Below are 57671 nucleotides of genomic sequence, written 5' to 3'. Positions count from 1 at the left end.
CGGAATCCTGCTTTCATTCCGTAGAAGTACGCGGTCATAAAGGTAATCAACGGTAAAACCAGCAGCATGAAAAAGACTGCAGATCCTGTGTCCCGTATTAACAGCGGAACCAAATAGAATACACCTGCCTGTACGGCAAGATAACCTATCATTGAATTTCTCTTCAACCCCTTCTCTCCCTTCATCCCTGTCCCTACATCTGCTTTTTCACAATCCGGTATTCGTCATTATACTGGAAATAGACACATTGATCGCAGTTACCGGTGATAAATCCGGCCATCTCATCCTCGTCCAGATCAACCTCGCACACAAAACACCCATATTCCTCGTCATAACTGTAATTGATACAGCAGTCACATTTTGATGTCGCCACGCATCAGCACCTCCCGGTACAATCTGTTTTTATCAATATCTAAGAAGCAATTCCCGGTAAAATTTTACGCCGCTTTCAAGGGCGTCACAGGGAACCTTCTCATTCACCTGGTGCGCCCGCCCCCAGCGTTCATCCCTGAAGTAGCCGCTGTGCCGGAACACATTATCGCAGACAGCCCCATAAAATCTGGAATCCGTCCCCCCTGCCAGCAAGCCGGGAACCATCAGCAGATTATCTCCATACGTATCCTTCGCAATCTCCTCAATCAGACGGTACGGCCGTCCTTCTACAGAGGATGCCGGCGCCGGATCTTCGCCAAACACCAGGCGAATCTGAACGTCCTCCGGAATAAGCGCACGGAAATGTGCCAGCAGCGATTCCGCCGTATCTCCTTCCAGCACCCGGCAGTTCATTATGGCACTAGCCCGTTCCGGCAGAATGTTGGACTGTGCGCTGCCGGAAGCCATCGTTACCGCACAGGTTGTGTGCAGCAGAGAATCCAGCTTCTTGTCTTCCTTGGCAAGCTCCGTCAGTTCTTCCCAGTGGTTCCTCGGATCTCCGTAAATCTCCGCCATCCGGCCTGTCATACATTTGCCCAGCGCCTTCAGCTGGTTCTCTACCAGGTCAGTCAGACGGTACGGGAACGGATTTGCCTCTATGACCACAATCGCTTTTGCAATCGAACCCAGGGCAGTTCCCTGCCCGGGTTCCATGGAATGCCCGCCCGCGCACTCTTTATATATTTCATAATCATGAAATGCTTTTTCACCCAGCTCCACACGGCATACATATCCGTCATAACCCATGGATTCCCCGCTGGTCACACCGCTTCCCTCATCAAAGACGCAGCCGAGACGAACGCCCTGATCCTTCAGATAATCCACGATCATCCGCGCTCCCTTTTCCTCCGCCTGAACTTCTTCATTCTGGGCATAGGCCAGATAAATGTCAAAATCAGGTTCAAAGCCTTTTCCGATCAGCTCTTCCACTGCTTCCATCTCTGCCAGGATCACGCATTTACAATCCCCGCTGCCTCTTCCCCAGATGCAGCCGTCCGCAACTTCACCGGAATAAGGCGGATGAATCCATTTGCTGTGGTCTCCCTCCGGCACCACATCCTGATGGGCCATCAATAATACCGGCAGCTTATCCGACTTCTTTCCTGTCCATTTAAACAGCAGATTGGCCTGTCCGAGCACTTTCTTCTCCATTGTCTTATGAATCAGAGGATAGATTTCCTGCAGGTAATCCTGAAATTCCTGAAACCTGGTAAAATCCATTTTCGCCGGGTCCACATTGGAAATCGTAGGTATTCTTACCATCCCCTGAAGATGCTTTACATATGTCTCATTTACCGTACCCATAATAACTTCCTCCCTGTCACATAGGGCGGCCCCCAAGAGCCGCCCCGATTCTTATAGCAATATCATAGCATAAGCTGTTTCGCTTTTGAAGGGAAGAAACAGATTTATTTCGCCAGTCCGGCCAGCCTATCTCCCGCAACCCGGTAAACCGTCCATTCGTCCATAGCCTCCGCTCCCAGCGACAGATAGAAATCAATACTAGGCTTATTCCAGTCCAGGCACCACCACTCCATACGCCCGTAACCTCTCTCTGCAGCGATTTCGGCCAGACGTTTCAGAATGGCCTTGCCGTATCCGCGGCTCCTGTATTCCGGCTTTACATACAGATCTTCCAGATACAGCCCCGGCTTGCCTAGAAAGGTGGAAAAATTCGTAAAATACAGGGCAAATCCAATAGCTGCCCCGTCTGCCTCCGCAAAGATCACCTCGGCTTTTTTCTCTTCAAACAGCCATTTTCTCAAAAGTTCTTCTGTTACCGTCACCTGATCCAGCATGCCCTCATATTCAGCCAGATCCCTGATAAAGCTCAGAATAAGTAAAACATCATCTTCTGCGGCATACCGGAACACCGGTTCCTTATCTATCTCACACTGCATTTTAACCTCCACATCTTAGCTTCAAACTGCCAATTTATACTGTTATGCCTGCCCTTATCAGAGCTCCTTCCCGCAGTGAGGACAAAACTGCGGCCACTTTCCCCTGAACTTAAGGCTGTGCCCGCAATGAGGGCAGCGAACGGTAACGATCGAAAAAATAATCCCAGCAGCCGCAATCAGGACGCCCACATAGAAGCCCGGCGGGAATGGCCAGCCCCCGGCTCCCGTTGCTACGGCAATCACTCCTCCCAGCAACATTACAACCTGTCCAATTACATAACGCACGTAAATGTTGTTTAACACAGACATCCCCCCTTGCCATTGTTCCCTTTAACCGGAATCAGTGTTTGTATATATCTATAGTATCATCAGGGGCTGCTCCTGTCACGAGGGAGCTGCAAGATCATAATACAAACCGCTTTTCCTGCACTATCAATGAATAAAAGCATATAGTATTAACATCGTGTGTCTTACACAAAAACACATCAGTATGGAGGATAGTATGAACAATAAGTTCGATAACTTATTGTTCATACGACTATTTGTGCTGGAGCATCACAAATAGCTTTTATGGCAGAAGAGAAATCGCCTTCGCGAATTTCTCTTCGCCCCGTCGCAATGCTCCGGAAAGGGGATTTTATGAACGAACACTATGAATTTATCAACACACCGCTGCCCTACGCTTATGACGCCATGGAGCCATACATCGACGAAAAAACAATGCGCCTGCACCATGACAAACACTTGCAGACATACATCGACAATCTGAACAAAGCGCTCAGCAAATATCCTCAGCTGCAGGGCTGGACACTGCAGCAGCTAATCGTAAACGTACCGAGTCTCCCGGAAGATATTCAGACAGCAGTCAAGAACAATGCGGGAGGCGTATTCAATCATCAGTTCTACTTTTCCAATCTGTTAAATCCAGCTCCCCAGGAGCCGGACGGAATGCTTGGCGATGCGATCCGCGGAAAATACGGGAGTTTTCCAGCTTTTAAAGATCAGTTTAAACAGGCTGCCTCCTCCGTGTTCGGTTCTGGCTATGCCTGGCTTGTCGTCGATGCCACAGGTGATATTCAAATCATAACAACCGCCAACCAGGACACCCCCTTTCCATTGGGAATGTGCCCGGTTCTCAACATTGACGTCTGGGAGCATGCCTACTACCTGAAACATTACAACGTACGCGCAGACTACATTGATGACTGGTTCCATGTCATAAACTGGGATAACGCCAACAATACTTATATGAGATGCTTTGGAATAGCGGTCTGATTTTACTTTTCGTTCATAGTCTTTTGTCTTTTATTTACATAAGGCTGTGAGTAAAGTTCGGCTGGAAATACTGTATCTGAGCATACACGGCATATCCTAAGCTATTTTAATCACAAAAAACCGCACCAGCCATAAAGGCCGGTGCGGTCTGTAAATTTCTTTCTTACTATGACGATTTTTTAGAATTTACCCTCTTTTGCAGCTTCCTCAATGCCAACGGCTACAGCTACGGTAGCGCCGACCATCGGGTTGTTGCCCATACCGATCAGACCCATCATCTCAACGTGAGCCGGTACGGAGGAAGATCCTGCGAACTGTGCATCGGAATGCATACGTCCCATAGTATCTGTCATACCGTAGGAAGCGGGACCTGCTGCCATGTTGTCCGGATGAAGAGTACGGCCTGTACCGCCGCCGGAAGCAACGGAGAAGTATTTCTTACCCTGCTCCAAACATTCTTTCTTATAAGTACCTGCTACCGGGTGCTGGAAACGGGTCGGGTTGGTGGAGTTACCGGTAATGGATACGTCCACGCCTTCTCTGTGCATGATAGCAACGCCTTCTGTTACATCGTTAGCGCCATAGCAGTTAACTTTGGCACGGAGCCCCTCAGAGAAAGATTTTCTCCAAAGCTCTTTTACTTCGCCGGTGTAATAATCCATCTCGGTCTCTACAAAGGTAAAGCCGTTGATTCTGGAGATAACCTGAGCGGCATCTTTTCCAAGACCATTTAAGATAACACGCAGCGGGTTCTTACGAACTTTGTTCGCTTTCTCGGCGATACCGATAGCGCCCTCTGCTGCTGCAAAGGACTCATGTCCAGCCAGGAAGCAGAAACACTCGGTATCTTCTTCCAGAAGCATCTTGCCAAGGTTTCCATGGCCCAGACCTACTTTACGCTGGTCTGCTACAGAACCGGGGATACAGAAAGCCTGAAGGCCCTCACCGATTGCTGCTGCCGCATCAGCTGCTCTTCTGCAGTCTTTCTTAATTGCGATTGCGGCTCCTACTATGTAAGCCCAGCATGCATTTTCAAAACAGATCGGCTGAATCTTCTTCACCTGGTCATATACATCCAGACCGGCGTCCTTTGTAATTTTCTCAGCTTCTTCTATAGACGCAATGCCGTAGCTGTTCAGCACAGCATTGATTTTGTCAATTCTTCTTTCATATGATTCAAATAAAGCCATTCTTCCTTACCTCCTGGATTATTCTTCTCTTGGGTCAATGATTTTAACAGCATCTGCAACTCTGCCGTACTGGCCTTTAGATTTCTCCCAGGCAGTGTTCGGATCGTCACCTTTTTTGATGAAGTCTGTCATTTTACCAAGACTTACAAACTGATAACCGATAATCTGATCTTCTGCGTCAAGAGCGATGCCGGTTACATAACCTTCAGCCATCTCCAGGTAACGCGGACCTTTTTTCAATGTACCGTACATAGTACCAACCTGAGATCTTAAGCCCTTTCCTAAATCTTCCAGGCCTGCGCCGATCGGAAGACCATCCTCAGAAAATGCGGACTGTGTTCTGCCGTATGCGATCTGCAGGAACAGTTCTCTCATAGCGGTATTGATAGCGTCACATACCAGGTCGGTATTCAGAGCTTCCAGCACGGTTCTGCCGGGCAGGATTTCGGAAGCCATAGCAGCGGAATGTGTCATACCGGAGCAGCCGATTGTCTCAACCAGAGCTTCCTGGATAATACCTTCCTTTACATTCAGAGTTAATTTGCAGGCACCCTGCTGAGGCGCACACCAGCCTACACCATGTGTCAGACCGGATATATCGGAAACATTTTTAGACTGAACCCATTTAGCTTCTTCCGGGATTGGAGCTGCACCGTGGTTAACACCCTGTGCAACTGTACACATCTTTTCAACTTCATGTGAATAAATCATGATAAGACTCCTTTCGATTTGCATTAATAATCAAGGACATTTTCGCATAAATTCGCCAAAATGTCCATCCTTTTTTACAGATCCTCCTTCGCCACGATCTCGCCCATATTTTTATAGATACTTTTTGCCGGGACAATCCCCCGGACCATGGACAAAGGATAAACAGTGGTACCCTTGCCGATCACAGTGCCAGGATTCAGGACGCTGTTGCAGCCCACCTCCACCCGGTCTCCTACCATAGCCCCTACTTTTTTGATGCCGGTATCCAAACCCTCCGTTTCTCCATGGATCACAACCATACTTTTATCGGATTTTACATTGGAGGTAATTGCACCCGCGCCCATATGAGCCTTATACCCCAGGATGGAATCCCCTACATAATTGTAATGGGGCACCTGCACCTTATTAAATAGAATCACGTTCTTAAGCTCCGTAGAATTGCCCACCACAGATCCTTCCCCGACGATGGCATTTCCCCTGATAAAAGCACAGTGACGGATCTCGGCCCCTCTGCCAATAATCACCGGACCGTTGATACAGGCCGTAGGCGCCACCTTCGCGTCTTTTGCAATCCATATCCTGTCTCCCCGTTTCTCATACAGCTCCTTCGGCAGAACGTTGCCCATCTCCACGATGAACGCCCCGATCTTCGGAAGAGCCTCCCAGGGATAGACAGCCCCGGTAAATACATCGGAAGCGATAGTCTGGGTTAAATCATACAACTGTTCCACTCTGCATTGATCGAAAAAATCCATTCTGACTATTTTCCTTTCTTTTTATAATAGACAGCCGCAGCATCAAAACAGCTCTGCAGCACACGCTGGTTGCGCAGTCCCTTTACCCCCTCGGTCATACGTGTGACAAAGCCTTCCAGCTTTGCCATATATTCATCCGGGGTGATCTCTCCGTCCGCCACCAGGTTAAGCCCCTTCTCCCAGCTGGCCGTCAAGTCCGGATTAAGCATGGAGCGGATGGAATTATTGACCACATCAAATACCATCTCACCCAGCTGATTGGGGGTCACCACCTGGGTTTTCTTATTCAGATTCAAATAGTTAATTTTAACCAGCTTCCCGAGGATTTCCGCCCTGGTGGCGCTGGTACCGATTCCGCTGCCCTTGATCTGGGCCCGCAGTTCCTCATCCTCGATAAACTGCCCCGCATTCTCCATGGCCAGAATCAGGCTTCCGGAATTGTATCTCTTCGGAGGCGTCGTCTCCCCTTCCTTTACATCGAGGGCGGAAACCGTAACCTCCATCCCCTTTTTCAGCTTGGAAAGAGCACGGTAGAGTCTGCGTTCTTCCTCCTTGACCGGCTGGCCTCCGGCTACGATGAGATAACCTGGATCTACCAGTATCCGGATATTGGTAAAGAAGTGCTCCCCGCGGATTTCAATATCCGCATTGATTTTCTGATAGACAGCCGCAGGAAAAAAGATGCTCAGGAACCGGCGGACAACCACATCGTAAACCGATGCCGCCGTCTGGCTGACGCTGTTTAACGCTCCCAGCCCCTGGCCTGTGGGAATGATGGCATAGTGGTCCGTAATCTGCTTGTCATTTACATACTTAGTCTTAGCCAGTCCCTTATAGCTTCCCTGCTCTAATACCTGGCCCGCAAAATCACCGCATGGGCCATAGCCCTTCAAACCTTTCAGATTTTTCGTAATCTCCTTGCTCACAGCCGTGGAAATCACTCTGGCGTCTGTTCTCGGATAGGTGACAAGCTTCTTCTCATATAACTCCTGTACAATCTGCAGCGTCTGATCCGGGCTGATCTTAAACAGTCTGGAGCACTCATTTTGAAGCTCCGCCAGGTTATAGAGAAGGGGCGGTGCTTTCTTCTCCTGCTTCTTTTCTACCTTGACAATGGTACCCCTTACCGGCTGTTCCTCTTCCAGATATGAAATTAATTCCCTGGCGTCTTTCTCCGCCTTGAATCCGTTGTCTTTATACAGAAGAGGCGACTGAAAATACTTCGTACCTTCTACTGCCTTCCACTCTGCTTCAATCGTGGTTTCTTCTTCCGGTATCGTCGCAACAACCCGGTAAAACGGCGTTTTAACAAAGGAACGGATCTCCCGCTCTCTTCTTACAACCATTCCCAGCACACAGGTCATTACACGTCCGACCGAGATAGCCGACCATTTTCCAGTGTTCCGGTAGTTCATCACCGTACTTCCGTACTGCAGCGTCAGCACCCTGGAGAAATTAATTCCCATCAGATAATCTTCCTTCGCCCGCAGATAGGCTGCATCCGCCAGATGATCATACTCCGACAGCGGTTTTGCTTCCTTGATTCCTCTGAGTATCTCTTCCTCCGTCTGAGAATCAATCCAGACTCTCCGCTTATCCTTGGAGGCTGAAACCTGAGCCATCTGATCCACCAGACGATAAATATATTCTCCTTCCCGCCCCGAGTCGGTACATACATAAATCCGCTGCACATCCTCCCGGTTCAGAAGGTTTTTCACTGTGTCAAACTGCTTTTTAACAGATGGTATTACCTCGTATTTAAAATCCTTCGGCAAAAAAGGCAGGGTCACAAGCGACCATTTCTTTAATGCAGGGTCATAGCTCTCCGGATAACTCATCGTTACCAGATGACCCACACACCAGGTCACAATGGCTTCTTCTCCCTCCAGAAATCCATCTTTTCTGTTCGTCTTAAGCTTTAAAACCCGCGCAAATTCCTGCGCCACACTGGGTTTCTCGGCGATGTACAAATCCTTCATACACACATCCTTACTGTATTTTCCCAACACATATTCTAAGTATAAGTATAGCTTTTTCTTCATTCTATTGCAACCGAAGCGGACAAAGTACAGACAAAATCAAATTAGTGACTTGCAGTATCGTATTCCATATTGTGCCGGTCTGCGGTAAAATAAAAAAAGAGTTCCAATGACAAATGCCTGTACAGGAGGCCCGTATGATACGAAGAGCAGAAATGAATGATCTTCCCGCAATTATGAAATTGATTGAGGAGACCGTAACCATCATGGAAAAAGAAGGAAATACCCAGTGGGGGCCGGCGTATCCCCTTGAAAGTGACTTTCGGGAAGACATCCTCTCCGGAAGCCTCTGGGTCTATGAAACAGCAGAAATCCTGGCCGGTGTGGTCTGCATCAATCAGGCTGCTTCACAAAAATATGACAGGATTTCCTGGAAGCTGCCCGCTCCCGCCCTGATCATCCACCGGATGGCTGTAAGCCCTGCGGTCCGCCGCTGCGGGATTGGGACGGCTCTTCTTAACTTTGCAGAAAGGCAGGCCGCGGCTTCCGGCATCGCAACCCTGCGCACTGACACCTTCTGCAAAAATCCCGGGATGAATTCGCTGTTTCAGAGAACCGGGTTTTCACTGGCCGGCTCTCTCTACTCAGAGCTGAAACAGGGGGAATTTTATTATTATGAGAAACCGGTTCAAAGAGATGCAGATAACCATTGAAACCACTGTACCCGACCGGTTATTTCATGGTATAATCAAAGTGAAATATTTTCTCAATTTTTATAAAGTGAGTATGAACGAAAACGAAAACACACATTGAAGGAAAATACATACGCAAAGGAGGTCATGCCGCACCGCTTCTTTCAATGTAATACCAGGCATGAATGAATAAAACTATGACTCCAAAACAACACTATTATGAGAACATCGCCGATACCGTGATCAAGAAATTTAACCTGCGGGGCATCGAAGGGTATTATTGTGCGACGAAGGACGAGGCGCTGGCTACCGCCAAACGGTTCCTCACCCCAGAGTGTACCGTGAGCTGGGGCGGTTCCATGACACTGAATGAGATTGGTCTGATCGATGATCTATATTCCAGCGACTGTATCGTCTATGACCGGTTTAGTGTTCCGGCAGAAGAAAGGGCGGCGATGTACCAAAAGATCGTAGGTTGTGATTACTACTTTATGAGCTCCAATGCTATCACCCTGGATGGACAGCTCATTAATGTAGACGGCGGCGGCAACCGGGTTGCCTGTCTGATTTATGGCCCTAAAAATGTCATTGTAATCGCGGGCATGAATAAACTGGTGCCCAATGTACAGGCCGGCATGGACCGGGTGAGAAATATGGCTGCGCCGCCAAACTGCAACCGTCTTGAGCTGGACACGCCCTGCGCCTCTTCCGGCCAGTGCGCCAACTGTCTGGTGGATGACTGTATCTGCGCGAACACTGTAATTACCAGAAAGTCTATGACTCCAGGGAGAATCAAGGTCATTCTGGTAGGAGAAGAACTGGGATATTAACATCTTGGCCCGAACGGCAGAAAAGGAGAAATGTTATGAGGAAAAAAAGGGAATTACAAAGTTTTACCCCCGGAACCAAAGAGGATTACCGTGTTGACGTAACCGTGGATGTAACCAAAATCGTAAAATACTGCTGTGTATGCGCTGTCTGTATCGTAGGGATCATATTCGGTGTCAACACCTATATCAAGATGTTAAGAGAAAAAGACTGATAACTATTATTACGTATAATAATAGCCGGGAACGTCTGCTGTATGCAGAACTTCCCGGCTATTTTTAATGTCTCTCTTTAAGTCCTGCCCGAAGCGCAATAAGCTGTTCTTCTTCTACTTCTCTGTTCGCTCTTTCAAGCCCCACTGCAACCGTAAATAATCCCATCCAGATCAGAAAGCTATAGTCCGGCAGAAGCCGGAAGCTGATACGTCCGGATTTATAATCCATAGCTGCACCCAGCTCAAATGGACAGGTAGGGGGAATCGTATTGTTCAGGCCAATCACCTCGCTGTCACCGCAGTCTTTCATGATAAAATTATCTGTATTTGTCTGCTCAACAACAACGAATTTAGGCTGACCGTCAATTTTTCCTTCCATCATATATATGGTATACTGAAAAATTTTCTTTTCTGTTATTCTCTGATTATAGGGAAAATAATGTTTCAGAACTGCTTCGCTGCTGTCAAATCCGCTCTTTTTCCCCGTCGGTATAAGAGAAAGCAGAATGACCAGAACAAACCATAGAAATATCCGGCTAATTTCCTTGATATCCTCCGTCCTTTTCTTTTGCTTCCAGGGCGTACACAAAAACTTACTGTTCATCGCGGCACCTCCATTCATAAAATGGAACCAAACGGTGTTTATATTTTTATAAACAAATTGTAACTTCAATGATATAGCATTAACGTGTTTAATCCTTGCTTTGACAAGCTGATTGGATACGTTTATTTCTTTTCTCTACAAAATTCAAATTGCTTTCTATCCAAGAGAAATACGAATCGACAGTTTTAGGAAGTGGAGAATAAGTGAATGCTGGCTCTCCTAACCATAACTTTACTTCGCTATAATCAGAACTCACGCAATCTTGCAAATAAAAAAAATCCACATAGCCTTTAAAATCCATAAACAAATCGAAGAAACCTTTATCCTTTTGTAAAACATCATACAAAGGACTTACTTCTCCTAAATAATATCTGCGAATGCACTCCAAAGATAAATCCCACCTATCCATGATAAATGGATTACAACCTCTGCTTTGATTTATTCCGCCTATTCTTTTTGGAAAGATGATGGCTCCGCCGATAGTATATGAACGATGTAAGTAATTCTCCATATAACTTTTATAATCAGGGCGCGCTTGTTTAACTTGCTCCATCATTTCTCTATATTTATTATATCTGAAACTTGCTGTAATCGAATCACTGCCAAATCTAAAATCTTTCCAAGTTAGATATCTTGAACCTGTCCCCATAGACAAATCCATATATTCACCATTAGGTAATTTCTTACTCCACAAGATTTGATGATATTTTTGTAGTGTTTTACTAAATGCATCAGGATCATTGCCACCTGCTCCCAGTCCATTATTTCTATCCCAAAATCCTAGCCAATAATCAGATGTATCTGTTGTAAAATCAAACGATATATCTATTTTATCCATATAAGAACACTTCTCTTTCTCGTTTTACATCTTTTTAAATCCTACGCATAGGATAGCAGAGCCGGCCGCCCTCGCATATTATGGTTTCCCTTAAATCTGTCCGTTTCTCAAACGCTTTGCTTTTTGAGAAGTAGCAAATAGCTTCGCTGCCGCTCAGCTATTTTTTATTATATCATCTTCATAGAAGCAGTGCCAGCATTCATTCTCTGTCGTATCCCCCTTCTTGTTAGCACTCATTTTAATCGAGTGCTATTTTTCTCTTGACTTTTCCCATAGACCGTATTAATATCTCAATAGTAGATAAAGACAGACGATTTCGATATCAAATTATTTAAAGGAGTGTGACAATAAATGGCAGACAAACACGGCAGTCTATCCATTAACAGCGAAAATATTTTCCCCATCATTAAGAAATGGCTTTATTCCGATCAGGATATCTTTGTAAGAGAATTGGTATCCAACGGCTGCGATGCTATCACCAAATTAAAGAAACTGGAAATCATGGGGGAATATAGCTTCCCGGACGATTATAAGAGTGAAATCCAGGTTGTTGTAGATCCGGAAGCTAAGACGATTTCCTTTACGGATAACGGGATTGGTATGACCTTTGAAGAGGTGGACGAGTACATCAATCAGATCGCATTTTCCGGCGCGGCAGATTTTCTGTCCAAATATAAGGACAAAACAAATGAGGACCAGATTATCGGCCATTTCGGTCTGGGCTTCTACTCCGCCTTCATGGTGGCGGATCTGGTTACTATTGACACCCTGTCCTTTGCGGAAGGTTCCGTTCCGGTACACTGGGAATGTGACGGCGGCACCGATTTCTCCATGTCGGAGGGCAGCAAAGATACCATCGGTACCACAATCACTCTTCATCTGTCCGAGGACTGTCTGGAGTATTCTAACGAATACCGGGTTCGTGAAGTAATTGAAAAATACTGTTCATTTATGCCGGTTCCGATCTACCTGTCCAAGGCAAACGCGGAACAGGAATTTGAGACAATTGACGCCTCCGACATACGGGACGATGATGTGGTAGTGGAGCGTTTCACCGAAGAGGCAAAGACAGAAGAAAAGGAAAATGAAAACGGAGAAAAAGAAGTTGTAGAAATCTCACCGGCAAAGGACAAAGCGAAAATCAATAAGCGTCCTGTTTCCTTAAATGATACGAATCCGCTCTGGACCAAGCATCCCAATGACTGTACAGAGGACGATTATAAGGAATTTTACCGCAAGGTGTTCCACGACTATAAAGAGCCCTTATTCTGGATTCATCTGAATATGGATTATCCCTTCAATTTGAAAGGTATTTTATATTTTCCAAAGATTAATATCGAATACGAATCCATTGAAGGAACCATCAAACTGTACAACAACCAGGTGTTTATCGCCGACAATATCAAAGAAGTTATTCCTGAGTTCCTGCTTTTATTAAAAGGTGTCATTGACTGTCCCGATCTGCCTTTAAATGTATCCAGAAGTGCATTGCAGAACGACGGTTTTGTAAAGAAAATATCGGATTATATTACGAAGAAGGTGGCGGACAAGCTCACTGGCCTGTGCAAGACGGAGCGGGAATCCTATGAGAAATACTGGGATGATATCTGCCCGTTTATCAAGTTTGGCTGTCTGAAGGACGAGAAGTTCTATGACCGTATGAAGGACTGTCTGCTGTTTAAGAATCTGGACCACAAATATCTTACTCTGGCAGACTGTATTGCCGCGAACAAGCCGGAAGATGAGAATGAGAAGGCAGAGGAGCAGACGGTTGAGGCAGCGGATGCCGAAACAGAGGATGCTTCTGCTGAAGATAAGAAGGAAAAAGATCCCGTCGTTATCTATTATGTAACGGACGAGGTTCAGCAGGGCCAGTATATCAATATGTTCCGTGAGAACAATATGGATGCGGTTATCCTGCCCCACAACATTGATACGCCGTTTATTTCTCTGCTGGAGGGCAAGGATGAGAATCTGAAATTCCAGAGAATCGACGCAGATCTGACCGACAGCCTCAAAGAAGAAGTATCAGAAGAAGAGTTAAAGGAAACCACGGAAGCTCTCACCGAACTGTTCAAAAAGGCTCTGGGTAAAGATCATCTGGAATTAAAGGTGGAGAAGCTGAAAAATAAGGCTATTTCCTCTATGATGACCCTTTCCGAGGAAAACCGGAGAATGCAGGATATGATGAAGATGTACGGCATGACCGATCCGAGCGCTTTCGGCGATTCCAATACGCTGGTTCTAAATGCCAATAATACACTGGTCCAGTATTTGACAGATCATAAGGATTCCGAACACGCCAACATGATCTGTGAGCAGCTTTATGACCTGGCTCTGCTTGGCCATCAGCCGCTGACATCCGAACAGATGAGCAAATTTATTGCCAGAAGCAATGAAATGATGCTGTTGCTTGCAAAATAGAATATAATAGAAAAACAGAGACTTCCCAGAAATAAAAAAATTGGGAAGTCTCTGTTTTTCCATACTCTCTGGTTACAAATCCAGCCTGTTCCGGCGGTAGATCAGATAAAAGGCCACAAGAAACAGAAGGAAATTGATAGCGATTACCGTTATAGCATCACCGGTTTTCGCCGTCCCCATCATAATGTTGCTGATCTGCTGCCCGTAAGTAAATCTGGACACAGAACCTATCGTTTCGTTAAAGGCAGAAAGCATAGGCAGAAAAGCAAAAACCATACCCGCCGGCACCGCCAGTCCATTGGCTCCGGCCATATTTTTTGCATACGCACCAAGGGTCAGTCCCAGCAAAACCGATACCATCGAACCAATGAACTGTGCAAGCAGAAAACGGGCGGCCATCGCCATAGTGAACTGACCGCCGACAAAAAATAAGGCACTGGTGCAAAACGTGCATAAAAGCACAAAGCTTCCTATGCTGAGCATGTATTCCACCGGGTTCACATTGGCAAAAATCAAAACACGAAGGGTGTTCTTTTCTTTTTCTTCCGACAAGATGGATGCCGTGGTTACGATTGGTGTAAATACCGCATGCATCGTTCCAAACAGAGAGATGAATAGCTCTGCTTCCCCCATCTCCCCCGCTATCGCACTGCCCATAATAATAGCAATGATAGGATAAACCACAAACAGGACCAAAACCGGGATATTTTTAACCGAATCCTTCAGCTGCTTCCAAAAGATCGCGGTAATTGTACGCATCTGTATCATTCTCCTAATCTCCTTCCTGTCAGTGTCATGAACACGTTTTCCAGATTTGGCTCGGAGGAATGGATTGCCTCCACCTGATCAGCCTGGAATAATTCTGCAATTTGGGCGGCATTTTCCGGCATATTATCCAGAACCTCCTGGCTGCCGTCTTTCTTCAAGATCGTGATTTGATTTGTTTTGTTATATTTCCGGCAGATTTCTTCCGGCACCCCGTATTCCACGATTGTTCCTTCATGAAGCAGAGCAATATGAGCGCAGAGTTTCTCCGCCTCCTCCATATTGTGGGTGGTCAGAAAGATCGTTATACCCTGCTCCCTCAGTTCAAAGAGCAGCTCATGTATTTTCTCCGCCGCAGCCGGGTCCAAACCACTTGTAGGCTCATCCAGAAAGAGCAGTCCGGGGCTGTTTAAGATAGCTCTCGCCAGTATCAGCCTCTGGCGCATTCCCTTGGAGAGCTTTCCGGCAGCCGTCCTGCTTGCCCCGGTAAGCTTCACCTTCTCCAGCAGTTCATTGATCCTCTCTTTTTTAACACCCTCTATCTTTGCAAACAGCACCATATTGTCCATCACATTTAAACGTTCATACAGGCCGCTGTTATCCAACACCATACCGATCCTGCCATAGTCTTCCCGTCCCAGGCTGCCGGCCTCTTTACCAAAGATACGGGCTGCCCCTGCTGAAGCCGGTATCTGCCCGGTCAGTATTTTAATCAGCGTAGTTTTTCCTGCTCCGGATGGACCCAGAAGGCCAAAGATTTCCCCGTTCGGTACCGTCAGGCTGATGTCATTCAAGACATTTTTACTTCCGAAACTTTTCTGAACAGAAGTTATTTCAATACAATTCATTTGACCGTCCCCTCCTTTTTCTCTTTATACTCCTGAAGCAGACGGTCATACCGCTTGCCCTCTAACCGGTTTTTTGTCATCACAATAACCGTGCTGACACCAAAACAGATAAAAAATGACAGGAAAAACCCAACCCATGCCTGCCAGAAATGAATTGGAAACCAATCAAACAGGATAATAAATACCACAATAACCGCAATCGAACAGATCACCATCCAGGTACATTTCCACAGCAGCATCTTATTTTGAAAGAAACGGCTGGAAAAAAAGAATACCTTTAGGGAGGCGATTACAACAGAGGAACCCAGAATCTGAAAAATCGTTGAAAACGCAATGCCCTTCCCTCCCATCTGAAACAGGCTGGATATCTCTTTAACTTCTTCACCCGTAAACAATCCGATTAAAGTCAGCAGCAGAACGGTAACGGAGAAGGTTATCATTATCTGCCCCAGAAAATGATATTTGGAAAGCCAATGTTCCTTCATTTATCTCACCCCCAGTTTTTTCTTAATGGTACCGGCGTACTGCCGAGACACAGCCAGCCGCTCGTCGTTGTTCATAGTTACCATGAGTTTACCATCCAGATCCGGCCGGATGGACCGTATCTGATTGAAGTTAATAATGCAGGACTTTCCTGCCCGGAAGAAGTCGCTGTCCGCCAGCTGCTCTTCCAGTTCATATAATTTAAAAGAAGTCTCATAGACCTCCTTGCCTGTATATAAAAATGTCTTTTTATCCGCGGTGTCAATGTAAAGGACCTCCGATGCGTCCAGAATATAGGTCTGGCCTTCCTTCTCTCCGGTCAGCTTCTGTTCCATGATCCGAAGCATAGCGACAATCTTCTCCACATTTTTATCCAGCCGCCGGCAGCGGATCGTTATTTCGGTTTCCTGAAGATCGCCTTCCTCCTGAATATGCAGTTTCACGGTCTCACCCCCTGCCCTATACTATATGGGTCCTTTCTTCTCACTTCAAGCGTTCTTTCCTAAGTTGCAGAAATTGGCACCTAAGTTTCAAAAAGCGGCCGGCTAATTATACAAAAGCGGCGGTCCAGCATTTCCAGCTGACCGCCGCTTATCTTCTTTTACCTGTTTCTTTTCACAAGACAGCTATGCCCGTTCTTCGATCTCCATCATCATCTGAACCCGTTCTCCATGGCGTCCGCCTAAGAACTCTGCTCCCAGCCACTCATCCACAATCATTTTAGCCAGTTCCACGCCGATCACTCTGGCTCCAAATGCAAGGATATTCGTGTTATTATGCTCTTTCGAAAGTTTTGCCGTATAAGGTTCGCTGCAGACAACAGCCCGGATTCCTTTCACCTTATTGGCAGAGAGAGAAATACCCACACCGGTTCCGCAGATCAGGATACCGCAGTCTACCTCTCCGGCCGCCACGGCTCTGGCTACCTTTTCTCCATATACCGGATAGTCGCAGCGTTCCGTGGTATACGTGCCGTAATCCGCGACCTCATACCCCTTTGCCTCCAGATAACTCTTGATCTCGTTTTTCATATCGACAGCAACATGGTCATTTCCAATTCCTATTTTCATTTTCAGCCTTCCTTTCCGTCCCGCAGACGGGACAGTATTGTTCTATAGTCCTCGGGTTTCCCGAATAAAGCCGATGTTCCCAGCACGAAGCCATCCACACCTAGTTTCCGCAGTTCCTGAATCCGTTCCGGCGACATGGCTCCATCCGTCACCAGCCGAAACGCATACTTTTCTTTCAGCGCCGACAAGCGTATCAGCTTATCCGTCACAAATTCCAGATAGGCCTGCCCGGCAAATCCCGGATTCACGGTCATTGCCAGAACATAGTCTGCCAGCGGCAGCAGTTCCTCCACCGTCCCGATGGAAGTCCCCGGGTTCAGGGCCAGTCCCGCTTTCGCCCCCAGATGCTTTATTTCTTCCAGTATCCTGGCCGGATGCGATCCTGTCTCCCCATGGACATAAATAATATCCGCGCCGGCCTGTCCAAATATCCTGACCGCTGTTTCCGGTTCCTTCACCATCAAATGCACGTCCACCGGCTTCCTGGTATTCTTGCGGACACATTTAAAATCTTCCAGACCCATCGCGTAATTGGGTACGAAATTCCCATCCATCACATCCACATGAAACAGATCCGCTCCCGCCTCATCCAGCAGCCTGACCTCTTCTCCCAGGCGTTCAAAATCCGCACACATCATCGATGGACACAATAGCTTCTTTGTCATTTCCGACTCCCCCTGTAGAAACCGTCTATCCTAATTTTTCCCATGATAGGCCGCATATTTTTCATCAAAATCTTTCAGCATCTCTTTTAACAGTTCCGGTGTATCCAGACCATACGGACATTTACCTTTGCAATGCCCGCATCCAATGCAGTTCTCAATCCGGTGCATTTTTTCATACCATTCCTCGTTAAGCCACCGGTCCAGCGGGGAACGCTGCAGCATAAAGGACATTCTGGCAGCAATATAAATCGGAATATCTGCCGGACAGGGCATACAATAACCGCAGCCCCGGCAGAAGTTGCCCAAAAGCTCCTGACGATCCTTCTCGATAACGGCCTCAAGTTCATTTGTCATTGCCCCGTCCGTTTTGCTTAAGGCCAGCCATTCATCCAACTCGGACTCCTTCTGGATGCCCCAGATCGGAACAACATTTTCAAACTGCTGCATATAAGCATAGCAGGCAGCGGAATTATTCAACAGTCCGCCCGACAGGCCCTTCATAGCGATAAAGCCCATATCTTTTTCCTTGCATTTATTAACAATTTCCAGATCCTTTTCCGTTGAGAGATAGCTGAAGGGGAACTGCATCGTCTCATACAGGCCGGTATTGATTGCCTCCAGCGCTACATTCAGCCGGTGATTGGTTATACCGATATGCCGTATGTATCCCTTTTCCTTCATTTCCAGAGCCGCTGCAAAAGCGCTGTCCGGGTCATTCACATCCGGGAGTACCGCCGGGTTATGAAATTGAAACAAATCAATGTAATCCGTCTGAAGCATGCGCAGGCTCTTTTCAATATGTTCCATCGCCGTCTTCTTATCGGTTCCCTGGCTTTTTGTGGAGATAACGATATGATGGCGCACATCCTTAAACGCCCGCCCCAGCTTTTCCTCACTGTCTGTGTAAGCGTTAGCCGTGTCATAGTAGTTTATCCCGCCGTCATAAGCCTTTCGCAGAAGCCGGACAGCTTCATCCATGGGTACCCGCTGAATCGGAAGCGCTCCGAATGATGTTTTTGTCACCATTAATTCTGTTTTTCCTAATCTAACCATTTCCACTTCGCATCAAATCCTTTCCTGATCATTTCGTCTCAATATTGTAACAGGCCCGAAGCCCTTTGCGCCATTGAATTATCGTTATGTTAAATATACCATAACATGTGTGCTTTGTCATTCTGTACAGAAATAGTCCTTCGCTTCTCTTTTCAGCCAGTAAATTATCCTTCGATTTTTCTTGACTTAAAGTTTACTTGAAGTTTTATAGTAAAGAAAATACAGCAAAGGAGAGTGACTGAATATGGAAAATTTTAGATTTTATGCTCCTACCTATTTTTGCTTCGGCGACGACAGCGAAACAAATATCGGGGAGCTTGTTGAGAGGTTCGGCGGTTCTAAGGTACTTCTTCACTATGGAGGCGGTTCCGTAAAACGCAACGGTGTATATGATAAGGTGGTGGCCGCCCTTAATCAGACGTCCATTCCTTTTGTAGAACTGGGCGGCGTTATGCCTAATCCCCGGAGCGGTTTAGTTTATGAGGGTATAGAATTGTGCCGGAGGGAAAATGTGGATTTTGTTCTGGCAGTCGGAGGCGGCAGCGTCATCGATTCTGCCAAGGCAATTGCGCTGGGTGCGGTTTATGATGGGGATTTCTGGGATTTCTATAAAAACAGTATGCCGGTAGGCAAGGCTCTTCCTGTCGGCACGGTCCTTACTATTGCCGCGGCAGGCAGCGAAGGTTCCCCGGATACGGTCATCACCCATGAGGACGGCATGTTAAAGAGAGGGGCTTCCGGCGAAGCGCTGCGGCCCAGATTTTCTGTTCTAAATCCTCTGTTTTATTGTACGCTGCCTGCCTATCAGACAGCCTGTGGTATAACAGACATTATGGTTCATGTATGCGAACGGTATTTTACCAACACAAAAGATGTGGAGATTACGGATCGTCTCTGCGAAGGCGTCCTGAAGGCAATGATTGAAGAATCGCCAAAAGTCCTCGCCGATCTGAACAACTATCAGGCCAGGGCCAATGTGATGTGGAGCGGAATGGTCGCCCACAATAACATCGTGGGCGTAGGCCGTTCCCAGGACTGGGCCAGCCATAAGATCGAGCATGAACTGTCCGCTCTCTATGATGTGGCACACGGCGCCGGTTTGGCTGTTATCATGCCGGCCTGGATGAAATATGTCATGCATCACGATATCAATCGTTTTGCCCAATTTGCGGTACGTGTATGGGATTGCGACATGAACTTTGCAAACCCTGAGATCACCGCTCTGGAGGGAATAACCCGGTTCCAGAACTTCCTGATATCCCTTGGTATGCCGTCCAACTTTAAAGAATTGGGGGCAAAAGAAGAGGATATCCCGAAGATGGTTAAAATTATGGGGGTTACCGACGAAAGTAAGATCGGCGGCTTCGTGAAGCTGGGTCCTGCAGACGTGGAAGCTATCTACCGTCTGGCACTTTAAACTTTAATAATAGAGAAACGGCTATGCCGTTTCTCTATTTTGTTTGGGGAAGGTCAGGATTGTTCGATATCCCTGATGCGGCTTGCTTTCGATCTTCAATGATCCGCCGTGTACCTCGGTAATCTGCCGGACCAGTATAAGCCCCAACCCGTGGCGCAGATCCAGCCGTTCATCCGTACTTTCCATATAATGCGGTTTTTCTTCCAGTTCTTTTTGTTTATCTGGCATTAAGCCCACACCGTTATCTGAAACACTCAAAGTAACAGATGTATCGGAGCAGTCAAGACTAATCTGAATTTTACAGCCCTGTGGGTTATGCCTGATACTGTTCTGAACTAGATTATTTATTGCTCGCGTGATTAACCGGGAGTCACAGTCCATTCGTGCTGATTCAGCTGCCGGTCTTATTTCAACATCAAGTGAATCGTGTTCAGGGAAACCCGTGTTCAGGAGTTCAGCTGCGTAGGCGCGCAGCAGCCTGGATACACGTATCGTTTCTTTGTGCAGCGGCTGCATATCATATTCCAGTTTCGATACCAGGTTTAAATCCTGTACCAGTTCTTTTATTTTAACGCTCTGCCTCTGAACTATTTTAGCCTTATCCCTAATAACGCATCCGGCACTCTCATCGTCTGCAATCTGACCGGCATATCCCATTATCATGGAGAGCGGCGTACGAATATCATGGGATACACCGCTGATCCAATTTGCCCTTGCCTCATTCTGTCTGCTTAATATGTGTGACGCTTTGCTAACACTGTCGGCGACATCTGACAATTCGCCTTTCATGGCAAGTGATACCGGTTTACCATTAGAAAGCATTTCTATTGAAGAAATAAGCGGCTGGATATCTTTTATCATTTTTAGTTTCGAGATGTAGTAAGCTGCGAATAACAACAGAATATCCACAACAAGGATACCTGCAAAATAAACCGGCATCGCTTTCACCATATCCGAGGAATAATAATTACTGATTAATTTCGTATAGGTCCCTTCCGGATACCCCAGCACTAATAAGCCCTCTCCATCATTCTGAACAAAAACCGGGTAATTTTTAAGATAACCTCTTGAAAAAACAGCTACATCCTGAACGGTGTAGTTAACAGGAATTTCAGATGGCAAATCTACCGACCATACGCAATTTCCGTACTGATTTAAATACATGGCCCATATTCCATTGCGGTGAAGAAGCTCCTGCGTTTCATTTGAAATACCGCTGATTGAACTGTCCGCCGCTGTTTTCTCCAGCATCCTGCGAGGGGAGGTATCACCATAATCATTTGTCACCGCGCCGTAAAATGTACCCACAAATATAATAACATTCAAAATGGCCAATAAGAAAATGAAAATAGAAAAGGACTTAAAATACTTTGTCATGTATTTTGCAAATGATTTCATGGCATCACATCCTTGTGTTCAGTTTATAGCCAAGCCCCTTGATGGTTATTAGAGAGACCGGTTTTGATGGATCGTTTTCTATCTTCTCCCGTATACGCCTTACATGGACATTCAGGCTGTTTTCGTATCCAAAGGGATTATCTCCCCATAATGCTTCACACAGAGTGTCAACCGTAACGATTTTCCCCTCATTCCGCGCCAGCGTTTCCAGCAGAGCGTATTCCTTCGCGGTCAAAGCTGTCAATTGGCCATCCTTATTTACTTCGGCCCGGCTGAAATCTATCGTGCACCCCTCCAGTTTCACAATACCGCTCTCTTCCTTATAACAACGGCGCAGGACAGCCCGGACACGAAGAATCAGTTCCTGTGGCATGAACGGCTTTGCGATATAATCGTCTGCGCCAAGGCCAAGACCGGCCAGTTTATCAGAGGCTTCATCCTTAGCCGTTAAATAAACAATCGGCACATCCGTATATTTCCGCATTCCCCGCATGAGGGAGAAACCATCTCCATCCGGCAGCATGACATCAAGGATCGCCAGATCAGGTTTTTCTTTCTTACAAATCTCAATTCCATCTCTAACTGTACCAGCCGTAATAATATTATGGAATCCATTATCATGCAGGATTTCGGATACCATCTTTAACAAATCAGGTTCATCATCAACAAGCATTATTTTCTTATCATTTAAAAATGAGTGTTCCAATATATCGCCCCCCTGAACTATTATAGCACAGAGCATCTGCGCGGCGTCTGTTCTCAGACAAAAGTAAGGTAAACGTAAGGTTGCCGGAAGGGAGATGTCAGGTTAATGCTGTAGTATAGAAGCAGTGAAAGGAGATGCTTCTATGGATTACATTATTACAACCCACCAGCTGACTAAAAAATACAAGAGCTTTACCGCCGTGAATGGTGTATCTATCCATATCCGACGAGGAAGTATTTATGGATTTCTAGGCCCCAATGGCGCAGGCAAGTCCACTGCTATGAAAATACTGCTGGGACTGACCTCACCCACAAGCGGGGAATTTTCAATCGACGGCAGGCACTTTCCCCAGGATAGGCTTACTATTTTGAAGGACATCGGTTCATTTATTGAATCACCTTCCTTTTATTCTAATCTTACCGGCTATGAGAATCTTGACATAATCCGCCGTATTCTAGGTCTGCCGAAAAGTTCAGTGGAGGATGCTCTGGATCTGGTTGGGCTTTCCGAGTTCAGCGGCCGTCCTGCAAAAAAATATTCGCTGGGCATGAAACAGCGCCTTGGTCTTGCAGGCGCTCTGATCGGCAGGCCTTCTATTCTTATTTTAGATGAGCCCACCAATGGCTTAGACCCTTCCGGTATTCACGAGATTCGTAAATTAATAAAATCACTGCCCGTTTTATATGATTGTACGGTACTGATTTCATCCCATATGCTGTCAGAAATTGAACAGATGGCCGATGATATCGGTATCCTGAACCACGGACGTCTGCTGTTTGAGGGAAGCAGGAACGAGCTTCGTCAAAATGCCCTGAAGGCCGGATTTTCCGCCGACAACTTGGAAGATATGTTTCTTGCTATGGTGGAGAACGATAATAAAGCCAGAAAACAGAGGGCACAGTTATGAATACTTTAGCCATAGAAATTAAAAAAGTAAAACGGACGGGTGTAATTCCCACTCTTCTCATTCCAGGAATTATAGGTGCCGCATATGCCTTTGCTAACTTTCTTGTCCGCAAGGATACATTACTCCATTTACCGCTGGCTCCAATGGATGTATTACTGACCCAGCTCTATGGCGTGATTATGATCTTAAATATGTTCGGAATCATAATAGCTTCCTGCATGAGTTATAACATGGAATTTAAAGAAAACGCCATTAAAAAAATATACATGCTCCCTGTCAGTGTGTCTGGCGTGTATCTATGCAAATTTATCCTGTTAACAATCTCGCTTTTCATCGCAGTTACCCTTCAAAATCTGGCTCTGATCCAGATCGGCATTACCGAGCTTCCTCCAGGTACATTTGAAGCCGGAACCCTCTTTCAATTTGCTTTTTATTCGTTCCTGACTGCCATGCCGGTGCTGTCATTTATGCTGTTGGTTTCTTCCCGGTACAAAAACATGTGGGTTTCTCTCGGCATAGGCGTTGCCGGCTTCCTGAGCGGGATGGTTCTGTCCACCGCAAAATCAGGATTCTTCCTGGTCAGCCCATTTGTATTAATGTTAAAACCCGCCGTTGCAATGAGTGCTCAGCCGGATTTAACCATCAGCGTTCTTTCGTTATTTGAGACATTTCTGTTTCTCGGTCTGGGTCTTTGGCTGACCCATAAACTGCATTATGAATAGGGAGGGATTATCGTGTGTTTTCCAGAATTAATGAAAATAGAGTTTATAAAAGTACGACGCTCTAAAATCCTTCCTCTGATTATAGCCGGGCCATTGCTGGTTGTAATCTCAGGAATTGCAAATTTAAGTCAATACTTTACACCGGAGTACACAAATGCATGGCCCGCCATGTTTATTCAGAGCGCGCTGCTCTTTGCCTATTACCTTCTTCCATTCAGCATGATTGTAGTCTGCGTGATGATAGCAGGCAGAGAAACTCAGAATAACGGGATCATGAAAATGCTGGCCCTGCCCGTCAGCCGTCAGGCACTGGCTCTGGCCAAGTTCTGCGTACTGATATGTTATCTGTTCATTGAATTAGCTGTCTTTTTTATCGTCTTCGCTATAGCCGGCCAGGCAGCAGTCTTTACCTCCGGCATTACAGAGGCATTGCCTCTGTTCTATCTGTTAAAATGGTGTGCCGGACTGTTCCTTACTATGCTTCCCTGCACCGCTGTCATGTGGGGACTTACAGTACTGTTTGAGAAGCCGCTCATTTCCGTTGGCCTGAACCTGCTGCTTGTCATTCCTGGTCTTCTGGCCGGAGCCACCCCTTACTGGTTTTTATATCCTTACTGTTACAGCGGATATCTTGTATCCTGTTCCCTGCATGAATTCACATCCGGCGGTACAGACAGTATATTTCGTTTTTTCCCGTTTCTTCCCTGCGCGATTTTGATTTTTGGTATTGCCCTTATATTATCAGCTGTCGGATTTGGAAAAAAGGAAATGCGGTAAATCCAATACTCCTGGCAGCTGGCTTCCTTCCTTTTATTGAAAACTGGTGAGCAAAAACGCCGTATATTCGTTCTGTACGAATATACGGCGTGCTGCTTCGTTAGTTTACTTCTGTCATCCAGAGCCCATGCAGATTGCAGTAGGCATAGACGGCAACCGGTTTATCTCCCGGTACGACAGAGAACACGGCAATCGGTTCTGCATCCGGTGTAAAATGATATCGCTGGCATCCCAGCTCTGTCTCCAGATAAACCCAGCTGATGCTGTGCTCTTCCGACATGGGGTGCAGGACGCTGCCCACATTTACTTTGATCTCGTTTCCATTGTGCTCCACAACAGGAAGATGCTTTTCGGCAGCTCCCTCTGTTGTATTGGGAACCATTTCTTCCAGTGGTTTTCCGCAGTCACATATTCTATGAATATGTGTGCCATAGATCACTTCGACCATTGTGTCACATTCTTTGCAATATAAAAATACAGGCTTCATAGGTTTCTCCTTTCTGATCAATCTTCCTTATCAGTATGGAGATTCCCGGATATTTCTATACACTTCCTGCTCTGATAAGTGCCTCTGCCCGTCTGAAAAACCGTTATGACGCACTGCTGACCGTGACCGCTGCTGTTTCCTTTTTTGCGTGCTTCCACGGTCCGCTCCGGTAGAACATCACAGACATCACCATAGCCACCGCCCAGCCAATAGGCCATGCGGACCAGATTCCTGCCGGACCCCATACGCCGGACAGAACAATGGCAAGCCCCACTCTCAGGCCAAGGTCAACAAACGTAGCCATCATAAATTTTTTCATCAGTCCAGCTCCCCTCAGTATGCCGTCCGCCACCAGTTTAGCTGATACCACAAAATAGAACGGAGATAATATTCTCAGGAACTGAATCCCGGTATGGATCGCCGCACTGCTGACATCGTCCATGAACAGATAGAGCAGGTACCGCCCCGCAAAGAAATATAAAAGAACCAGCGGCAGGCAGATCAGCCAGACCAGTTTCAGCCCGGCACGAAATCCTTCCTTCACACGTGTAAGCTTACCCGCGCCAATATTTTGTGCTGTAAAATTGGACATACCGTTGCCCAGTGTGGTGAGGGAGGTGATAACCAGATTATTTAATTTTACTGCTGCAGAATAACCTGCCATCACGCTGGTGCCAAAGCTGTTGATGACACCCTGAATGATGATGTTGCCGACGGAGATAAAGCTTTGCTGAATGATACTCGGGACTGCTATTACCGCTATTTTGCTTAAGATCCGCCAGGAAAACTTCTTTATGCGGCCGGCTGTCTCCACCCTTCTGATGCGGCGCAGTACAATCCATATTGCCAGTACGCAGCTTATCCCCTGGCAGATGAAGGTTGCCCATGCCACACCGGCCACACCCATCTTAAACGCGGTGACAAACCAGATATCCACTGCTATATTGGTTAAAGAAGAGGCTGCAAGAAAAAGGAATGGAGTCCTGGAGTCTCCCAGTGCGGAGAATATTCCCGTCGCCACATTGTAAAAGAACAAAAAGGGCAGGCCCAGAATATAAATTTTCAGATAGAGAAGAGAATCCGCCATAACTTCCCCGGGTGTATTAATCAGATGCAGCAGATTCCTGCAGAATACCATTCCCATCAACATTAAGAATGCACACAGGACTGCGCTGGAAATCAAGGTGGTATATACGGCTGTCTTCATATCCTTAAAATCCCTGGCTCCGAACAGCCGGGATACAACAACAGAACATCCGATATTGCAGCCGAACGCAAAAGCAATAAAAATCAGCGTGATTTCGTAACTGTTTCCTACCGCTGCCAGAGCATTTTCCCCGACAAATTTGCCGGCAACAAGGCTGTCCGCAATGTTATAAAGCTGCTGGAAAATGATGCTTCCAAACAGAGGAAGACAAAACTTCCACAGTACCTTCTGAGGTTCTCCAACAGTCAAATCTTTATTCATATCCTTATCTCTCTCCCGCTCTCCTTGAATTTTGAATCCTTGTGTATTATACTCTGCCTTATAGGATATGAAAAATATATAGTTAATATAGTTGAAATACAATTTTGATATGATAGGAGAAACCAGGAATTGGCTATCAATTTTGAATACTACAGAATCTTTTACTACGTTGCAAAATACCGGAATTTAACACAGGCTGCCTCCGCCCTTCTCAGCAATCAGCCCAACGTAACCCGTGTTATAAAAAATATGGAGCATGAGCTCGGCTGTCAGCTTTTTATCCGCTCTAATAAAGGAGTTTCCCTGACTGCAGAGGGGGAACAGCTTTACTCTCATGTTGCAATAGCCTTTGAACAGCTCCAGACAGGTGAGGAAGAACTCTCCGGCTCCATCAGTCTTAAAAGCGGGACTGTTTCCATCGGAGCCAGTGAAACCGCTCTGCATCTTTATCTGCTTGACAAGCTCCGTCTGTTTCATGAAAATTATCCCAATGTCAGACTGAAAGTATACAATTATAATACGCCCCAGGCTATAACTGCCCTCAGAAAGGGCCAGGTTGATTTCGCAGTGGTGGCCACGCCGGCTCCTGTTTCCGCCCCCTTTCAGAGTATCCATTTAAAATCGTTTCAGAACATTCTGGCGGGCGGCGCCCGGTATCAGGAATATTCCAAAGCAAAACACGCACTGAAAGAATTATCCTCCCACTCTCTGATCTGCCTGGATAAAAATACCACCACCCGGGAATTTTATGAACGGTTTTATCTGGAGCATGGTCTGGCCCTGGAGCCTGATATAGAGGTGGCAACCGCAGACCTGGTCCTGCCTATGATTCTGAATAATCTTGGCATTGGCTTTCTGCCTCTGGACTTTGCCAGAAGGGCGATAGAAGAAAAGCAGGTATTTCAGATTCCATTAAATGAATCCATACCGGAACGCTCCATCTGCATGGTCTATGATACCAAGCGGGGATTTGGCGTGGCTGCCAGGGAACTGCAGAATATGCTTCGGGAAGATTCAAACATCTAAAATCGAGCAGGAGGGAGTTAACCACTCCCTCCTGCTCGATTATGAAACGTATTTATCTCAACGTCTTGTTTCTATTTATGCAGCGGATATTTATCAGTCAGGCTCTTCACCAGCTCCATCGCTTTCGCCTTATTGGCGTCCACATCCTCAATCAGCATGGCGATAGCGTCCGCGATAACCGCCATATCATCCGTATTCATACCGCGAGTCGTAACAGCCGGTGTACCTAAGCGGATACCGCTTGTTACAAACGGAGATGCCGGATCATTGGGAACCGCATTTTTATTGCAGGTAATATTAGCCGCATCCAGAAGCTTCTCCGCATCCTTACCGGTTACGCCTTTGTTCTGCAGATCAACCAGAATCAGATGGTTATCCGTTCCTCCGGAAACCAGATTAAATCCATGACTTAAAAGTCCTTTAGCCAAAGCATCCGCATTATCCAGGATTCTCTGCTGATAATCCTTAAATCCAGGCTCCAGAGCCTCTTTGAATGAGACCGCTTTCGCTGCAATCACATGCATCAGAGGACCGCCCTGTGTTCCCGGGAAGATAGATTTATTTAATTTATGTTCCTCCGCAAACTCAGCGCTGGACAGGATCATACCGCCTCTTGGGCCGCGCAGTGTCTTGTGGGTTGTCGTTGTGGTTACATGTGCATATGGGATCGGGCTTGGATGAAGTCCTACTGCTACCAGACCGGCAATATGGGCCATATCCGCCATCAGATAAGCTCCAACCTCATCTGCAATTTCACGGAATCTCTTGAAGTCAATGGTTCTAGCATAAGCGCTGGCACCAGCGATAATTAATTTAGGTTTATTCTCCACAGCCAGACGGTGCACCTCATCATAGTCGATATATCCCTCATCATTTACTCCATAAGGCACAATGTTAAAATAGGTTCCGGAGAAATTGACCGGGCTTCCGTGTGTCAGATGGCCTCCGTGGGCCAGATTCATGCCAAGAATCGTCTCACCAGGCTTTACCAGTGCAAATTCCACAGCCATGTTGGCCTGGGCGCCTGAATGGGGCTGAACATTGGCATACGTACAGCCGAACAGTTTCTTTGCACGCTCAATAGCCATATTCTCGACTACATCCACACACTCACAGCCGCCGTAATATCTCTTGGCCGGATAACCTTCCGCATATTTGTTGGTCAGCGGACTTCCCATTGCTGCCATAACTGCCTCGCTGACAAAGTTTTCAGATGCAATCAGCTCAATATGGCTTTCCTGTCTGTTAATCTCATCCTGAATCGCTGCTGCCACCTCAGGATCTGCTTTTACGATCTCATCATAAGAATACATGGCTGTTGACCTCCTAGGTTATTTTATATTAATTATAACATGATCTTATTAAAGTTCAAGCTTTAAGTAGCTATACAAATATATTACAGGCAGGCTTATAGCTTCTCATAAATAGCCATAACTTGCTCTTGGGTAGCCAGGTTTGGTGAGAACGCGCTGGCGCTGCCCGCCGAAAGGCCCATCTTAAATGCTGCCTCCTCATTCCCTCCGCTCTGCTCATAGCCTGCGATAAAGCCTGCGACCATAGAATCACCTGCTCCAACCGAATTGACCAGCTTGCCTTTCGGCGCTTCGCTCTTATAGACGTTACCAGATGCTGATATCAGCACAGCACCGTCCCCGGCCATGGATACAAGCACATTCTGTGCCCCCATCTCCTGCATTTTTCTGCCGTAAATCACGACATCCTCTTTGTCCTTAATTTCAGCATGGAAAATCTCTGCCAGCTCGTGATTATTAGGCTTGATTAAAAATGGTTTATACTTGAGTACATTGCACAGCAGATCCTTAGTGGCGTCCACCACAAACCGGATACCGCGTCCGGAGAGCCGTTCCAGTATCTTCTCGTAAACATCTGACGGCAGTGTATTTGGTATGCTGCCTGATAAGATCAGAGTATCCCCCACTGTAAGCTTATCCAGCTTCTCAAACATCTCCTCCACTTGCTGCTCCGGAATATCCGGACCCTGTCCGTTGATCTCCGACTCTGTCTCTGTCTTGATTTTCACATTGATCCGGGAAAGTCCTTCCTTTAAATGGATAAAATCGGTCCCGCAGCCATATGACTTTGCTCTCCGCTCAATCTCCTCCCCGGTAAAACCGGCCAGGAATCCCAGCATCACACTGTCAATACCCAGATTTTTCAGTACTACCGATACATTGATTCCTTTTCCTCCCAGAAGCATCTGCTCAAAGGTGGTACGGTGCAGTTCCCCCAGCTGAAAATCTTTGACCCCCACATTATAATCCAGTGACGGATTAAAGGTAACCGTATAAATCATCGTTTCCTCCATTCTGAAGCGCCTGCGCACTCTTTTAAGAGCTTGCGTGCTCTTTTAAGCGCTTGCGTACTTTTATTTTCTCAGAAATTCTTTCAGTTCGTCCACTTCAAATGTATAATTTTTATTGCAGAAATGACAGTTCACCTCAATCGGCTTCCCATCCCGAATCATTTCTGTAAGATCTTTTTTAGCTATGCTGGCAATCGCCTTAGATACTCTCTGTTTACTGCAGTTACAGGAAAACTGTGCCGGAACCCGGTCTGTAATCTCCAGCCCGAATTCTCCCAGAAGCTCTTTAAGTATCTCTTCCGGCGTCATTTCCCGGTCCAGCAGCCCGGTAATAGAATCAAGCCTGCCGATACCGGCTTCCAGCCCGCTGATTACCTCTTCGTCTGCAAAAGGCAGCAGCTGTATGATAAATCCGCCTGCTCTGCGGACCGTATTATCCTTATTCATCAGGACCCCCAGAGCCACGGACGAAGGCACCTGCTCGGAAGTGGCAAAATAATAAGTCAGATCCTCCGCAATTTCCCCGGATACCAGCTGTGTCTGTCCCACATAAGGTTCCTTTAAACCCATATCCTTTATTACACTCAGCACACCCAGATCCAGCGCGCCTCCCACATCCAGCTTCCCCTTGGCATTGGGCGGAAGCATAACCTGGGGATTATGCACATAGCCTTTCACATTGGCCTTAGAATCTGCTGTTACCATCAGCCCACCGATCGGCCCGCTGCATTGAATCTGGAGTGTCAGAAGGTCTTTTTCCCCCTTCATCATGCTTCCCATCATCGCCCCTGCCGTCAGAAGCCGTCCCAGGGCAGCCGTGGCTACCGGGCTGGTATTATGTGCCATCCTGGCATCTTCCACCAGGTCCCTGGTTGTCGCTGCAAAGGCCCTGATCTGTGCATTCGCAGCACTGGCCCTCACTATATAATCACTCATCTTTACCCCCATATCGTATCAAAAAGTCTCCGGCTCCAACTTAATTTGCCGATTAAATTTAAGTACGCCTCGGCGTACTTGCTGCGAGCCGCACGTCATGCTTTGCATGATAAATACATCAGTTACCATCCAGGTTTTGGTCATTGTACGTCTTTCCTGCCTGCCGGCCTTCCCTGGCCACCACATAGATCCGCTCTGAGCTGTCATTGGGCTCTTCCGAGGTAAACGCATCATATGCGCGGACAAAATGCATACCCGCCCGGCCGAGAAGGTCTCTGACCTCGTCAAGCTCCCAGGCCCTCTGGCAGTGCACTTCCTCGTATTTACGGAACAGCTCTCCCTCCCGGATAAACAGGGTCAGATCATATTCATTAATCTTATCTTCCCTGTCATAATAATTTTCCCAGATAAAGCTGGAATCCTCCCGGTTTTCGGCAAAGGTTTTCTCTCCCAGCATTTCCTCATATTTATAAGGAGTATTCAAATCAAAAATAAAAATCCCGTCCCGTTCCAGATAATTATTGACCAGACGGAACACAGACAGAAGATCACTTTCATCTATAATATAATTCAGGCTGTCACAGACACTGACAAAAGCGTTCACCGTGCCGTAGAGTTCAAAGGACCTCATATCCTGCAAAAGATATAAAATGGAATCCCCTTCTCCCATCTTGCCTCTGGCTATCGCCAGCATCTCTTCCGAGTTGTCTATACCGATCATATCAAACCCGGCTGCCGCAAGCTCCATTGTCATACTCCCGGTTCCGCAGCCAAGCTCCGCCACCAGGCCGTCCCTTACTCCATACTGACGCAGCAGGCCGGCCAGATATTTTCCCCACTCCTGATAGGGGACATTGTCCATGAACAGATCGTAAACTTCCGCAAAACTTGTATATTCGTTCATAGTTAAACTGTCCCTCCTGTCAGCCGTAAACCTGGTCAAATGACATCAGGCCGTTATCTGCATTTTACCACGGGCATGTATAGTTTGCAATTCCGTTGGAAATACTTTACATAAATTATGAGGAAAGGTCGTTGTTCCCATGTCAAAAAAGAAAGATAAACCTATTAAACTTTCGGAAATCAAACCAGAGGAACAGTTAAAATATGAGATTGCCACAGAACTGGGCCTGCTGGACAAAGTACTGGCTACAGGCTGGAAAAGCCTGTCTGCGAAAGAGAGCGGACGCGTAGGCGGAATACTGGCCGCCCGCAAAAAAGCCCTGGCAAAAGAAGCAGCCGAGGCACTGAAAAAAAGCAAAGAGGAAGCTATTTCCCACCTCTCAGTCAAGTAATATCTCTTCTCCTAAAGTGAAAGAATAAATCCATTTTTCTTTCACTTTTTTTCCGGTCAGACGGCTGATCGCCTGTGCATAATAATCCAGCTGGATATGATACCGTTTCACCAGGCTTTCCCTTTCATAAACCCGGTCGGTTTTATAATCCACCAGTACAAGTTCATCCTCTTCTCTGAAAAACGCATCTATAATTCCCTGAATCAGAATCTCTTCCGTGCTTTCCACTTCCGGATATACCGCTTCCGCCGGTATGCCGATAACAAAAGGCTGCTCCCGGTAAAGACCGCCAATCTCCGGGGATGCCGCAAACCGCATTCTTTTTCCCAGAGAGGTGCCAAAGAAATGTTCCAGACGGTCTATTTTCACATCGGCCAGATCTTCCGGATTCAGTTTTCCTGCCTTCACCAGTTCCTCAATCTGCCCTCTGATCTGATCCGCTGTATCTGTACGTTCAAAATCCAGGCACTCCATAATCTTATGATAAACCGTGCCAAGGGCAGCGCCTCCGGGTTCTTGCGGATTCCGGTCCATCTGATTCTCTTTCTTTGGAGGAAACAGGATAAGACTTTCTTCCTCATCCGTAAACATCCCCGCCTTTTTCAGTTCCGACACGCTTAATTTGACCGGGAGTTTCGCTTCTCTCTCAAACCGGTACTGCCAGGAGAAATAGGTCTCTATCTCTTTGCGCAGCCTGCTGTCGTACACACGGTCAGAATCGAAGTTTAGCAGTTCTTCTTTCTTCATCTGCTGCCGGACCCACTCTCCTGCTTCCTGGCCTGCCAGTTCCCCGCACTCCATAAACCGGACCACAACCGGACATTGCTCTGCCTCCGGAAGATAACCTCCATCTGCCGGCATACCGCATAGTTCGAACAGGGTGTCCATGCTTTTATGCCTCATAAGTGCGGCCAGAATGTAGTCCAGATAGGAGCTGCAGCCGGTCAGACTATGAAATGAAATCTGTACCTGATTTCTCCCCCTCAGGAAAGCCCATTTCTTTAACTTTGCCTCCAGTGCCGGCACTTCTGCGGCTCCGGTTAATATCAATTTTTCCTTGGCCCTGGTCATGGCTACATACAGAACCCTCAGTTCCTCACCCAGATTATCCAGAACGATTTTCTTCTGCATGATTCTCTTCGCAAGCGTGGGAACCTTTAAACGTTTTTCCGGATCAACATAATCCGGGCCCAGGCCCAGGTCCGGATGAATCACCAGGCTTCCGGCCGCATCACTCTGATTAAATTTCTTCGAGATACCCGCCAGAAAAACAATCGGAAATTCCAGGCCCTTGCTCTTATGGATACTCATGATCCTTACCGTGTCCGGATTCTCCCCTGTTAAATTGGCTTCCCCGTAATCAATCTCGTATTTTTGTATCTTTTCCATATACCGGTTAAAAGAAAACAGGCCTCTGTACCCGGTATTTTCAAAATCCACCGCCTGGCTCAGGAGCATGTTAAGATTTTCTTTCCTCTTTTCTCCCCCCGGAAGGGCCAGCACATATCTCTGATATCCTGTTTTCTCCAGCGCCAGCACCAGCAGGTCATACACACTTAAATAGGCTGCCTGACAGCGAAGGTTTTCCAGAGTTTCCAGAAATCCAAGGGCTTTTTCCGCCAGTAAATCCTTGCCGCTCTTTCCATAACTTAAAAGCGCTTCATAGAAATCTTTCTGCATCCCTCCGAGGCTTCGTATCCTTGCCAGTTCTTCCGCAGAAAATCCGCCGATAAAGGAGCGCAGCACCGCCGCCAGCGGAATATCCTGTCTGGGGTTATCAATTACTTTCAGCAGGGCCAGAGCCGTCTGTACTTCCGATGCGGAAAAATACCCGGTCTGTGTATCTGCAAAGGCCCCGATTCCCTCTGCCGTCAGCGTCTCGCTGAAGATATCGCTCCAGCCTGACATGGTCCGGAGCAAAATCACAATGTCACCCGGCACTGCCGGACGATATTCTCCTGTATCGCCATCCAGAATCCGCATGCCGGTTTCAGGGTCGGTAAGTTCCCGGATACGGGCGGCAATCGCCCTGGCCTCCCGCTCTCTTGCAGAACTCTCTTCCGCTTCTTCTGACTCCTCTTCCCCGGCGTTTACCAGGATAAGCTCCATATTTTCCGAATGAATCAGATCGGTTTCTGGAAAGCTTCCGCCCTGATAAAGGGCATTGGCATCATCATAGATGATTCCTCCCAGCTCTTTCGTCATAATCTGCCGGAACATAAAATTTACCGGTTCCAGAACCGCATCCTTTCTGCTTCGAAAATTATGGTGCAGGTCAATTCTCTGGTACAGACTGTCATCTGCAGAATAGGAACTGTATTTATCCATAAATAATTCCGGACGGGCAAGACGGAATTTATAAATGCTCTGCTTCACATCACCCACCATGAATTCATTCGGGGTTCCCGCCATTTCTCTGGAGATAGCGTGCAGAATGATATCCTGGACAAAGTTGCTGTCCTGGTACTCATCAATCAGAATTTCTTCAAATCGTTCCCGGTACTCTTGTGCAGCCGGTGTAATCTGATTCTCTCCGTCATGTTTTATTAAAACATCCAGAGCAAAATGCTCCAGATCGTTAAAGTCTACCAGATTCCGCTCCGCCTTGGCCTGACGGTATCTCAGGTGCAGTTCTTCTGTAATATCAATCAGCGCTGCCATGGGTTCCGACAATTTGGCCAGATCCTCACACATCCCGTCAAAGTCCCTGAAAAAGAAATCCTTCAGCATCCCCGACAATGTTTTCTTTATGTCATCCCTTATCAGCTTTACTGTTTCCTTTTTATCTGCCAGAACGGTTCCATCCCTCTTGGAAGAAAGCCGGTCCCACCCGGAATGTCCCTGAAAGCACTCTGCATACTCCGGATAGGATGTACAGCAATTCAGCCTGTCCAGAAAGAGTCCATCCGCCAGCAGGGCTGGCTCATACATATACGGTCCTCCATCCTCCCGGCAGACTGCAAGGGCCTCTTCGTTCATCTGCAGCAGATCCATGATCTGAACATTCAGATACTGCATCAGTGCCTTCATCCAGGGAGACTTAAGAACCTGCTCTTTTTTTGACATCCCGAATATATTCCGGTTTTCCTCAAGCCACTCCTGCGGCCAGGGATAACTGAGGGAAAAGTGATGCAGATTCAAAATCATATTTTCGATTCCCATATCGCTCCGGGCGGTGGAATAACAGTCCGTCAGTTTTTTAAAATCTTCCCTTTCTTCCTCATACCACTCTTCCAGCAGTTCTCCCAGCACATCCGATTTGAGCAGGGTCAGCTCACTCTCCTGTGCCACCCGAAATCCTGGTTCCAGATCAATCTCGTTGAAATGATTCCGTATCACATCCAGGCAGAAGCTGTGTATCGTGGTGATCATTGCACTGTTTAAGAGAGTCAGCTGCTTCTGCAAATGTACATTTTCCGGATCTTCGGCGATCTTTTTTTCCAGAGCCGCTCCGATTCTCTCCTTCATCTGTGCTGCCGCGGCATTCGTAAACGTTACTACCAGGAGGCGGTCAATATCAACAGGGTGCGCTTCATCCATAATCATGGCAATAATCCGCTCCACCAGCACGGCGGTTTTGCCGGAACCGGCAGCTGCAGAAACCAGTATATTCCGGTTTCTCAGATCAATTACCTGACGCTGTTCTCTGGTCCATTGGATTTCTCCCATCCCTTTGCCTCCTCCATTTTTTTCTTCATTTCTTCCATATCTGCCTTCTTAAGCGTCCGGTACCGATTCTTTCCGCTCTTTCTGTCAAAGCCGCAGACACTCCGGTAAGGACAGTAATCACAGGCTGTTCTTCCATTATACTGGTATGGAGAGATATCTGCTTTTCCCTCCATGATGGATTCTCCCAGTTCCTTTACCTTACGGTCAGCAAATCGCACGATATCTTGAAAAGTCTCCGAATCTGCCACATGAGACCGCTTCCCGATCTTACCGCTTCGGTCAGTTTCCACCGGAAACAGCAGTGACTTTGCCGATGCCTTTACACCGGTTCCATCCTCCGCTGCCAGCGTGCGGTCCATCTCGAGGATCACCTCCTCGCTGCCGTTTGCCAGCCCGCTCATCCTGACTTCCTTAAGCAGCGCGTCCTCCCCCGGCGCTTCTCCATTTGTCTCCACAATCGGGTCATCCACATGGTAATAAAAGATACCAGCCGGTACAACTTCCTTATCCGGATGTTTTTTCTTCTCATAGGCCATCGCCTGTTTCATATAGACCACGAGCTGCAGCTGCAGCCCATGAAAAAGAGAGGACAAATCAAAGGCAGTCCTGCCGGTCTTATAATCTATAATCTTCACATGGATGGAGTCCGCGCTCTCCTTCACATCAACCCTGTCAATCTTCCCCTGCAGCCGCATCTGTTTTCCTTCTTCCAGCTCATACTGCGCCCCATCCTCTCCCCGGAAAACCAGTTCATATTCCGCCGGGGCAAATTCGCCCCTTTTAACATGCTCACACAGGGCCCAGGCAGTTCGTTTCATTGTCTGTTCCATACGCCCCGCCAGATAGGCGGTCCGGTGATTCTGAAAGAAAATCTGATTTTCATATCTGCCGGTTACCTCCCTGACGCTTTCAACCGCCAGCCTGTCTCTCTCTTCATCAGTAAGTCCGCTCCATCTCAGGCCTTCGGCCTCTATCCTTCTGCCGAACTGCTCAATGGACTCATGGAGGATATTTCCAAAATCCACCGCCTCCACTACATATTCCGGTCTTTCATTCAATTTCAGCCCGTACGCCATAAAGTGGGCAAACGGGCAGCCCGCGTATTTCTCAAGCCTTGTCACGCTGCCCTCCAGGCAGTTGCCGTACAGCAGGTCAACCGCTTCTGGGGAGAGGGGTTTTACCTCATTTCTATAGAAAACTCCCTGTATCATCCGCCGCAGGTCTTCCTGCCGGCCGCTTCTGATATACCAGGCGTAAAGTTCCCGCCATAAATCGTCCTCCGGGACAGCTCCCGAATATTCTTTCAATCCATTTACCAGATAAGAAAAGCCTCTCTCTCTGGCAAGTGCCGCCTCCGTCCCGGATTTTTCCATGCTTTCTCCGGCCGTAAGCCTCGTAAAAACCTGTTCCAGCTTGTGAATTAAATAAGATGGGCGCAGAGACTTTCCGTCGCTTCCCACCTGGCTGAACGTAAGATACAGCTTTTCCGAAGGCTTGGTCATATTCAGGTATAAATAGAACTGTTCCGTATAAGCGGCCTGTCTTCTGGTCGGCGCCATTTCCAGCTGGTATTCTGCCAGTATTTCCCTGTCCATGTCCGAGATAATACCGCCTCGCCCCGATGCTTTCGGTATTATACCGTCGTTTACCCCTGCAAAAATCAGGACCTTTATACTTTTCAGCCTTGTTCTCTCGATATCTCCCACAACAACCTGATCCAGTACCGATGGGATCAGCCCTATTTTAATCTCTCCAAATCCAGTTTCCAAAATCCCGCCGAAGTCTTCCAGAGAGATCACGTCCTCCCCAAGCAGGACGCTCACCTGATCAAGCAAAGTCGTGATCCCCTCATAGACCGCCTCGTATTCCCTGGAAGAAAGAGGTTCTTCCGTCTCCTCAAAATCAGCCCGGTGCTGATTCAGCGTCTCCATCGTATCTGATAACTCCAGAAACTCCCGCAGCGCATCCGCCATCTCCGATACCGTAGCGCCTTTCTTGCGCATTTTTTCTCTTAACGGGCGTATCTGCTCCATAAACCGGCTGCGGATTTCCTCAATCTGTGTCCCCTCTTTGGTCACAAGCCAGGATCTGTTCCATCTTCGGTACCCTCTCACCCCATATTTCAGAACATAATTCTCCAGCCGGTCTGTCTCATCTCTACTGAATCCTGCCAGCCCGGTTTTTAAATATCGGAATACACCTTCGTAGGCGAAGTCTTTTTTCAGTATTTCAATCAGGCCTAAAATCATCTCTACCTGGGGGCTTGAGAGAATACCCTCCTTCTGATCCAGAAAGAATGGAACCTGTTCCCTGGGAAATATTTTCTTTACAAATCGTCCGTACTGCTCCAGATCTCCGGTTACAACCGCTATGTCCCGGTACCTGCAGTATCCTCCCCGAACCAGACGGGTAATCTCCTGTGCGGCAAAGCACACTTCCTCCTCAGGAGTCCGGGAGATATGGATAACAACATCTCTCTGCTCTTCCTCAAACCGCTGCCACGGAAAGCGGAACAAGTTCTTCTCAAGGGCTGCCAGCGCTCTGCTCCCCCGAAAACGAAACGGCGTACCGCTCCTCACCGGATAGACCGGAGGTTCCACAGCTACCCCCACTTCCTCAGCCAGATTCTCCAGTTTGTGTATCGTTTTCCGGCTCAGATAAAAGAGCTGGAATTCCTCTTCACTTCGGCTTAAATCCTCCCTGGGATCAATCGTTACCGTCACCAGAACCTTTTTGCAGAGTCGCAGCAGCTTTCCAATAACCTTATACTGGGACGGAGTAAAACCAGTAAAGCCGTCAAGACAAATGACACAGTCCCTAAACATACCGGAGGTATCCAGCAGATCACTCAAAATGTCCAGAATCTCCTCCGCGGTAATAAAGCGCTCCCGCATCATATCCTGAAACGCACGGTAGATAACCAGAATATCATCCAGTTTTCCCTTAAGCATCGGCTTATTCACCAACTGATCTCTGACCTGTTCAAGTTCCCCGTCACTGATACTGTATTGATAAAATTCCGAAATCATCGACTGCAGTTCATCAATAAATCCGGCCTTGTTTATGTTCTTAAATATCTTAAGTTCTCCCGCCTTCTCCGACACCACACGGCGCAGAATCATACTTTTTCCTGTATCATCAAGAACCGGGCGTCCGCACAGCCCGGCCTCATCAAATACCCGGTAAGCCAGCCTCACAAAGCTTAAAATATCGATATTCATGATGCCATGGTTCGGATGCAGGCTGACCAGATCCTTCTGTGTCTGAAGGGTAAACTGTTCCGGTACAACAATCAGATAAGTAGTATCCGGATTCTCCATGGATTTATCTATAATCTCTTTATGCAGACAATAGGACTTTCCCGCCCCGCTGCTGCCCAAAATAAACTGTAGCGACATACTTTTTCCTCTTTTGTTCCTGAACAAAGTGTGATCCCGCCAGGATGGCTTTTTATTACTTGGGTAAGTTTGGAAAACGAATAAAAAACAGAAGCAACTTTTGCAATCAGTATAGCATAAATTAGCTTGGGAGGCGATAGAATGAATTAAAAGCAATAAATGGCTGCTCCTTTTCTCGTTTTTGCGCTCTGCCTGCAGGCAATGCACAGACTCTCAAAATCTTTGGTTCTGCCTGCTGGTTTTGATGCATAAAATATAGAGAAAGAAATACTGCGGAGGGGATTATGAAGAATACAAAAATAGTAGTTTTGCGTGTCAAAGAAATCATATATACAGCTCTGTTCGTCGCACTGGGGATTCTCCTCATCCTGCTTCTCATATTTATGTTCCTCCCCTCTGATAAATCGGAACCTACCATGGGGACACCGGCAGTGGGTGATGAAATATCAGAAATTCAATATACACCAGGTGTGTACACGACAGAATTTAAACTAAATAATACAGTGATGAATCTGGAGGTTGTCGTTGATGAAGATCACATCAACTCAGTCAGCCTGGTCAACATCGACAGTGATGTGACTACGATGTATCCGCTGATCGAACCTGCGCTGGAGTCAATCTCCCTCCAGCTGAGCAACGGGGTGTCTCTGGAAAAGGTAGTGCTCTCCGAGGACAGCCGCTACACCCAGACCCTGCTGATGGAGACCATAGCAGAAACTCTGAATAAGGCCAAAGTCGAGAAAGACGATCTGACCGTATCAAAATAAGCGTCCCGCTCGCTTATCATAAATACAACACTACATAGCAGGCCTGTCTGACAAAGCCATTCAGAGCAGGCTGCGGCAAACACTAAAGCGCAGGTCATATTAGTGTTTACTGCTCAGCTTACTGTAAAAAGGGAAGGCAATCCATACAGGATTTCCTTCCCTTGTCTATTTCCCTTATTCTAATATACACCCGTCTGTAGAAATGGTAACAACCTGCCACGGAATAAACTTACCGCTCTTTTTCAACGCATTGACCGCTGCATGTTCAATTCCCCCGCAGCACGGCACCTCCATGCGGACTATGGTCAGGCTCTTGATTTCATTCCTGCTGATAATCTCCGTCAGCTTCTCTGTATAATCGCCTTCATCCAGCTTCGGGCATCCGATCAGTGTAATTCTCCCCCGCATCAAGTCCTGATGAAAATTACCATAGGCGTATGCGGTACAATCAGCGGCAATCAAAAGATTTGCCCCACTAAAATAGGGTGCGTTCACCGGAGCCAGCTTAATCTGAACCGGCCACTGCTTCAATTGAGATTCCGAATGATAAACAGTCTTGTTGACCGGAGAATCCTCCTCCCTCTCAATTGTTCGGGACTGACTTCCCGGACATCCGCACGGCAGGTTCATCTCTTCCTCCTGTATCTTCTTCTGTTTATTCTCCATTACGGCATCGTGATCATAGGCTGCCGCCTCCCTCTCAACAAAAGTAATCGCGTCCATCGGACAGGCCGGCAGGCAGTCACCTAATCCGTCGCAGTAATCATCACGCAGCAATTTCGCCTTTCCCTCCGCCATGCCGATGGCGCCTTCGTGACAGGCCCTGGCACACAAACCGCAGCCATTACATTTTTCTTCATTTATCTGGATTATCTTTCGAATCATGGTAACCTCCTTCTTAACTTGACTATCTGAATTTATTTTAATATGATAAATGTAATCTGTATGTTGTTATAACAACATTTCAAGAGAATTGGAGAAATATATGGACGAAAAATATTTAGCGGATACTATTTTATTCCGGGGTACCTCTCCCCAGGAGATCCATTCTATGCTGGACTGTCTGCAGGCAAAATACCGGCAGTATGCAAAGGGTGAAACGATTCTGGCTGCCGGCATACCGGTAACCTCCATGGGACTTGTACTTTCAGGCAGCGTCCGTGTCGAAAATAACGATATCTGGGGTAATACCAGTGTGTTGGGCAATGCAGTACCCGGGGAGGTCTTTGCGGAAACCTATGCCTGTATACCCGATGAGCCTCTGCTGGTAAATGTGGTTGCCGCAGAAGCCAGCAAAATCGTGTTTTTAAATATGGAGCGCCTGTTAACTCCCTGTTCCAGGTCATGCCCCCATCACAGCAGGCTGATTCGCAATCTGCTGACGATTTCATCCCAGAAAAACCTGAATCTATCCAGACGGATTTTTCACACCTCATCCAAAACCATACGGGGCCGCCTGCTTTCCTACCTCTCCTTCCAGGCGGCATATCATGGCAGCAGGACATTTATCATTCCCTTTAACCGCCAGCAGCTGGCGGATTATCTCAGTGTGGAGCGCAGCGCCCTTTCAAATGAACTGAGCAAAATGCAGCGGGACGGAATTCTTACCGTACACCGGAACGAATTCTGTTTAAATGAACTATCTTCCTCATTTCCCCTGCCGTAATACTGCTCGTTTTATGTTATGATAAAAAAGTGAGGTGACTGTGGAACTGTTCGGTATCCATAGTCAGAAGGAATAATCACAGGAGGTTATATGATAATATGGCAACACTGAAATCACTGCTGGAAACAGCAGATTCCTACAGAGAAAAAATGATCACCGCACTGCCGCCGGATAAAGAGGCGGCGGTCTCCTCGGATCGTCACTTTCGTGACGGCCAGGCCGCCTATGACTTCATGCTGGCTGCCGCCCGTCAGGATCATATGGATATTACAGAAGAAACCATAAAAAGGCTGCACAGTCTGCTCTATGAGAAGCCGGATGCAGACCGGTACCGCACTTATGCGGCTCTCATTTCTGAAATAAACTATACACCTGCGGCGCCGGAGGATATTCCCCGGCTTATGGACCACCTGGCCAATCAGATCCGTTCTTCCAGGACCACGCTCCATCCTATCGAGCTGGCGGCCATGGCGCAGCAGCGCCTCATCAGTATCTATCCCTTTTCTGATGGAAATGGCAGGACCGCACGTCTCCTGATGAATCTCATTCTTGTAAATGCCGGATACGGTATGGTCTCTATTCCGCCGGAGCGCCAGGAGGAGTACCTGAACTGCCTTTCCGCCGCTATCAAACAAGGAGATATGGACCGCTTATCCAAATTCATCGCAGAATGTGTTATAGAGTCGGAAAAAGAATACTGTAAACGAATTTAACGCACAAAACAAATGACGGCACGCTTCGCGAGACGTCTTATCGTATGAAAAAAGCTGACCGCAGCGTTTTCACTACCGCAGGTCAGCTTTTCATATTTTCTCTCAATAATTAATACAGTTTTGCTCCGGCCGGAATATGATCATCCACCATCAGAAGATGAAGTTTTTCCTCTCCTTCTTCCGTGTGAATCGCTGACAGAAGCATACCGCAGGAATCAATCCCCATCATCTTTCTCGGAGGAAGGTTTGTGATTGCGATACAAGTCTTTCCGATCAGCTCTTCCGGTTCGTAAAACTCATGAATTCCGCTTAAAATTGTACGTTCTTCGCCTGTTCCATCGTCCAGAGTGAACTGTAAGAGCTTTTTGCTCTTCGGTACAGCTACGCAATCTTTCACCTTTACCGCTCTGAAATCAGACTTGCTGAAGGTATCAAAATCAACGGATTCCTCAAACAGCGGCTCGATTTTCACCTTAGAAAAGTCGATTTTTTCTTCCGCAGCCGGTACAGCTTCAACTGCTTTTTCTGCCTTCCTGGAACCACTATTTCCGTCCAGAGATTTCATCGTCGGGAACAGCAGTACGTCCCTGATGGCCTGGGAATCTGTCAGCAGCATAACCAGACGGTCGATGCCGTAACCGATACCGCCCGTAGGGGGCATACCGATACTCAGTGCGTTTAAGAAGTCTTCATCCGTATGGTTTGCTTCCTCATCGCCTGCTGCAAAGGCTTCCTCCTGGGCCTGGAAACGCTCTCTCTGGTCGATCGGATCATTTAACTCCGAGTAAGCGTTACACATCTCTCTGCCGTAGATAAACAGCTCGAAACGCTCCACCAGCTCCGGATTCTCCGGTTTTTTCTTCGTCAAAGGAGAAATTGCCAGCGGATGATCCATAACAAAGGTAGGCTGGATCATCTTCTCCTCACAGAACGCCTCAAAGAACAGATTAATAATATCACCTGTTTTATGGCGTGCTTCATACTCAACATGGTGTTCATCCGCCAGTCTCTTGGCTTCTTCTTCGGTCTTTACCTCAGAAAAATCAACACCCGCATATTTCTTGATCGCATCAATCATGGTAATGCGCTCAAATGGTTTGGACATATCAATAACGGTACCATTGTAGCTGATCACAGCGCTTCCGCACACTTTCTCTGCCAGATAGCGGAACATGCTCTCGGTCAGCTCCATCATACCTTCATAATCAGTATAAGCCTGATATAATTCCATCAGGGTGAACTCCGGGTTATGGCGGGTATCCACACCCTCATTCCGGAAAACCCTTCCGATCTCGTACACTCTCTCCAGACCGCCCACAATCAGGCGCTTCAGATAGAGTTCCAGGGAAATACGAAGCTTCACGTCCTCATCCAGGGCGTTAAAATGCGTTTCAAAGGGTCTTGCGGCCGCACCGCCCGCATTGGATACAAGCATGGGAGTCTCTACTTCCATAAAGCCTCTGTTATCCAGAAAGCTGCGGATCTCTTTGATGATCTGGGACCTCTTGATAAAGGTATCCTTAACCTCGGGATTCATGATCAGATCCACATATCTCTGACGATATCTCATATCGGTATCCGTCAGTCCGTGAAATTTCTCCGGTAAAATCTGAAGGCTCTTAGTCAGGAGAGTAACCTCAGTGGCATGGATGGAAATCTCACCGGTTTTTGTCTTAAATACTTCACCTTTGATTCCCAGAATATCACCAATATCAAATTTCTTAAAAGCTTTATAGGATTCTTCCCCGATATTATCCCTGGCCACATAGGCCTGAATATTACCCTGAAGATCCTGGATATTACAGAACGAAGCCTTGCCCATGACACGCTTAAACATCATACGGCCGGCTATTGATACCGTCTGCCCTTCCAGCGTATCAAAGTGATCCTTGATCTCCAAACTGTGATGTGTCACATCATATTTGGTAATCTGAAATGGATCTCTGCCATTATCCTGCAGTTCCTTTAACTTGTCTCTTCTTATTTGAAGCAGTGCATTTAAATCCTGTTGTTGATTATTATTTTCTCCTGCCAAAATCCGTTCTCCCCTTTATGTAGCCCACTGGCTTAACGCACTAGTTGGACCGTTCTATTTCAAGTATCTTGTATTCCATAACGCCAGCCTGGGTTTCGACTTCGATGACATCTCCCACGCTCGCACCAATCAATTTGCTTCCTACCGGCGACTCATTGGAAATCTTGCCTTTCAGACTGTTCGCTTCCGTGGAACCAACAATTTTATACACCAGTTCTTCATCAAATTCCAGATCCAGAATACGCACTTTACAGCCAATATTTATCTTGGTCAGATCAACATCATCTTCCACGACAACTTCCGCGTTTCTTAGAATTTTGTCTATCTCTTCAATACGAGCTTCAATATCTCTCTGCTCGTCCTTCGCCGCATCGTACTCCGCGTTCTCGGATAAGTCGCCCTGCTCTCTGGCCTCTTTGATCTTAGCTGCAACTTCCTTCCTTTTATTGACTTTCAAGTCCTGAATCTCTTCTTCCAGCTGTTTCAGGCCCTCATATGTCAGTATATTCTTTTTCTCCGCCATCCTGTTTTCTACCTCCCGACAGTTTACATTCTAAGTATTATATCGTATGAACATTCTCTTGTCAACTTGCCTGTTTCCGGGCCAGTCTACCCTATGAGTATATCGTAGGTACACTGATTTTATGCGCCGTTTTGAATATAAAACGAACCGGAAAAATCTGTTTCAATTACAGCCTGTTATTTGTCCGGAAAACAGAACGGCCCGGAATAGAAAAACAAAGAGACCTGGCTTTCCAGATCCCTTTGCTTCTATATTATTAATTATGATTCTCGTTCTACGCCAGAATTAATCTTCTGCTCTTTTCACCAGAGCTTCGTATTTCTTCTTCGCATCTTCTGCTGCTCTGTCGAACAGTGCCTCTGCTCTTTCCGGATTGGAACGGCTCAGTCTGTTGTAACGAACTTCGCTGAGAATGAATTCCTTGTAATCCAGTGAAGGAGCCTTGGAATCCAGCTGGAATGGATTCTTGCCTTCCAGATCACGGCGAGGATCGAAACGGAACAGATGCCAGTAACCAGCCTGTACGGCACGTTTCTCTTCTGTCTGTGCATTCTTCATACCACCCTTGATACCATGATTGATACATGGTGCATAAGCGATAATCAGTGACGGACCCGGATAGCTTTCAGCTTCTACAAATGCTTTCACCATCTGGTTGTAGTCTGCACCCTGAGCAATCTGTGCTACATAGATATAACCATAGCTCATTGCGATAGCAGCAAGGTCTTTCTTCTTTACATCCTTACCAGCTGCTGCGAACTGAGCAATTGCGCCGGTAGGTGTTGCTTTGGAGGACTGACCGCCTGTATTGGAATAAACCTCGGTATCAAATACCAGGATATTTACGTCACGGCCGCTTGCCAGTACGTGATCAACGCCGCCGAAGCCGATATCATAAGCCCAGCCGTCACCGCCGAAGATCCACTGAGATTTCTTAGCTGCAAAATCTTTGCCTTTCAGAATCTCTGCTTTTTCTTCACAGTCACAATTGCATGCCGCTACTGCTTCCAGCATAGCCTTTGCAGGTGCTGCATTTGCTGCGCTGGAATCTTTTGTCTCCAGATATGCATCAATTGCTGCTTTCAGGTCTGCATTATCAGTCTTAGCTGCAAGAGATTCTGCCGCTGCGATCACATGATCTCTCAGGGTAGAAGCTGCCAGCTGCATACCATAGCCGTACTCTGCATTATCCTCGAATAAGGAGTTTGCCCAAGCCGGACCTTTGCCCTCTTTATTTACTGTATATGGTGATGCCGGTGAAGAACCGCCCCAGATTGAAGAACAACCTGTCGCATTGGCAATATAAGCTCTGTCGCCGAACAACTGTGTCATTAATTTAGCATAAGGTGTCTCACCGCAGCCTGCACAAGCTCCTGAGAACTCAAGCAGCGGCTGTTTAAACTGGCTTCCCTTAACAGTAGTCTCTTTGAATTTCTCAAGAACTGCGGTAGGAGTATCCAGAGTCACACCATAATCGAACATCTTCTGCTCTTCCAGCTGAGAATCGAACGGCTGCATAGCCAGTGCTTTCTCACCCTTCTTGCCAGGACATACGTTTACACAAGAACCGCAGCCGGTACAATCCAGAGCGGAAATGCTGATTGCAAATTTCATACCCGGCATGCCGGTCATGTCTAATACTTTATCGGTAGGAGCCTTTGCCGCCATCTCTTCTGTCATGGCTACCGGACGGATAACCGCGTGCGGGCAGACATAAGAACAGAAGTTACACTGGATACAGTTTTCCGGTTTCCAGTTTGGAACGTCGATTGCAACACCACGTTTCTCATAGGAAGAAGAACCGTTCGGCATTGTACCGTCTGCATAGTCAACCAGTGCGGATACAGGAAGATTATTACCATCCTGTGCATTGATAGCGTTCTGAACAGTATTTACATACTTAACCAGATCTTCTCTGTCACCGGATACGTTATTCTGCAGGCTTTCTGCATCTGCATTTGCCCAGGATTCCGGAACCTTAAACTCAACAACGCTCTCTGCACCGCGGTCGATTGCTTCGTGGTTCATTCTTACGATGTCGTCACCCTTCTTGGAGTAACTAGCTGTAGCAGCATCCTTCATATATTTGATTGCATCATCAGCCGGAATAATATTGGCCAGTTTGAAGAATGCAGACTGCAGGATTGTATTGATACGGCCGCCAAGTCCAACTTCTTTACCGATCTTGAATCCGTCGATGGTATAGAATTTGATCTTGTGGTCATAGATATATTTCTTAACCTGTCCAGGGAAATGCTCTTCGATCTCTTCCGGTGTCCAGCCTGTGTTAAGCAGGAAGGTTCCGCCGTCTTTCAGATCCTGAACCATGTTATATTTTCTGATATAAGCAGGCATATGACAGGCAACAAAGTCAGCCTTGTTGATCAGATAAGTAGCCTTAATCGGATCATGGCCGAAACGAAGGTGAGAAATTGTAACACCGCCGGATTTCTTGGAATCATAATCAAAATATGCCTGTGCATACATGTCAGTATGATCACCAATGATCTTGATGGAGTTCTTATTTGCACCTACAGTACCGTCTGCGCCCAGACCCCAGAATTTACAGCTGATTGTGCTGGCCGGAGTTGTATTCGGGTTCTCTGTTCTCGGAAGAGACAGATCCGTTACATCATCCACGATACCGATAGTAAATCCATCTTTATCTGTATTATTGTATACTGCAATGATATCTGCAGGAGTTGTATCCTTGGAACCAAGGCCATAACGTCCGCCCAGAATCTTAACACCGTCGAATTTGGTATTCTTCAGAGCAGTTACAACATCCAGGTACAGAGGCTCAGCAAGAGCGCCCGGCTCTTTTGTTCTGTCCAGAACATTGATAACCTTAACGGTATCCGGAATGGTATCGATCAGATGTTTTGCACTGAACGGTCTGTACAGTCTGACTTTAACCAGACCAACTTTCTGGCCGTTTGCATTCATATAATCGATGGTCTCTTCGATGGTATCACATGCAGAACCCATAGCAATAATAACTCTGTCTGCATCCGGAGCACCATAGTAGTTGAACAGCTTATAGTCTGTTCCGATCTTTGCATTTACTTTATCCATATATTTCTGGCAGAGATCCGGAACTGCATTATAATATTTATTAGAAGCTTCTCTTGCCTGGAAGAAGATATCCGGGTTCTGAGCAGTACCGCGGGTTACCGGATGCTCCGGATTCAGGGCACGTGCACGGAATGCTTCAACTGCGTCCATATCTACCATATCTTTTAAATCATCATAATCCCAGGTCTCGATCTTCTGGATCTCATGAGATGTTCTGAAACCGTCAAAGAAATGAAGGAAAGGTACACGGCCTTCAATTGCTGTCAGATGGGCAACAGCACCCAGGTCCATTACTTCCTGTACGCTGCCTGCACAAAGCATAGCAAAACCGGTCTGGCGGCATGCATATACGTCAGAATGATCGCCAAAGATTGAAAGAGCGTGGCTAGCTACCGCACGGGCACTTACATGGATAACACCCGGAAGTAATTCACCGGCAATTTTATACATGTTCGGGATCATTAATAACAAACCCTGAGAAGCGGTGTATGTAGTTGTCAGTGCACCTGCTTCCAGAGAACCGTGAACAGCACCTGCTGCACCACCCTCGGACTGCATCTCAGAAAGAGCTACTTCGTGACCGAAGATATTTTTTCTTCCCTGTGTGGCCCAGATGTCAGTATAATCTGCCATCGGTGATGAAGGTGTAATCGGATAGATGGCTGCAACATCGGTAAACGCATAGGAGACATGAGCCGCAGCGGTATTACCATCCATGGTTTTCATTTTTCTTGCCATTTTATATTCCTCCTTAAAGTATCTTTTATATAGGTTAATATATCTATTTTCTGTCTCACGCACTGGTGCAACATTATAAACGGCATACGAGCCGATCATACTAACCTGTACATACTATGGTTAAAATTTTAACACCTTTTTCAGTTTCTGTAAAGTTGTCCTACTAATTGTTTTCATTTAAGTACACAGAAAAAACTGGATTATTTTTAAAAATGGTATTGCAATCTTACTCCATCTGTGTTATTGTACTAAGTAGTTAATACATTAACACAATAGTACAATTCTCAATCAGAAAATGAGGTGATCATATGGCATGGAATTTATCCTCTGACAGGCCGATTTACATTCAGCTTGTAGAGCATATAGAAACTGATATTATTTCCGGGATTTACAAACCTGGAGACAAATTACCATCCGTCAGGGATCTGGCCGCGGAAGCCGCTGTCAATCCCAACACCATGCAGAAAGCACTGGCAGAACTGGAGTCCGGTGGCTTACTCTATGCACAGCGTACCAGCGGCCGGTATATTACCGATGATGCGGCCCTGGTCAATGAGCGAAAGAATACGCTGGCAAAGGAGCAGATTCGTTCTTTCTTATCTAAGATGCAGCAGCTTGGCCTGACGGCCAAAGAAGCGGCTGATCTGATCTTAGAAACAATAAAGGAGAGGGAAGTTTCATAAAGTGCCATGCGCCTATTATGAGCTTATCAAATTTATGCCGGCAGACATTCTGATATCGTGAATGTTCCCCTCTGAATGAATATTCAGTCCGGCAGAATGGAGGAAAAATGAGTACAATACTTGAATGCAGCGGCCTGAGAAAAAGCTACGGCAGTAAGAATGCATTGGCAGGCATCAATCTTACGCTGGAACGCGGCCGCATCGTCGGACTTCTGGGTCCGAACGGAAGTGGGAAGACAACATTAATTAAATTGATCAACGGTCTGTTGGTCCCATCGGAGGGCGAGTTGAAGATTGCGGGCAATGTACCCGGTATCGAAACCAAAAAAATCATCTCCTATCTCCCCGAGCGCACTTATTTAAACGATTGGATGAAAACAAAGGACATTATAAACTTCTTCTGTGATTTTTACGAAGATTTCGATAAAAATAAGGCATACGAGATGCTGAAACGTCTCCAGATTAATCCGGAGGACCCCTTAAAGACCATGTCCAAAGGAACTAAGGAAAAAGTACAGCTGATTCTGGTCATGAGCCGGAATGCAGAACTTTACTGTCTGGATGAACCGATCGGCGGTGTAGATCCCGCATCCAGGGACTTTATACTGAATACGATTATCAGCAATTACAGTGAGAATGCCACGGTGCTTATCTCTACCCATCTTATCTCTGATGTGGAAAAGGTACTGGATGAAGTAATTTTCCTGAAAAACGGTGAGATTTTCCTGACCGGATCTGTTGAAGATCTCCGGTCTGAGCATCAGTGTTCTATTGACGCTTTGTTTAGGGAGGTGTTCAGATGTTAGGTAAATTAATGAAATATGAATCCAAGGCTATGGGCCGTATTCTGCTGCCTCTTTACATCGGACTGCTGGTGATCAGCGGCATCAATCGTATTTTCCTGGAATTTTTAAGCGGAAGCACGGTAGGCAGTAGAATCAGTGCGATCACAACTGTCATTTATATCTTTATGATTATTGCGGTATCCATCGCGACCTTTATATTAATCATCATCCGTTTTTATAAAAACTTTCTCGGTGATGAAGGTTATCTGATGTTTACTCTGCCTGTAAAAACCAGTGCAAACCTCAATGCAAAGATGCTTGTTTCATCACTGTGGAGTATTTTAAGCGTTATCGTTGTAATCGTGTCGCTGGTTATCCTGCTTATGACATCCAATGGCTGGAATAATATAACGGATGGCATCTCCTTTTTGTCGTCCCAGTTCTGGCTTGAGTTTTCTACCAGCAATGGCATATTAATCATAATTGAATTTGTAATTTTCATGCTGACTGGCGTGGTATTCGGACCGCTTCTGATCTATGCATCTGCCGCAATCGGCCAGTTGATTATGAAAAATCATAAAGTCCTGGGTGGTTTTGTCGGTTATCTGATTATTTCCACCGCCGCACAGATTATTTCTCTGCTGTTCATGTTCCTGCCGTCCATGAATATTGACAATCTGTCCAACACAGCAGCCGTCCATCTGGTTCTGCTGATGGGAATTGTCATGGTGGCAATCATGAACGTAGTGCTCTACTTTATTACACATTTTGTTCTTTCCAGAAAATTAAATCTGGAATAAGGCAGCCGATACGATCTGCCAAGCGTATCTTCATATAGATAAAAAAAGTGCCGCATAAAGCGGCACTTTTTTTATTCTGCAAACGGATATAACTATCTTATGCTGTCTCCCGCCAATCTCCTCAGGCCCTGCTCATCCAATATTTTAATACTTCCTCGGGAGACCGTCACCAAGCCGTCATTTTGCAGATATTTTAAGATGCGGGTTATCACTTCTCTTGCACTTCCCAGATTTCTGGCAATTGCCTCATGGGTAATCTTTATCTCATCCTTCTGGCTTAAACTTTCTTCTTCCAGCAAAAATGCCGCTAGCCGGGCATCAATCCGCTTATAGAGGATCTGATCTAACAGCCACATCACGTCAGAGAAGCGGGCTGCCATTACCTCATTGGTATAATTAGCAACCTGTGCTGACTGCTTCATGAGGGTTTGGTATACATCAACCGGAATATGATAAAACTCCGTGTCCGTCTCCGCTTCCACCGATATGTCAAATTGTATACTTTTCATCATACAGGAGGCGGAAAACAGGCACAAATCACGTTCCAGCAGGCGGTACAGAGTGATCTCCCGGCCTTCCTCAGAAAGGATATACGCTCTCAGACGTCCGCGCAGAACGATCAGCAGGCCGACACAATCCTCTGTGCCGTTATGGACCAAAGTTCCCTCAGATACCCTTTGAATTGTTACAGTCTGCGCAAGTAAATCCTGCTGCTGTTTTGTCAGGCCGCTCCAAAACGGCAGAACTTCATTTAATTTCACCGGCTCTCCCCCCTTTTACTCTTTATTCATTCTGTCTATCATATATTCTAAATGATTCTAAGCACATGAAGCACCTGCTCCGATACAAAAACAGCGGCACAAGCACTGAGTGCTACAGTTAGCAGATCCTTCTCCTTCAGAGATAGAATAACCGCCATAGCAAGCCCGGCAAGAGCAGACCAGATGCTGGCTGTAGAGTAAAAGATGTCCGGAATTGTCATTGCCCCCAGCACTGCATAGGGTACATAAAAAAGGAAGGATCGGACAAATTGATTATTTAACTTGCGCCTCACAGCCACAAAAGGCACCATACGAAGCAGATATGTAACCCCGCCCATAACCAGGACATACAGAAGAAACGTTTTCATATCCATTTATTCTCCCTCCTTAACCGGGTACAGTAATGCACCTGCCGCGGCAGATACCAGGGTACAGATTATGATGGCAAAGCCTCCCGAAACCTTATTTAAGCCTGGCAGATACCGGAACATACAGCTTAATAAAACCGAGATAATCAACACCTTAAGAACCGCTCCATTGTGCCTTGCAGGAGGAATAATAATAGCCAAAAACATCCCGTAAATTGCAATACCCAACGCCGAAGTGATCACTGCAGGCAGAAAATCACCGGCTGCTGCTCCCAATAGCGTTCCCAGCGCCCAGCCGAAATAGGGACAGGTAATCAAACCGTACAAATACCATTTTCCCACCTCGCCCTTCTGGCTTGCCGCAACTGCGAAAACCTCGTCCGTATTTACAAACGAAATAAGAAAACGGTCCAGCACATGAACCGTTTTATCCACCTTCTGAGAGAGAGAAATGCTCATTAATGCATAGCGCATATTGATCACGAACTGAGTCAGCGCCATCTCCATCAGCCCGGCCTGTGCAGCGATAAGGTTCAGCCCGGCAAACTGCCCGGCAGAAGTAACGTTCGCCAATGATATAATCAGCGCCTGGACAGGCGTGAGGCCCTCCAGAACCGCCATCATACCAAAAGCAAATCCTACCGATACATATCCCAGTCCAATGGGAATTCCGCCCTTTAATCCGGCGGTAAAACTATTTTGCGTACTTGCCTTTTCCATTTCAAAAACTCCCCGCCATGTATCTTTCGTTCTTTATCCGACCGTGTACCCTTTGTACACCATGCTATCAGCGGTTATTATACCTGTTAACAAAATCCATGTCAATCAAGGCGGGGCGAATCCGCTGTTATTTGCTCACCACCTATTGAGGTGGGAGTCTTATCTACTTCCATGATAAACATCTCTGTCCAGTTCATTTTCCGTGCTGGCCACAATCACAGAACAGACACAGTCTCCCATTACATTCAATGTGGTCCGCATCATGTCCAAAATCCGGTCAAAACCGATGATCAACGCAATACCCTCCAGCGGAAGACCTGCCGACTCCAGCACCATAGCAAGCATGATCATCCCCACGCCCGGAGCACCGGCTGTTCCAATGGATGCCAGCACTGCAGTAAGTATCACGGAAACCAGCATAGATACCGTGGGCGGTATCCCATATAATTCCGCCACAAATACTGCAGCAACTCCCTGCATGATAGCAGTGCCATCCATGTTAATCGTTGCGCCTAACGGCAGGGTAAAAGAATAAACGCTTTTCCCCACACCGATATCCTCCATAGTCTCCATACTTAAGGGAAGAGCTGCATTGCTGGAAGAAGTAGAAAAGGTCACCCCTGCAACAGGAAGATAGGCCTTAAGAAAACGTCCGAATGGAAGTCGAGTAAACCCTTTGAACAGGGTTCCATATACCAGCACCGCATGCAGGACCATAGCCAGTGCCGTCACTCCAATCATTTTTATAACTCCCAGCAGAGATTCTCCGCCGGTCTGGAATACAGTCGTCGCAATCAGTGCACCGACACCAAAAGGAGCGGTTCTCATAATCATGTCAACAATTTTTAAGATACAATCATTTAAATCCACAAGAACGTGCGTGATCGTTCTTCCCTTTTCCCCGATCAGACTGGCTGCAAGTCCCAGGAAGATAGCGAAAACAATAATTTGGAGCAGATTGCCGCTTGCCATCGATTCAATGGGATTCTGAGGAATCATATTTAACAGGGTATCCACAAACGAAGCAGACTCAGGGACTGTATAGGAGCTGTGTTCCAGGCTGGCCAGATTAATACCGGCACCCGGACGGAACAGCAGTCCCAGCAGAATTGCGATCGTAACCGCTACCGCCGTTGTACCCAGATAAAACAACAATGTTTTTAAACTGATACGTTTTAGTTTTTTAAGCTCTGTCATGGATGCGATTGCACTGGCAAGCGATGCGAAAACCAATGGCACAACAACCATCTTAATCAGATTGATGAAACCGCTTCCCAGCAATTTCAATATCCCGCTGACAATAAAGTTATCCCGAAACCAGCCTTCCGGCAGTAATTTCAGCAAAAGGCCCAGTACAACCCCCGCAGCCAGCCCAATAAATATATATGTGGTAAGACCGATTTTTTTCTTTGTCGCCATCCCGTATTCCGCCTTTTCTTATTCTATTCTCCCTGCGGTGACAAATCTCTCTCCGCAGAAATACCGCAGTATTTTCAACTGCAGTGTACTATCATAAGTTTCTGCACAGTCGCTTCACAATATACCTGCAAATGCCATGTATACAAAAAGAAAACCCAATTTTTACATCAGGTTTTCTCTCTGATCCGTAGATTCCTTTTTCCATCAGTGCTAATAATCATTGAATCGCTTACGCCTTCGCCAGCAATTCCCCTAACTTCCTGCACCCCTCCTGAGCTTCTTCGTCCGGAGTATCTCTGGCTATCACGCCCTCATCACCGACCAGTACAGCACCAGCCTGTTTCATTCGCTCTTCCCACTGGCGCATCCACTCTCCGTCGCCCCATCCATAGGCGCCGAATAATCCGATCTTTTTTCCTGAGGCAAAGCCTTCTACCTCCATAACGAAAGGTTCCATCTCCATTTCCTCTAAAACCTCATCCCCCATAGCGGGACAGCCCAGAGCAAAGACTTCCTCGTCTTTTAAAGCATCCGCCGTTATATCAGACACTGCTATAATCTCCGGTTTTTTACCGCAGGCTTTTAATCCTTCTGCAATCAGGTCTGCCATCATTTGCGTATTTCCGGTACCAGTCCAATATATAATCTTTACAGTATTTTTATCCATTTCAGTACTCCTTTACCATAGTTGCTTCATGATTTTGTTTTCGGTATGCAGCGATTATTTCTGCTATCCCCATACCATTCAGAACGGCTTCCAAAACTTCTGATTTCGCCCTCTCATAGGCGTTAAAAGTCGACATCGCTCCCGGAAGATCATGATAAACCTTCCAGTATCCGGTATAGAGACAGTTTTCCCCCTCATGCCTCATAAATCCCAGTACATCCTGCAGGGGATAATTCAGCATCAGTCCCATCTCATGAGGAAAAACGCGATACCCGTCTTTATATTTGGAAAATCTATCTCTTAGTTCCTTAAGCAGAGCTGTCGGCTCTATAGAAAAGTATCCCATTCTCCTTAAAAACAAGCTGTTTTCCCGATCAGACAAATAGGTTTTCATGCGTATATCATCATATAAAAAGAGGTAAATTCTAAAATTGTCCTGAAACAGACAATATTTTGATATGTCTGTTCCATCCAGCGCATGTCCGGCAAATGCAGCAGATGCAGGGTCCAGGACAATCAGGTTTGAGGCCTTAATGCCGCTGAAAAGCGGCGCACATTGCCATGCCAGCCGTAACAATGCTATTGATTCCGCTCCTAAACTATTTACCGGCATCATTTCCTGTAATCACCATCCTTTGTATAGTTAGTTTTTTCTAACTTTCGTTTATACTACTATGAGCTGGAAGTCACATACCAATTAATTACTCTATTTCTTATTACATACCTTCTTACATTTAATTCTATTCTTCTTAAACAAAGTGGGCAAACTAAGCCTTATTTTCAGTGCTTCCGTCATATCTTCATGATTTAAATCAGTATATTTACTGTTCTTTAATATAACCGTACAGCCTTCTTTCCATTCATCATCATGCTCTACAGCTATCTTGTACCAGTTTTTCCTATCCATAACTCCAATCTCTTCCAGCACATGCGATATACAGTATCCATACTTAAAGAGGAAATACGTTTTTTACCACCAATATGTATTCCTCCCTTTATATCTGCTGTTAGTTTTGCCTAACTTTCGTCACAAAAAATAAGGAGCCGGAGCTCCTGTACAAATATTAACATATCATTCTATTTTGCTGATTTGTATACTCAAACCCACTTTTGCCGTCTAGTCTCTTTTTGCAATAAAAATTAAAAACCTCCCATATCACTACAGAAGGTTTTTAACAATTCGGAAACCTATGTCTACCCATTATTCCCGCCAGCATAACAAGATCATTTACATTACAATGCGGCAGTCCGGCTCTACTTTCCGGCAAACCTTTACGACTTCATTCATAATCTTGTCAAAATTATCATCTTCCGCATCAATCATTAATTTCTGGGACATAAAGCTTACCGTAGCCTCGTTCACCCCATCCAGTTTATTAATAGCAGCTTCCATTTTCGCAGCACAGTTAGCGCAGTCTAAATCTTCCAGTTTATATCTTTTTTTCATAATTTATTCTCTCCCTTCAATATTCCATACCCAGTCAGCTTGTTTCAAACATTTAATCATGTGTTTATATGTTTATTATATTCTATTCTATGAAAAAAGCAAGTAACTTTTTCTTATTGATAAAAATATTAATAAACCCGATCATAAATTTGAATAAAAAATAGAGCCTGCGATAAAACTTTAGCGAAGTTTTTCGAAGCTCGTTTAGTCAAAGTTTAGTCAGTTGGCTTTTTTCAGAATATTCAGACACACCTGAAACAGCAAAAAACCCGCTAAAATAGCGGGTTTCCGAAAGCGTGTGCAAGAGGATTCGAACCCCCGGCCTTCTGATCCGTAGTCAGACGCTCTATCCAGCTGAGCTATGCACACATATTTAGTTCTATGCCGGCGACCGGAATCGAACCGGTACGAGAGATTAGTCCCGCAGGATTTTAAGTCCTGTGCGTCTGCCAGTTCCGCCACGCCGGCATTTTGATGGATTGCTCCAAGTGGGACCTACAGGGCTCGAACCTGTGACCCTCTGCTTGTAAGGCAGATGCTCTCCCAGCTGAGCTAAGATCCCATGAAATCACATCAAAACGACCCAAGCGGGACTCGAACCCGCGACCTCCGCCGTGACAGGGCGGCGCTCTAACCAACTGAGCCATTGGGCCAAAACATAAGTTTTTCCCTTTGGGTAATGGACCTTCAGGGACTCGAACCCTAGACCGTCCGGTTATGAGCCGGATGCTCTAACCAACTGAGCTAAAGGTCCAAAAAACCGACATACAGACCCGAACTCTGTTAGTAACTTAACAGCTCTGTCAATGTCGACTGTACTGAATAATCAGCCTATTTTTTAATAATGCAGCCCGGATGACCAGTCTGCACTCTTAAGTGACTCCGACGGGAATCGAACCCGTGTTACCGCCGTGAAAGGGCGATGTCTTAACCGCTTGACCACGGAGCCGTTTCTCTCTTCTTCTTCTCTCAGGCCTCTCCCGCCTTACCTCCCCGAGTAGGGCTCGAACCTACAACCCTTCGGTTAACAGCCGAATGCTCTACCATTGAGCTATCGAGGATTATCTTTCCCTGAAAGCAGTTCCCCCTGCCTTCAAAACTGCACATGAATTCTTTCTTCCTAAACCTCTTTCCCTTTTGGTCAAGCCCTCGACCGATTAGTAACTCTCCGCTCCATATGTTGCCACACTTCCACTTGAGTCCTATCTACCTCATACTCTTTAAGGGGTCTTACTGACTTTTGTCAGG

The 57671-nt window shown here is 46.5% G+C and carries 57 protein-coding genes, 7 tRNA genes and 1 rRNA gene (1 of these 65 running past the window's edge); 17 read left to right on the top strand and 48 right to left on the bottom strand.

Annotated elements, in window-relative coordinates:
• The 5 genes from ABCW47_RS13685 to ABCW47_RS13665 all read right to left on the bottom strand — a co-directional run.
• On the bottom strand, positions 1-167 hold the 5' portion of the coding sequence (locus ABCW47_RS13685) for a hypothetical protein (RefSeq protein WP_343210498.1). 148 nt of this gene lie to the left of the window's left edge; the window shows 167 of its 315 coding nt (coding positions 1-167); it begins with the start codon at positions 165-167; the stop codon falls past the left edge of the window.
• Between the two features lie 26 nt (positions 168-193).
• Positions 194-373 (bottom strand): DUF6472 family protein, encoded by a 180-nt coding sequence (locus tag ABCW47_RS13680; protein WP_343210496.1) that lies wholly within the window; start codon positions 371-373, stop codon positions 194-196.
• 32 nt (positions 374-405) lie between these two features.
• Complete coding sequence (locus ABCW47_RS13675) at positions 406-1737, bottom strand: M20/M25/M40 family metallo-hydrolase (protein ID WP_343210495.1); 1332 nt, start codon at positions 1735-1737, stop codon at positions 406-408.
• Between the two features lie 104 nt (positions 1738-1841).
• Positions 1842-2333, bottom strand: coding sequence for a GNAT family N-acetyltransferase (locus ABCW47_RS13670; RefSeq protein WP_343210494.1), 492 nt, complete (start codon positions 2331-2333; stop codon positions 1842-1844).
• Between the two features lie 57 nt (positions 2334-2390).
• Positions 2391-2636, bottom strand: a complete 246-nt coding sequence (locus tag ABCW47_RS13665) for a hypothetical protein (RefSeq protein ID WP_343210493.1) — start codon at positions 2634-2636, stop codon at positions 2391-2393.
• A gap of 336 nt (positions 2637-2972) precedes the next feature.
• Between ABCW47_RS13665 and ABCW47_RS13660 the strand changes: the two genes are divergently transcribed.
• Positions 2973-3608 (top strand): superoxide dismutase, encoded by a 636-nt coding sequence (locus tag ABCW47_RS13660; RefSeq protein WP_343210492.1) that lies wholly within the window; start codon positions 2973-2975, stop codon positions 3606-3608.
• 179 nt (positions 3609-3787) lie between these two features.
• Here ABCW47_RS13660 and ABCW47_RS13655 read toward each other — a convergent pair whose 3' ends face one another.
• The 4 genes from ABCW47_RS13655 to topB all read right to left on the bottom strand — a co-directional run bounded on the left by ABCW47_RS13655 (position 3788) and on the right by topB (position 8243).
• Positions 3788-4798: a GGGtGRT protein gene (locus ABCW47_RS13655; protein WP_343210491.1), complete on the bottom strand. Its 1011-nt coding sequence runs from the start codon at positions 4796-4798 to the stop codon at positions 3788-3790.
• A gap of 18 nt (positions 4799-4816) precedes the next feature.
• Positions 4817-5509 (bottom strand): iron-sulfur cluster assembly scaffold protein, encoded by a 693-nt coding sequence (locus ABCW47_RS13650; RefSeq protein WP_343210490.1) that lies wholly within the window; start codon positions 5507-5509, stop codon positions 4817-4819.
• 74 nt (positions 5510-5583) lie between these two features.
• A complete protein-coding gene (locus tag ABCW47_RS13645; protein ID WP_343210489.1) occupies positions 5584-6264 on the bottom strand; it encodes an LbetaH domain-containing protein in 681 nt (226 codons plus the stop codon).
• A gap of 5 nt (positions 6265-6269) precedes the next feature.
• Positions 6270-8243 (bottom strand): DNA topoisomerase III, encoded by a 1974-nt coding sequence (topB, locus tag ABCW47_RS13640; RefSeq protein ID WP_343210488.1) that lies wholly within the window; start codon positions 8241-8243, stop codon positions 6270-6272.
• Between the two features lie 197 nt (positions 8244-8440).
• Here topB and ABCW47_RS13635 point away from each other — a divergent pair, with 197 nt between their 5' ends.
• The 3 genes from ABCW47_RS13635 (at position 8441) to ABCW47_RS13625 (ending at position 9977) form a co-directional block, all read left to right on the top strand.
• Positions 8441-8956 carry a GNAT family N-acetyltransferase gene (locus ABCW47_RS13635; protein WP_343210487.1) on the top strand — a complete coding sequence of 172 codons (516 nt, stop codon included), beginning with the start codon at positions 8441-8443 and terminating at the stop codon, positions 8954-8956.
• Between the two features lie 164 nt (positions 8957-9120).
• Positions 9121-9765: a lactate utilization protein gene (locus ABCW47_RS13630; protein WP_343210486.1), complete on the top strand. Its 645-nt coding sequence runs from the start codon at positions 9121-9123 to the stop codon at positions 9763-9765.
• 35 nt (positions 9766-9800) lie between these two features.
• Positions 9801-9977, top strand: coding sequence for a hypothetical protein (locus tag ABCW47_RS13625; protein ID WP_343210485.1), 177 nt, complete (start codon positions 9801-9803; stop codon positions 9975-9977).
• 64 nt (positions 9978-10041) lie between these two features.
• Here the strand turns inward: ABCW47_RS13625 and ABCW47_RS13620 are convergent, their stop codons facing one another.
• Both ABCW47_RS13620 and ABCW47_RS13615 read right to left on the bottom strand, forming a co-directional pair.
• Positions 10042-10581 (bottom strand): hypothetical protein, encoded by a 540-nt coding sequence (locus tag ABCW47_RS13620; protein ID WP_343210484.1) that lies wholly within the window; start codon positions 10579-10581, stop codon positions 10042-10044.
• 88 nt (positions 10582-10669) lie between these two features.
• Positions 10670-11419 carry a DUF6994 family protein gene (locus ABCW47_RS13615; RefSeq protein WP_343210483.1) on the bottom strand — a complete coding sequence of 250 codons (750 nt, stop codon included), beginning with the start codon at positions 11417-11419 and terminating at the stop codon, positions 10670-10672.
• A gap of 351 nt (positions 11420-11770) precedes the next feature.
• Here ABCW47_RS13615 and htpG point away from each other — a divergent pair, with 351 nt between their 5' ends.
• Positions 11771-13843: a molecular chaperone HtpG gene (gene htpG / locus ABCW47_RS13610; RefSeq protein WP_343210482.1), complete on the top strand. Its 2073-nt coding sequence runs from the start codon at positions 11771-11773 to the stop codon at positions 13841-13843.
• 72 nt (positions 13844-13915) lie between these two features.
• Here htpG and ABCW47_RS13605 read toward each other — a convergent pair whose 3' ends face one another.
• The 7 genes from ABCW47_RS13605 to ABCW47_RS13575 all read right to left on the bottom strand — a co-directional run bounded on the left by ABCW47_RS13605 (position 13916) and on the right by ABCW47_RS13575 (position 18733).
• Positions 13916-14611, bottom strand: coding sequence for an ABC transporter permease (locus ABCW47_RS13605; protein ID WP_343210481.1), 696 nt, complete (start codon positions 14609-14611; stop codon positions 13916-13918).
• Positions 14608-15456 carry an ABC transporter ATP-binding protein gene (locus ABCW47_RS13600; protein WP_343210480.1) on the bottom strand — a complete coding sequence of 283 codons (849 nt, stop codon included), beginning with the start codon at positions 15454-15456 and terminating at the stop codon, positions 14608-14610. The genes ABCW47_RS13605 and ABCW47_RS13600 overlap by 4 nt, the downstream gene beginning before the upstream one ends.
• A complete protein-coding gene (locus ABCW47_RS13595) occupies positions 15453-15941 on the bottom strand; it encodes a hypothetical protein (protein WP_343210479.1) in 489 nt (162 codons plus the stop codon). Before ABCW47_RS13595 ends, ABCW47_RS13600 begins: the two co-directional genes overlap by 4 nt.
• Positions 15942-16382, bottom strand: coding sequence for a LytTR family DNA-binding domain-containing protein (locus tag ABCW47_RS13590; RefSeq protein WP_343210478.1), 441 nt, complete (start codon positions 16380-16382; stop codon positions 15942-15944). It lies immediately after the preceding gene.
• Between the two features lie 183 nt (positions 16383-16565).
• Positions 16566-17009, bottom strand: a complete 444-nt coding sequence (gene rpiB, locus ABCW47_RS13585) for a ribose 5-phosphate isomerase B (protein WP_343210477.1) — start codon at positions 17007-17009, stop codon at positions 16566-16568.
• Positions 17010-17011: 2 nt separating this feature from the next.
• Complete coding sequence (locus tag ABCW47_RS13580) at positions 17012-17674, bottom strand: ribulose-phosphate 3-epimerase (protein ID WP_343210476.1); 663 nt, start codon at positions 17672-17674, stop codon at positions 17012-17014.
• A gap of 30 nt (positions 17675-17704) precedes the next feature.
• Positions 17705-18733: an aldo/keto reductase gene (locus ABCW47_RS13575; protein WP_343210475.1), complete on the bottom strand. Its 1029-nt coding sequence runs from the start codon at positions 18731-18733 to the stop codon at positions 17705-17707.
• Positions 18734-18971: 238 nt separating this feature from the next.
• Between ABCW47_RS13575 and ABCW47_RS13570 the strand changes: the two genes are divergently transcribed.
• Positions 18972-20144 (top strand): iron-containing alcohol dehydrogenase, encoded by a 1173-nt coding sequence (locus tag ABCW47_RS13570; protein ID WP_343210474.1) that lies wholly within the window; start codon positions 18972-18974, stop codon positions 20142-20144.
• Between the two features lie 21 nt (positions 20145-20165).
• Here the strand turns inward: ABCW47_RS13570 and ABCW47_RS13565 are convergent, their stop codons facing one another.
• Together ABCW47_RS13565 and ABCW47_RS13560 are read right to left on the bottom strand one after the other, a co-directional pair.
• Positions 20166-21542 (bottom strand): sensor histidine kinase, encoded by a 1377-nt coding sequence (locus ABCW47_RS13565; protein ID WP_343210473.1) that lies wholly within the window; start codon positions 21540-21542, stop codon positions 20166-20168.
• A 4-nt stretch (positions 21543-21546) separates the two neighbouring features.
• Positions 21547-22248 carry a response regulator transcription factor gene (locus ABCW47_RS13560; protein WP_343210472.1) on the bottom strand — a complete coding sequence of 234 codons (702 nt, stop codon included), beginning with the start codon at positions 22246-22248 and terminating at the stop codon, positions 21547-21549.
• A 142-nt stretch (positions 22249-22390) separates the two neighbouring features.
• Between ABCW47_RS13560 and ABCW47_RS13555 the strand changes: the two genes are divergently transcribed.
• The 3 genes from ABCW47_RS13555 to ABCW47_RS13545 are packed head-to-tail and all read left to right on the top strand — an operon-like array spanning position 22391 to position 24654.
• On the top strand, positions 22391-23155 hold the full coding sequence (locus tag ABCW47_RS13555; protein ID WP_343210471.1) for an ABC transporter ATP-binding protein: 765 nt from the start codon (positions 22391-22393) through the stop codon (positions 23153-23155).
• Positions 23152-23877, top strand: coding sequence for an ABC transporter permease (locus ABCW47_RS13550; protein WP_343210470.1), 726 nt, complete (start codon positions 23152-23154; stop codon positions 23875-23877). Before ABCW47_RS13555 ends, ABCW47_RS13550 begins: the two co-directional genes overlap by 4 nt.
• A 30-nt stretch (positions 23878-23907) precedes the next feature.
• A complete protein-coding gene (locus ABCW47_RS13545) occupies positions 23908-24654 on the top strand; it encodes an ABC transporter permease (RefSeq protein WP_425516090.1) in 747 nt (248 codons plus the stop codon).
• Between the two features lie 100 nt (positions 24655-24754).
• On the opposite strand, the gene ABCW47_RS13540 is transcribed toward ABCW47_RS13545, so the two are convergent.
• Complete coding sequence (locus ABCW47_RS13540) at positions 24755-25141, bottom strand: desulfoferrodoxin family protein (protein ID WP_343210468.1); 387 nt, start codon at positions 25139-25141, stop codon at positions 24755-24757.
• A 103-nt stretch (positions 25142-25244) separates the two neighbouring features.
• Entirely contained in the window at positions 25245-26609 is a 1365-nt protein-coding gene (locus ABCW47_RS13535; protein WP_343210467.1) for an MATE family efflux transporter, read from the bottom strand.
• A gap of 129 nt (positions 26610-26738) precedes the next feature.
• On the opposite strand from ABCW47_RS13535, the gene ABCW47_RS13530 reads away from it, so the two are divergent.
• A complete protein-coding gene (locus tag ABCW47_RS13530; protein ID WP_343210466.1) occupies positions 26739-27635 on the top strand; it encodes a LysR family transcriptional regulator in 897 nt (298 codons plus the stop codon).
• A gap of 71 nt (positions 27636-27706) precedes the next feature.
• On the opposite strand, the gene glyA is transcribed toward ABCW47_RS13530, so the two are convergent.
• The 4 genes from glyA to ABCW47_RS13510 form a co-directional block, all read right to left on the bottom strand.
• The gene (glyA, locus tag ABCW47_RS13525) at positions 27707-28948 is read right to left on the bottom strand and encodes a serine hydroxymethyltransferase (RefSeq protein ID WP_343210465.1); all 1242 of its coding nucleotides are present in this window, start codon (positions 28946-28948) and stop codon (positions 27707-27709) included.
• A 95-nt stretch (positions 28949-29043) separates the two neighbouring features.
• Positions 29044-29949: a 1-phosphofructokinase gene (gene pfkB / locus ABCW47_RS13520; protein WP_343210464.1), complete on the bottom strand. Its 906-nt coding sequence runs from the start codon at positions 29947-29949 to the stop codon at positions 29044-29046.
• A 72-nt stretch (positions 29950-30021) separates the two neighbouring features.
• Positions 30022-30894, bottom strand: coding sequence for an Hsp33 family molecular chaperone HslO (gene hslO, locus ABCW47_RS13515; protein WP_343210463.1), 873 nt, complete (start codon positions 30892-30894; stop codon positions 30022-30024).
• A gap of 118 nt (positions 30895-31012) precedes the next feature.
• A complete protein-coding gene (locus ABCW47_RS13510; protein ID WP_343210462.1) occupies positions 31013-31798 on the bottom strand; it encodes a class I SAM-dependent DNA methyltransferase in 786 nt (261 codons plus the stop codon).
• Positions 31799-31937: 139 nt separating this feature from the next.
• Between ABCW47_RS13510 and ABCW47_RS13505 the strand changes: the two genes are divergently transcribed.
• Positions 31938-32189, top strand: coding sequence for an alpha/beta-type small acid-soluble spore protein (locus tag ABCW47_RS13505; protein WP_343210461.1), 252 nt, complete (start codon positions 31938-31940; stop codon positions 32187-32189).
• Here the strand turns inward: ABCW47_RS13505 and addA are convergent.
• Both addA and addB read right to left on the bottom strand, forming a co-directional pair.
• Positions 32178-35858: a helicase-exonuclease AddAB subunit AddA gene (gene addA / locus ABCW47_RS13500; protein WP_343210460.1), complete on the bottom strand. Its 3681-nt coding sequence runs from the start codon at positions 35856-35858 to the stop codon at positions 32178-32180. The genes ABCW47_RS13505 and addA overlap by 12 nt on opposite strands.
• The gene (gene addB / locus ABCW47_RS13495) at positions 35819-39256 is read right to left on the bottom strand and encodes a helicase-exonuclease AddAB subunit AddB (RefSeq protein WP_343210459.1); all 3438 of its coding nucleotides are present in this window, start codon (positions 39254-39256) and stop codon (positions 35819-35821) included. Before addB ends, addA begins: the two co-directional genes overlap by 40 nt.
• Before the next feature lie 284 nt (positions 39257-39540).
• Between addB and ABCW47_RS13490 the strand changes: the two genes are divergently transcribed.
• Positions 39541-40023: a hypothetical protein gene (locus tag ABCW47_RS13490; RefSeq protein ID WP_343210458.1), complete on the top strand. Its 483-nt coding sequence runs from the start codon at positions 39541-39543 to the stop codon at positions 40021-40023.
• Positions 40024-40197: 174 nt separating this feature from the next.
• On the opposite strand, the gene ABCW47_RS13485 is transcribed toward ABCW47_RS13490, so the two are convergent.
• Entirely contained in the window at positions 40198-40908 is a 711-nt protein-coding gene (locus ABCW47_RS13485; RefSeq protein WP_343210457.1) for a 4Fe-4S dicluster domain-containing protein, read from the bottom strand.
• Positions 40909-41008: 100 nt separating this feature from the next.
• On the opposite strand from ABCW47_RS13485, the gene ABCW47_RS13480 reads away from it, so the two are divergent.
• On the top strand, positions 41009-41689 hold the full coding sequence (locus ABCW47_RS13480) for a Crp/Fnr family transcriptional regulator (protein ID WP_343210456.1): 681 nt from the start codon (positions 41009-41011) through the stop codon (positions 41687-41689).
• 98 nt (positions 41690-41787) lie between these two features.
• Positions 41788-42402, top strand: a complete 615-nt coding sequence (locus ABCW47_RS13475) for a Fic family protein (RefSeq protein WP_343210455.1) — start codon at positions 41788-41790, stop codon at positions 42400-42402.
• 109 nt (positions 42403-42511) lie between these two features.
• Here ABCW47_RS13475 and lysS read toward each other — a convergent pair whose 3' ends face one another.
• The 3 genes from lysS to nifJ form a co-directional block, all read right to left on the bottom strand.
• Positions 42512-44437: a lysine--tRNA ligase gene (lysS, locus tag ABCW47_RS13470; protein WP_343210454.1), complete on the bottom strand. Its 1926-nt coding sequence runs from the start codon at positions 44435-44437 to the stop codon at positions 42512-42514.
• Between the two features lie 40 nt (positions 44438-44477).
• Positions 44478-44960, bottom strand: coding sequence for a transcription elongation factor GreA (gene greA, locus ABCW47_RS13465; protein ID WP_343210453.1), 483 nt, complete (start codon positions 44958-44960; stop codon positions 44478-44480).
• Between the two features lie 285 nt (positions 44961-45245).
• Positions 45246-48773, bottom strand: a complete 3528-nt coding sequence (gene nifJ / locus ABCW47_RS13460) for a pyruvate:ferredoxin (flavodoxin) oxidoreductase (RefSeq protein ID WP_343210452.1) — start codon at positions 48771-48773, stop codon at positions 45246-45248.
• A 308-nt stretch (positions 48774-49081) separates the two neighbouring features.
• Here nifJ and ABCW47_RS13455 point away from each other — a divergent pair, with 308 nt between their 5' ends.
• The 3 genes from ABCW47_RS13455 to ABCW47_RS13445 all read left to right on the top strand — a co-directional run bounded on the left by ABCW47_RS13455 (position 49082) and on the right by ABCW47_RS13445 (position 51041).
• The gene (locus ABCW47_RS13455) at positions 49082-49456 is read left to right on the top strand and encodes a GntR family transcriptional regulator (RefSeq protein WP_343210451.1); all 375 of its coding nucleotides are present in this window, start codon (positions 49082-49084) and stop codon (positions 49454-49456) included.
• A 107-nt stretch (positions 49457-49563) separates the two neighbouring features.
• Complete coding sequence (locus ABCW47_RS13450) at positions 49564-50262, top strand: ABC transporter ATP-binding protein (protein ID WP_343210450.1); 699 nt, start codon at positions 49564-49566, stop codon at positions 50260-50262.
• A complete protein-coding gene (locus ABCW47_RS13445; protein WP_343210449.1) occupies positions 50256-51041 on the top strand; it encodes a hypothetical protein in 786 nt (261 codons plus the stop codon). The genes ABCW47_RS13450 and ABCW47_RS13445 overlap by 7 nt, the downstream gene beginning before the upstream one ends.
• A gap of 92 nt (positions 51042-51133) precedes the next feature.
• Here ABCW47_RS13445 and ABCW47_RS13440 read toward each other — a convergent pair whose 3' ends face one another.
• From ABCW47_RS13440 to ABCW47_RS13365, 16 genes are all read right to left on the bottom strand, one after another.
• A complete protein-coding gene (locus tag ABCW47_RS13440) occupies positions 51134-51802 on the bottom strand; it encodes a Crp/Fnr family transcriptional regulator (protein ID WP_343210448.1) in 669 nt (222 codons plus the stop codon).
• Positions 51803-51849: 47 nt separating this feature from the next.
• A complete protein-coding gene (locus ABCW47_RS13435; RefSeq protein WP_343210447.1) occupies positions 51850-52176 on the bottom strand; it encodes an AzlD domain-containing protein in 327 nt (108 codons plus the stop codon).
• The gene (locus tag ABCW47_RS13430; RefSeq protein WP_343210446.1) at positions 52177-52890 is read right to left on the bottom strand and encodes an AzlC family ABC transporter permease; all 714 of its coding nucleotides are present in this window, start codon (positions 52888-52890) and stop codon (positions 52177-52179) included. It lies immediately after the preceding gene.
• Positions 52891-53049: 159 nt separating this feature from the next.
• Positions 53050-54309 (bottom strand): dicarboxylate/amino acid:cation symporter, encoded by a 1260-nt coding sequence (locus ABCW47_RS13425; protein WP_343210445.1) that lies wholly within the window; start codon positions 54307-54309, stop codon positions 53050-53052.
• A gap of 229 nt (positions 54310-54538) precedes the next feature.
• Positions 54539-54976, bottom strand: a complete 438-nt coding sequence (locus ABCW47_RS13420; protein WP_343210444.1) for a flavodoxin — start codon at positions 54974-54976, stop codon at positions 54539-54541.
• A 1-nt stretch (position 54977) separates the two neighbouring features.
• Positions 54978-55592 carry a DUF3793 family protein gene (locus tag ABCW47_RS13415; RefSeq protein ID WP_343210443.1) on the bottom strand — a complete coding sequence of 205 codons (615 nt, stop codon included), beginning with the start codon at positions 55590-55592 and terminating at the stop codon, positions 54978-54980.
• A 90-nt stretch (positions 55593-55682) separates the two neighbouring features.
• Positions 55683-55883 carry a hypothetical protein gene (locus ABCW47_RS13410; RefSeq protein ID WP_343210442.1) on the bottom strand — a complete coding sequence of 67 codons (201 nt, stop codon included), beginning with the start codon at positions 55881-55883 and terminating at the stop codon, positions 55683-55685.
• 321 nt (positions 55884-56204) lie between these two features.
• Positions 56205-56423, bottom strand: a complete 219-nt coding sequence (locus tag ABCW47_RS13405) for a cation transporter (protein WP_343210441.1) — start codon at positions 56421-56423, stop codon at positions 56205-56207.
• A 295-nt stretch (positions 56424-56718) separates the two neighbouring features.
• Positions 56719-56792 (bottom strand) — tRNA-Arg (locus tag ABCW47_RS13400).
• Between the two features lie 13 nt (positions 56793-56805).
• Positions 56806-56891, bottom strand: a tRNA-Leu gene (locus ABCW47_RS13395).
• Between the two features lie 21 nt (positions 56892-56912).
• Positions 56913-56985 (bottom strand) — tRNA-Val (locus tag ABCW47_RS13390).
• A gap of 17 nt (positions 56986-57002) precedes the next feature.
• A tRNA-Asp gene (locus ABCW47_RS13385) sits at positions 57003-57076 on the bottom strand.
• 27 nt (positions 57077-57103) lie between these two features.
• Positions 57104-57177 (bottom strand) — tRNA-Ile (locus tag ABCW47_RS13380).
• Between the two features lie 123 nt (positions 57178-57300).
• Positions 57301-57372: transfer RNA gene (locus ABCW47_RS13375), tRNA-Glu, on the bottom strand.
• Positions 57373-57412: 40 nt separating this feature from the next.
• Positions 57413-57484, bottom strand: a tRNA-Asn gene (locus tag ABCW47_RS13370).
• 76 nt (positions 57485-57560) lie between these two features.
• Positions 57561-57671 (bottom strand): 23S ribosomal RNA (locus ABCW47_RS13365); the annotation flags it as partial.

Origin of the sequence: Anaerolentibacter hominis (genome assembly GCF_032380675.1) — a bacterium.
Taxonomy (GTDB): Bacteria; Bacillota; Clostridia; order Lachnospirales; family Lachnospiraceae; genus Anaerolentibacter; species Anaerolentibacter hominis.
This window is presented reverse-complemented; position numbering and strand designations above follow the sequence as displayed.

Coding starts and splice junctions, on each gene's coding strand:
- ABCW47_RS13675 (WP_343210495.1), bottom strand. CDS start 1,737: ATGGGTACGGTAAATGAGACATATGTAAAGCATCTTCAGGGGATGGTA.
- ABCW47_RS13670 (WP_343210494.1), bottom strand. CDS start 2,333: ATGCAGTGTGAGATAGATAAGGAACCGGTGTTCCGGTATGCCGCAGAA.
- ABCW47_RS13660 (WP_343210492.1), top strand. CDS start 2,973: ATGAACGAACACTATGAATTTATCAACACACCGCTGCCCTACGCTTAT.
- ABCW47_RS13655 (WP_343210491.1), bottom strand. CDS start 4,798: ATGGCTTTATTTGAATCATATGAAAGAAGAATTGACAAAATCAATGCT.
- ABCW47_RS13650 (WP_343210490.1), bottom strand. CDS start 5,509: ATGATTTATTCACATGAAGTTGAAAAGATGTGTACAGTTGCACAGGGT.
- ABCW47_RS13645 (WP_343210489.1), bottom strand. CDS start 6,264: ATGGATTTTTTCGATCAATGCAGAGTGGAACAGTTGTATGATTTAACC.
- topB (WP_343210488.1), bottom strand. CDS start 8,243: ATGAAGGATTTGTACATCGCCGAGAAACCCAGTGTGGCGCAGGAATTT.
- ABCW47_RS13635 (WP_343210487.1), top strand. CDS start 8,441: ATGATACGAAGAGCAGAAATGAATGATCTTCCCGCAATTATGAAATTG.
- ABCW47_RS13630 (WP_343210486.1), top strand. CDS start 9,121: ATGAATAAAACTATGACTCCAAAACAACACTATTATGAGAACATCGCC.
- ABCW47_RS13625 (WP_343210485.1), top strand. CDS start 9,801: ATGAGGAAAAAAAGGGAATTACAAAGTTTTACCCCCGGAACCAAAGAG.
- ABCW47_RS13620 (WP_343210484.1), bottom strand. CDS start 10,581: ATGAACAGTAAGTTTTTGTGTACGCCCTGGAAGCAAAAGAAAAGGACG.
- ABCW47_RS13615 (WP_343210483.1), bottom strand. CDS start 11,419: ATGGATAAAATAGATATATCGTTTGATTTTACAACAGATACATCTGAT.
- htpG (WP_343210482.1), top strand. CDS start 11,771: ATGGCAGACAAACACGGCAGTCTATCCATTAACAGCGAAAATATTTTC.
- ABCW47_RS13605 (WP_343210481.1), bottom strand. CDS start 14,611: ATGATACAGATGCGTACAATTACCGCGATCTTTTGGAAGCAGCTGAAG.
- ABCW47_RS13600 (WP_343210480.1), bottom strand. CDS start 15,456: ATGAATTGTATTGAAATAACTTCTGTTCAGAAAAGTTTCGGAAGTAAA.
- ABCW47_RS13595 (WP_343210479.1), bottom strand. CDS start 15,941: ATGAAGGAACATTGGCTTTCCAAATATCATTTTCTGGGGCAGATAATG.
- rpiB (WP_343210477.1), bottom strand. CDS start 17,009: ATGAAAATAGGAATTGGAAATGACCATGTTGCTGTCGATATGAAAAAC.
- ABCW47_RS13580 (WP_343210476.1), bottom strand. CDS start 17,674: ATGACAAAGAAGCTATTGTGTCCATCGATGATGTGTGCGGATTTTGAA.
- ABCW47_RS13570 (WP_343210474.1), top strand. CDS start 18,972: ATGGAAAATTTTAGATTTTATGCTCCTACCTATTTTTGCTTCGGCGAC.
- ABCW47_RS13565 (WP_343210473.1), bottom strand. CDS start 21,542: ATGAAATCATTTGCAAAATACATGACAAAGTATTTTAAGTCCTTTTCT.
- ABCW47_RS13555 (WP_343210471.1), top strand. CDS start 22,391: ATGGATTACATTATTACAACCCACCAGCTGACTAAAAAATACAAGAGC.
- ABCW47_RS13550 (WP_343210470.1), top strand. CDS start 23,152: ATGAATACTTTAGCCATAGAAATTAAAAAAGTAAAACGGACGGGTGTA.
- ABCW47_RS13545 (WP_425516090.1), top strand. CDS start 23,908: ATGAAAATAGAGTTTATAAAAGTACGACGCTCTAAAATCCTTCCTCTG.
- ABCW47_RS13540 (WP_343210468.1), bottom strand. CDS start 25,141: ATGAAGCCTGTATTTTTATATTGCAAAGAATGTGACACAATGGTCGAA.
- ABCW47_RS13535 (WP_343210467.1), bottom strand. CDS start 26,609: ATGAATAAAGATTTGACTGTTGGAGAACCTCAGAAGGTACTGTGGAAG.
- glyA (WP_343210465.1), bottom strand. CDS start 28,948: ATGTATTCTTATGATGAGATCGTAAAAGCAGATCCTGAGGTGGCAGCA.
- pfkB (WP_343210464.1), bottom strand. CDS start 29,949: ATGATTTATACGGTTACCTTTAATCCGTCACTGGATTATAATGTGGGG.
- hslO (WP_343210463.1), bottom strand. CDS start 30,894: ATGAGTGATTATATAGTGAGGGCCAGTGCTGCGAATGCACAGATCAGG.
- ABCW47_RS13510 (WP_343210462.1), bottom strand. CDS start 31,798: ATGAACGAATATACAAGTTTTGCGGAAGTTTACGATCTGTTCATGGAC.
- ABCW47_RS13505 (WP_343210461.1), top strand. CDS start 31,938: ATGTCAAAAAAGAAAGATAAACCTATTAAACTTTCGGAAATCAAACCA.
- addA (WP_343210460.1), bottom strand. CDS start 35,858: ATGGGAGAAATCCAATGGACCAGAGAACAGCGTCAGGTAATTGATCTG.
- addB (WP_343210459.1), bottom strand. CDS start 39,256: ATGTCGCTACAGTTTATTTTGGGCAGCAGCGGGGCGGGAAAGTCCTAT.
- ABCW47_RS13490 (WP_343210458.1), top strand. CDS start 39,541: ATGAAGAATACAAAAATAGTAGTTTTGCGTGTCAAAGAAATCATATAT.
- ABCW47_RS13485 (WP_343210457.1), bottom strand. CDS start 40,908: ATGATTCGAAAGATAATCCAGATAAATGAAGAAAAATGTAATGGCTGC.
- ABCW47_RS13480 (WP_343210456.1), top strand. CDS start 41,009: ATGGACGAAAAATATTTAGCGGATACTATTTTATTCCGGGGTACCTCT.
- ABCW47_RS13475 (WP_343210455.1), top strand. CDS start 41,788: ATGGCAACACTGAAATCACTGCTGGAAACAGCAGATTCCTACAGAGAA.
- greA (WP_343210453.1), bottom strand. CDS start 44,960: ATGGCGGAGAAAAAGAATATACTGACATATGAGGGCCTGAAACAGCTG.
- nifJ (WP_343210452.1), bottom strand. CDS start 48,773: ATGGCAAGAAAAATGAAAACCATGGATGGTAATACCGCTGCGGCTCAT.
- ABCW47_RS13455 (WP_343210451.1), top strand. CDS start 49,082: ATGGCATGGAATTTATCCTCTGACAGGCCGATTTACATTCAGCTTGTA.
- ABCW47_RS13450 (WP_343210450.1), top strand. CDS start 49,564: ATGAGTACAATACTTGAATGCAGCGGCCTGAGAAAAAGCTACGGCAGT.
- ABCW47_RS13445 (WP_343210449.1), top strand. CDS start 50,256: ATGTTAGGTAAATTAATGAAATATGAATCCAAGGCTATGGGCCGTATT.
- ABCW47_RS13435 (WP_343210447.1), bottom strand. CDS start 52,176: ATGGATATGAAAACGTTTCTTCTGTATGTCCTGGTTATGGGCGGGGTT.
- ABCW47_RS13430 (WP_343210446.1), bottom strand. CDS start 52,890: ATGGAAAAGGCAAGTACGCAAAATAGTTTTACCGCCGGATTAAAGGGC.
- ABCW47_RS13425 (WP_343210445.1), bottom strand. CDS start 54,309: ATGGCGACAAAGAAAAAAATCGGTCTTACCACATATATATTTATTGGG.
- ABCW47_RS13420 (WP_343210444.1), bottom strand. CDS start 54,976: ATGGATAAAAATACTGTAAAGATTATATATTGGACTGGTACCGGAAAT.
- ABCW47_RS13415 (WP_343210443.1), bottom strand. CDS start 55,592: ATGATGCCGGTAAATAGTTTAGGAGCGGAATCAATAGCATTGTTACGG.
- ABCW47_RS13410 (WP_343210442.1), bottom strand. CDS start 55,883: ATGGATAGGAAAAACTGGTACAAGATAGCTGTAGAGCATGATGATGAA.
- ABCW47_RS13405 (WP_343210441.1), bottom strand. CDS start 56,423: ATGAAAAAAAGATATAAACTGGAAGATTTAGACTGCGCTAACTGTGCT.